Origin of the sequence: Helicobacter cinaedi PAGU611 (assembly GCF_000284635.1) — a bacterium.
GTDB classification, from domain to species: Bacteria; Campylobacterota; Campylobacteria; order Campylobacterales; family Helicobacteraceae; genus Helicobacter_C; species Helicobacter_C cinaedi.
Map to the genome: position 1 here is coordinate 1,787,815 of NC_017761.1, position 57,671 is coordinate 1,845,485.

Sequence of the window (57,671 nt, forward strand, 5' to 3'; positions counted from 1 at the left end):
CAAAATTTCTTGATAGTTTTAAAGCATACAAATGTGGTTGCTTATCTTTTTTGCTATGAAGCAACGGGGGGGGGGGCAGAAGTTAAAATGAAAGTGGAAGTGGATTTGCTAGATTCAGTAGTTTTAGTAAAATCAACACCTTTAACAGATTCCATAAGCTTAGCAAAATCCGCAACATTGCTAGAATCCATAGCATAGCGTTTGTTAAAGCTTTGTGTGAGAATGTGCCAAGTGCCATCGATGCTACCATCATCTACAAACACCATTCCGCTTTTTTCAGTAATTTTGCCCCTTTCTATCATACTTGAAAGCTTCTTGCTTAGCGTTTCTATACTTTTTTCTAGCACCTGCTCTTCATTAAAGGCAGGTATCACAAGTAACAAAGTCGGTTTCTCCCTATTCATTTTTATCCTTTTTTTGTAGCCTTTATCAACCTTTTTTGCACCTAGCACAATCCATTCCCATACGCCCTTAAGTCATTATGCTTAGGTGTGGATAGGTATAAAGATACATTATATTCCCTAGCCAAGCCCTGCATATCCTGCCACAAGGATTCAAAGCCTTCTTTTACCCCACCTTGTTCCAACGCCCTTAAATATGAGCGTGGAATATCAAAGCCAAGATGAGATTTATTAATGCGATACGCACTCTCCGCACTAAAGATTCCAAATACGCCAAGTGAAAGTTGTGCTTGAATCCCAAGTCTTTCTTGCAATACATAAAAATGCTCCACGCACTTTTTAGCCGATTCTATACTAAAAATAGGTTGTGTGATAATTCTATCTACACCCGCTTGTAGCTTTTGTGTTAGTCTTTGCTCTATCTCTTTTTTCCATATCTTAACCCCACTGCCACTCACAAGGCTCACTTCTCCGCCCAAAATCTCCCTTGCCAACGCAATAAGTTTAACTCCATCTAGCTCCCCATTATCCCCGCCAATCAACGCCACAGAGCTAAACCCACCATACTTCACACTCAAAATCTGTGAAAAAATCTGCAGTTTATCTTGCCCTGCCCCGCTGATTGTTGGCACAAATTCCACCACAGAGCTAAACCCAGAATCCACAATCATAGAAAATCTTTCACGCAACGCATACGCCCCAAGCAGTGAGCTTATACTTGCTTTATTAACAGGATTGCTAGGGATAAGCACAAAATCCACTTCCTGTCCTAGATTCTCCCTAGCACCTTGTATCATAGCCTTTAAGCATTCTATGTCTTCATATATCTCTTGTGGTAAAAACTCAATCCCAAACATTTACACCCCATAGATTCTAAAATTATTTAACTCCTAAATGCTATAATCCTAACATTTTTTGAGATAATAAAAGGATATGCCAAATATGAAAAGCACAGATAAACTCATTGTGTTTGATTTTGATTCTACACTAATGAATGGCGAGACCATAGATATTCTAGCCAAAGCCCATAATGTCCATAAGCAAGTGGAGCAAATCACACATAAAGCGATGAATGGGGAGCTTGACTTTTATGAGAGCCTTAAAAATCGTGTTGCCTTGCTTCAAGGACTAAGCCTACAAAAAGCCCTAGATATAGCTCACAATCTCCCCCTTATGCCCGGGGCAAAGCAATGTATCAAAGCCTTTAAAAACGCCAATTACAAAACGGTGTGTTTTAGTGGGGGCTTTCATATCGCCACAGATCATTTTTCTAAGATTCTAGGGCTTGATGCGAGTTTTGCTAATATTTTACACCACAAAGATGGCATTCTTACAGGGCAAGTGGGCGGAGAGATGATGTTTAGCGATTCTAAAGGGCAAATGCTACAACGCTTACAGAATCTGCTCCATATCACGCCTAGTGATACCATTGTGGTGGGCGATGGGGCAAATGATTTAAGTATGTTTAAATACGCTGATACACGCATAGCATTTTGTGCTAAAGAAGTGCTAAAAAAAGAAGCAACACTCATCATTGACGCGCAGGATTTGACACAAATCCCTAAAGCATTGCATATCCCTATATCCCATTAAAAACACACAAAAGGAGAATCTAATGACAATTTCAATTCTATGTGGTGGCAGTGGCACGAGGCTTTTTCCCCTATCTCGTGAGCTTATGCCAAAGCAGTTTGCCGACATTCTCCCATCAAATCAAGGACAATCACATTCACTTTTCCAAGAGACGCTCTTACGCAACGCCTTTCTTATAAAAGAGCATAACGCACAATTCCAAGTCATCACTAATGATAATCACTACTTTATCGCCCAAGAACAAGCCCAAAAATGCGATATTCCCTTGCAGGATTTCATTTTAGAATCTTATGGTAAAAATACCGCCCCAGCCCTTACATTTGCCGCCCTTTGCGTTTTAGAATCTTATGAGCTTGATAAGATTGCTGATGATATTATCCTAGCCCTGCCAAGCGATCATCTCATTAAAAACACGCAAAACTATCAAGATTCTATCAAACAAGCCATTGAACTAGCCAAAAAAGGTTTTCTTGTAACCTTTGGTATCAAGCCAAATTCCCCCCATACAGGCTATGGCTACATTAAATCAAAAGATCATATTGTGGAAAAATTCATTGAAAAGCCAAGTTTAGAAGATGCACAAACTTATCTTAAAGATGGGGGCTACTTGTGGAATAGCGGTATGTTTTGCTTCCGTGCAGAAGTATTTTTAAAAGAGCTAAAAGAGTATAATACAAAGATTTATGAGCTATGCAAACTCACCCTTCAATATTCAAAGCCACAAACACACTCACCATTTTTACGCCTAGATTCTACAATGAGTGAGAAACTGCCAAATATCAGCATTGACTATGCCCTTATGGAGAAAAGTCAAAAGGTAGCCTGTGTGGCGGGGGACTTTGCGTGGAATGATGTGGGGAGCTTTGAATCTTTAAGCCTTGAATATCCTAAAGATAGCACAAATAATGCGAGTAAAAACGCCTTTGTAGGCAAAGATTGCAAAAATAACTTTATCATTGCTGATAAGCAAGTAGTGGGGATTGGGCTAGAAGATTTAATGATTATAGATGAAAATGATTGTCTTTTGGTAGCTAAAAAGGGTTATTCACAACAGATTAAAGACATTGTAGCCTTACTCAAAGAGCAAAATCCCGAACTTACAAAAGTCCATAGGAACGCACATCGCCCGTGGGGAAGCTATACGATTTTACTAGAATCTCAAAATTATAAGATTAAACAAATTATTGTCAATCCCAAAGGTCGCCTAAGTTTGCAAAAGCATCATCATCGCAATGAGCATTGGATAGTGGTGAGTGGCTCGGCGATTGTTACCATTGGCGAAAAGAGTAGCTTTTTAAAAGCTAATGAATCTACCTATATTCCTATGGGTTGTGTCCATAGGCTAGAAAATCCCGGAATATTGCCGCTTGTGCTGATTGAAGTGCAAATGGGCGAGTATCTAGGCGAAGATGACATTGTGCGATTGAGTGATGACTACAAGCGAAATTAATTAAATCCAAAATGAAACACACACTTTTTAGGGCTTTGCTTTATGGCTTACTGCTATGGGGAGTAGCCCTCTACGCAAAGGCTTTTGAGCCTATGCTTTTAAGTGAGTTTGAAAAAAGACAAGCAAATTCTCAATGGCTTGTAAGTGAAAAGCTTGATGGTGTGCGAGGGTTATGGAATGGGCAAAAGATGTATTTCCGCAGTGGCAAGCCAATGAATCTGCCAAGTGAGTTTGTGAAAGATTTTCCGCCTTTTGCCCTTGATGGTGAGCTATATAGCCCAAAACTCCACTTCTCTCAAATTATCTCTATCCTTAAAAATCCGCAAAAGCAAAATGAAATTTTAGAGTTAAAATTTTATGTTTTTGATGTGCCGCATTCCGCTAAAGATTCACTCACGCAAAGGCTTGATGAGCTAAGGACATATCTTAAGTCTAAGCCAAATGTGTATATTGAGATAATCCCCCAAAGGCTTATGCAAGGGCAGGATTCTATTGATAGGGAGCTTCAAGCGGTTGTGGACAATGGTGGAGAGGGACTTGTCTTGCGAACGCCAAATATGCCCTATCAAAAAGGACGAAGCAAATATGATTTTAAGCTCAAAACAAGGCAGGACGCGGAATGTAAGGTCATAGGACACACGCAAGGTAAGGGTAAGTATGATTCTATGCTAGGAGCGATTATTTGTGAATACAATGGCAAAAACTTTAAAATCGGCAGTGGCTTGAGCGATACGCTAAGGCACAATCCTCCGCCCATTGGTTCAATCATTAGCTTTAAGTTTCAAGGGCTTACACACAATGGCACTCCACGCTTCCCAACCTTTTGGCGTATAAAACAAGAAGAATAAGGCGTAAAAGTAGAATCTTAACTTTTTATAAAAGCAACGAAATAAGTTTGCGTTTTGCAAATTTAGCTTTAAGCAAGTTTTTTTTAGGTAAAATCCGCACTTTTTGTATCATCACACTTTTTTAAAGGAAAACAAATGGAACAAACACTTTCAATTATTAAGCCAGATGCCGTGAAAAAGGGGGTTATCGGTAAGATTATAGACAGATTTGAAAGTAATAATCTCCGCATTGCAGCGATTAAAAAACTTCAGCTTACGCAATGTGATGCTCAAAGTTTTTATGCCATTCACAAAGATCGCCCATTTTTTAAAGACTTAGTGGATTTTATGATAAGCGGTCCAGTGGTCGTTATGGTGCTTGAAGGGCAAAATGCAGTGGCTAAAAATCGTGAGCTTATGGGTGCGACAAATCCAAAAGAAGCAGCTGCTGGAACAATTAGAGCGGATTTTGCCGATAGCATTGATGCAAACTCTGTGCACGGCAGCGATAGCCTTGAAAATGCTAAAAATGAAATCGCATTTTTCTTTGGTACTAGAGAAATTTGCTAGATAAAAGATTTGCCAACTAGAGATTCACTCATTGAAAATCGCATTTAGAAAAATCGCCAACACCCCAAAAGATATTGCCCTAGAGATTGATGGCATATCCTTGCAAGGACAACTTGAAAGGATAGATTCTAAGATCGTGTGCCTAAGAGGCAAGATTCTAGGGGATATTGAACTGATATGCGATAATAGCGGGGAGGAATACACTTATCTTCTTAACACACCTTTGGTTTTGTATATTGCAGATGGAATCTGGGATTCACAAAGCCAAAGTAGAAAGCTTGATAGCTTTGAAGTTATAGAGTTTTTTGACGGCTTTATTGATTTACATTATATTTTGGAAAGTGAGATTGAATCTATACGAAGCGATTATCACACCAAAGATTCAAAGGAGTAAAAATGGTAGTCCCAAAAAGACGCGTAAGCAAAACAAGAGCAGCAAAAAGACGCACACATTACAAAGTAGCTCTAGCAAAACCTATTAAAGACAAAGATGGTAGCTGGAAAATGCCTCATCATATCAACACTTTCACAGGCAACTACAAATAATCCATTGACGCAAGGAGCGTAAATGCTAAAGATAGCCATTGATGTTATGGGTGCGGATAATGGGGTAACTCCCATTGTTGAAGGTGTTATACAGGCATTGAAAACGCGGGATTTTCACGCCATTATTGTTGGTGATGAAAAGCAAATTGCCCCACTCATTCCTAGCAGTGTGGCAAATCGCGTTAAAATTGTGCATTGTGCGGATTATATCAAAATGGAAGAATCTGCTTCAAGTGCGAGCAAACGCAGTGAAACTTCAATTTACAAAGCTGTGGAGCTAGTCAAAAATGGTGAAGCAGACGCTGTTGTCTCGCCCGGACATAGTGGGGCTACAATGAGTCTAGCCACACTTAAAATTGGACGCATTAAAGGTGTATCTCGCCCTGCTATTTGCACCACTATGCCAAATACCACAGATAAGCCTAGCATTATCCTCGATGCGGGGGCAAATACAGACTGCAAACCTGAATATCTTGTGGATTTTGCCATTATGGGCTATGAATATGCCAAAAATGTTGTGAATCTTGCAAATCCACGCGTTGGGCTTTTAAGCAATGGTGAAGAGGATAATAAAGGCAATGAACTCACAAAAGCGACTTTCAAACTGCTACAAAAATTCCCTTTTTTCAAGGGTAATGTTGAGGGGCGGGATATTTTCAATGGCAGTGTAGATGTGATTGTGTGTGATGGATTCAGTGGGAATCTCGTCTTAAAAGCAAGTGAAGGCGTGGCAAGTGCTATCTCATCTGTGCTAAAAAAAGAGATAAAATCTTGTATTTGCTCTATGTTTGGAGCATTATTTTTGCGAGGCGTTTTCAAACGATTAAAGAAAAAAATGGATCATAGTGAATATGGTGGTGCGCCACTACTTGGAGTGCAAAAGGTGGTCATCATTAGCCACGGAAGCTCCAATACAAGGGCGATTGAATGTGCGGCATATCAAGCCTTGCACGCCATAGAATCCAATATTTGTGCTAAACTTACAAATGCTTTTGCCAACAAACCAAATACGCAAGATGAAAACTAGCCTATACTAGCCATAAAGGATTGCCTATGAGATACGCTACACTCAAATCTATCGCTTCTTATGTTCCGCCAACTTGTGTTACAAATGCGGATTTTGAAAAGATTCTTGATACGAGCGATGAGTGGATAGTTAAACGCACAGGCATTAAAACACGATATTTTGCCTTGCCCTCACAAAATACAAGCGATTTAGCCTATGAGGCGGGGAAAAAAGCAATGCAAAGGGCAGGTGTAAGGGCGGAAGATATTGATGCGGTTATTGTAGCAACGCTAAGCCCCGATTATCTTACAATGCCTAGCACAGCGTGTATCACTTCTTATAAACTTGGCATTGAGAATAAACCTGCTTTTGATATTAGCTCCGCTTGCAGTGGCTTTATCTACCTGCTTTCCCTTGCAAAGTCTTTTATTGAATCTGGCACACACAGACGCATTCTTATCATTGGTGCGGAAAAGATTAGCTCTGTGCTTGATTTTAGCGACAGAAGCACTTGTGTGCTTTTTGGCGATGGGGCTGGGGCGTGTGTGATAGAAACTACAGAGGATAAAAACGCAGCGATTTTAGATGTCCATACAAGTGCCAATGGCAAACATCAAGACTTTCTTTGCACACCTAGAATACAAAGTGTTTCACAAAGCATTTTTAGCGACAAACTAGAATCTAGTAAGTCTTTCTGCCTACACGATTCTACTTATTTGCAAATGAAAGGCAATGAAACTTTTAAACTCGCGGTTAAAACGCTTGTGAATGATGTCAATGATATTCTTACAAATAACGCCTTGCAACCACAGGACATAGCCTACTTTATCCCTCATCAGGCAAATCTGCGTATTATCAATGCCGTAGGAGAGCAGCTAAGTTTCAATGAAAAGCAGCTTGTCATCAGCGTTCAAAAATATGGCAACACTTCAGCAGCTTCTATACCAATGGCGATGAATGACTTGTATGAAGAAAATAAGCTCAAATATGGCGATCTTATGCTCCTTGATGCCTTTGGTGGTGGGCTAACTTGGGGATCAGCACTCGTGCGTTTTGGCGGAAAATCTTGTAAGGAATCTAAATCATTTTTAGATTCTATTTGAGATTCTATGTCGCTACTCCACACATTATTCTTGTAGGAATCCACAATGAAAGAAGCTTCTTTTTTTATTGACAAAATGAGCTGCCAAGCTTGTTCTAGTGGGATTGAGCGAAGTTTAAAACGCAAGGCATTCTGCCAAGATATTCAAGTCTATCTTTTAAGCAAAAAAGCACATATTATCTATGATGAAAGCCAAACTAGCCTTGAAGAGATTTTTGCTCTTATTCGCAAAATGGGCTATGAGCCACATCTGCAACCTTATGACTGCAACACTGAACCCCCCCAAGATTCTAAAACAAAAGCCTTAAGCCTTACATACCTTAACTCACTTATAGAATCTTTTGATACTCACTTTTTGCCTAAAAAGCTTAAGCTTTATCTAAGCTCTATAATATCCATACTTGTGCTGATACTTTCTTGGGGGGAAATGTTTAATATAGCCAAACTCCCTTCTATGTGGCATTTTGGCATTTTACTTTTTCTTAGTCTTATTGTTATGCACATAGGGCGTGATTTTTATATCCGTGGATTCAAAGCCCTTTTTAGCAAAAATCCAAATATGGAAACACTGATTGCCATAGGCACAACAAGTGCGTTTTTGTATAGTCTGCAAGGGGCTTTTATGCCACACGCCCATTTGTATTTTGATAGCGTATGTGTGATTATCACGCTTGTGCTTGTGGGTAAAAGCATTGAGACAAATTCCAAAAATTCCGCCCTGCAAAGTGCCTCCACACTTTTAAGGCTCAATCAAAAAATCGTGCAAAAAGTCCTTACAGAATCTGCTCCAAGCCTATCCCAAGCACAGATTCAAAGTATCCCCACACAAGAAATCAAACAAAATGATATACTTAAAATCCTACCGGGCGAAATGATTATGGTAGATGGCATTGTGATTGAGGGAAGCTCAAATCTTGATAAAACAGTAATCAATGGTGAATCCTTGCCCATCCTCGTAAAAAAAGATGACAAAGTGCTTTCAGGTAGCATTAATCTTGATAGCGTTTTATATATTGAGACTACAAAAAGTGCCAAGGATTCTACACTTCATAAAATCTTAGAGCTTATACAAAAAGCACAAGAAAGCAAAGCGCCCATTGCTTCACTTGCGGACAAAATTGCTGGAATCTTTGTGCCACTTGTGATTTTTCTAGCGTTGTGTGCGGGGGCATTTTGGTGGGGAATGCGGGATTTTGAATTTGCTTTAAGCATTTTTGTAGCAACGCTTGTTATCTCCTGCCCTTGTGCCTTAGGACTTGCCACGCCAATGGCAATCCTCCACGCCCAAGCTATTTCACACAAAATGGGCGTGTTTTTTAAAGATTCTAAAGCTTTTCAAACTTTAAGTGAAATCACACATATTGTGTTTGATAAAACAGGCACACTCACGCAAGGGCTTGAAATTAAAACAATTCAAAATCTCTCTTCCCACACAGAGCAAGAAGTCTTTAATCTCGCCTATACTTTAGAATCTACAAGCATTCATCTTATTAGCAATGCTTTTAAATCTCATTATTTAGCCTATAATGCGATACTCTATCCTATTACAGATTCACAAAATATCATAGGCAAAGGTGTGAAAGGCACAATACAAGGGCGTGAGTATGTTATCGGTAATATTGATATTTTGCCCCCACATCTATCACTTCCCAACAACACACAAGAAGATAAAATCACACTCTTTCTCGCCACAAATGATGAGATTTTAGCACTATTCTCCCTGCAAGATAGGCTAAAAATGGACGCCAAGCAAACCTTAGAACTTTTTAAACAACACAACATCAGCTCAAGTATCATTAGTGGGGATAATGCGATAAATACGCAAAATGTAGCACATTTGCTCGATATTACAGAATCTTATAGCAAAGCCCTGCCAGAAGATAAAATGCAGCTTTTAAAAGAAAAATCAAAACAGCATAAGATTCTAATGGTGGGCGATGGGGCAAATGACGCCCCTGCCCTTGCCTATGCGAATGCTTCTATGGCATTTGCCTCTTCATTTGATATAGCTTCACAAAGTGCGGATATTATTAACTATAATGAAAACACAATAAGTATTTACAACGCTTATGCCCTTGCTAGAGCAAGTATTGTAAATATAAAACAGAATCTTGTTTTTGCTTTTTGCTATAATATCGCTTTTATTCCTTTGGCAATGGGTGTGCTTGGGGGATTTGATATTTTTTTACACCCTATGTTTTGTGCTTTTGCGATGAGCCTATCAAGCCTTAGCGTAGTAGCAAATGCAGCAAGACTAAAAAACTTTAAATGTATAGAATCTCAAAATAGAATCTAAGGAGCAAAAATGAGATTGGAGCTAAATGTGAGTGGAATGCGTTGTGGTAAATGCGTAGATAAGATTGAAAAATTTGTAGGCGAGATTGAAGGTATTAGCCTTGTTGATGTGAATTTGCAAGATTCTAAGGTTATAGTAGAGTTTGAATCTCCAGCTACACAAGAGCTTATCACGGAGGCTATTCTTGATGCAGGGTTTGAAGTAGAATAGGTAAGGGATTTTAAGCTTTATGCGAACATTTTTTGACTTTTTTAAAAAATATCTTCCCTATATTCAAGGGCATACATTTTCATTTATCATCGCTATTAGTGCTTCACTTGTAGTTGCTGCCTGCACAGCGGGGATTGCCTATCTCATTGAGCCACTTTTAGATACCTTGCAGGGTAAAACGCCACGAGCTACGCCATTTTTTAGCTTTGAAGAATTAGCACAAGATGACAAGATGGCATTAGCTATGATGTTTATGATTATCGGCGTGTATTTTGGTAAATCTGTGGGGACATATATCCAAACATATTTTATGAATCTTATTGGGCAGGACATTGTGCGGCAACTCCGCCGATTATAAAGCCATCAAATCCCACTCCGCTGCATTCTATAGCCACTAAAAGTGCAGATTTTTCGTGCTTCCAAATCCACGCCCCCTTGAATAATGGCAAAGATATTGTTTGAAAGGTGAGATTCGCACCTAGTCGCGTGATATTCTAGCGATTCGCGCGCCCAAGCAATCGTGCGCTTAATCGAATCTGCAATGCGTTTTTGCTCCGCGGGGAGGCGGATTAAATCATCTAAAATCATCATAATGTCGCTATTTAGGTTATATTGAATGTCAAGCACCTTTTTGGGCGTGAAAAAATGAGTGCTTCCATCAATGTGGCTACGAAATTCTATGCCATTCTCGCGTGGTTTCCCGCCCAAGCTAAATGCTTGAAATCCGCCACTATCGGTTAAAAAGCTACCATTAAATCCGCTAAATCCGTGCAGTCCGCCAAGACTTCGCACGACTTCATCATTTGGACGCAAATACAAGTGATAAGTATTTGCCAAAATGATTTTCGCGCCAAGATTTTCTAAATCATTAAAATCTAGTGCTTGACACAGGCTTTAAGTCCCCACAGGCATAAATATAGGCGTTTGCACAATGCTATGAGATAGATTCATTTGCCCTGCACGAGCTTTATTATCGATAGATTTTAGTGTGAAAGTCAAAATTTATACCCAATCTTTATATCGCCTTTTGCACCGTAATTCGTGCCACTATCTAGCATTCCAGCGATTCCATATTGCAAGTATAGCGCGTCTGTTAGCTTGTGTGAGCCTATGAGATTGATTTCTGCGCTAAATCGTGGAGCAGATTCAAGGCTGTAGCCGATAAAATTCTGCGCTCCGCTTAAACTCATAAATACGCGCTCACCGCCACTATATGCCATATCTTTTAGCGTGAGTGCTAGACTATAAAAGCTCTCACTCATCACGGCATTATATTCCACGCCAAGCCCATAGGAAAAATTCACGCTATTATATGTTGCCTGCTTGTATTCATCGATTTCAAACGCACCATTGCGATTGTAGCCTAACGCCAAAACTACCACAGGTTTTAGCGCGTGGCTAATGGTATCATTTTGCGCTAAAATAAAGTTGTATTTATAATAGAGTGCGAAAAGCGTCCCAAATGCGGTATTTTTCGCGCTTTTAGATTCGATAGTTTTGCGATTATCGTTAATGCTAAAACTGATATTGCTTTGAATCTCGTGTCCGCCGTATTTTCCACCCTGCGAATCAAAAATGCTATGCAAATATAGCCCGATATTATAAAACATCGCGCTATCTGTCATATCGCCTGTGTATGCATTTGAGCCACCAAAGCCAAACATTGCACCAAGCAAAATATCGCTACTACCCGCATAAATAAGCCTATCATAGCCGATATTTGTCGCACCAAAGCCCATTTTGCTATCCCCACCGAAATATCCACCGCCCACATTTAGCCACACACTATTTGACAAGTCTAATTCGCGCTCACGCGCATAGCTAGGCATCGCATCGCTTCTAACTGCGCCTTGCATTAGGGATTGAATGCGATACATAGTGTCATTTTGCGCAAATCGCAAGTGCTTATTGCGCCCACTCTGTGCTAGGCGGACTTGCGAAATGCGTGTATTTATCGTTTGGTCATTTGAAAAGAGCAAATTGCGCGTTTGACGCGTTTTGTTGCCCTGTGCTATTTCATTTAAATCGCTATCAATAGTTTGAATCCGTTTATCTAGGACGCTGTAATTATCGGTGCGTGTGGCAGTATCGATGGCATCATCTTTGGGATTTGCCTGTATCAAAGCCTCCAAAATCTCACTGTATCGGCTTTGCTCGTGGGAAATGTTTTTGTTTAGCTCGGCAAAGGAATCTGGCGCAGATGCTAGGAATTTTACATAAAGCGTATTGCCGATAAATTTACTAACGACAAAGAAATCCGTATTCGTAAAATCTATGCGCTTATCCGTGCGATTGTCCGTGATTGTCCCACTATCGCCTGTGCTTATAAGTTTGTAATAAGTGCCATCCGTTTTTATGCTTGTATCGCCTTTTTTTACACTTGAATCTAGCTTAACTTGGACTTTTGCATTTTCGCTAAATGTGAGATTTTTATCAAATGTGAGTGTTTTAAATCTATCATCGCTTTTGGTAGAATCCTTACCGACATTTGAAAGTGTAAGCATTTGACTTATAGTAGAATCTACACTGATATTTTTTGCTGTGCTATTTTGCATATAAGTGGCATTTTCAAAAGTTACACGCGAATCGCCATTGCTTGAAAATGCCGTAGTGTTGCCAAAATCCCACGAATCAATCGTTAGATTCGCGTTATTGCTTAAAGTAATACCCTTCAAACTTTGCGCATTTGTAGTCGAATCTGCAAGATTTAGCGTTAGATTCGCGTTATAGACATTTAGATTTGTAACTTCTAATTTTGAAGTGCTATCAAGCGTAAGTGTGGTATTTCGCTTGTTATTGAAAGTCAAATCGCTTGTTTTTACGATACTTGCATTTTTTAGCTCGATATTTTCACCGATAAGATTACCATTAAGATTTGTAGTCCCGCCATCAAAGATAAATGCGTTTATGTTTGCCACTGCGCCATTTTCTTGCGTTAGAGTTAAACTACTCAAATTTGTCGCCGTGATTGTTTGCGCTGTAAGTGTTGAATTTGCGCCCAAATAAATTTCATTATGTGTCGAATCTAGTGTGATATTTTTTGCGTTTAAGCTAGGCTTCCCGCTTATATTGTCGTTTTTATTGCTATCGCTTTTATTTAAATCCACACTTGCGGTAATGGTATCTAACAAACTCTCCACGATTGAATCGCCACTCGCACTGATTTTGCCACTAAAATTCGCACTTGGCTTTAACTCGTCATTCTGAGCCGTAGGCGAAGAATCCACATTTTTACTACTTGGATTTTTCGCTTCGCTATCTTGCAATGGCAATGACGAAAGGATTATTTTGCTACCACCTTGTGCGTTTATATCAAAACTTTTATTGCCAAGCATTCCAATTTGTAGTGTAGATTTTTCGCCAATAACTTCGACATTTGCTTTGCCATTTGTATTTGTTCCTGTGAGTTTTGAATCTTTGTCAAGTGCCAAAATGCCGTCTTTGACATTGCTAAATACTATGTTTTTCGCGCTAATCTCGCTTTTGCCATCTAGCTGAATCTTTGCGTTTTCTAAACTTTCCGCTCTTAAATCGCCACTCAAAGTTAGCTTTGTATTATCGGTTTGTTTGCTATCACCCTGCAAATACACGCTATTTTTAAGCGTATTTGTTGTGCCATTAGTCGTTACTTCATTTGCGTTTGTATCTTTTAGTGTAAGGTTTTTTAGCGTTAGATTCGCGCCCTCAAAAAGCGAAACATTTGCACTTAAATCTTTGTTTGCGTCTGTAATGGTGGATTTAACGCCCACAATGTCGTAATTTTGCGTTTTATCAATATGTGCTGAATCTAGTTTGCTTAAATCTAAATTAGAGTTATCGAACCATAGCGATTCGGTAACTTTTAGCTTTTCGCTACTACCATTTTTAAAAATATTCGCTAAATTGCTATCGCTTACATTTTGCAATTTTAGCGTTTTGGTAGTTGCACTTGCACCATTCGCTAACACCACCGAATCCTTATCGGTCAAAGTCAAATAATCCGCCGTTAATTTCGCACCACCTTTCAAATCCAAACTTGCATTAAAATCCAAAATATGCGATTCTATCGTGCCACCTGTTGCGGTAATTGTGCCTTTGTAGTGTATAGTCTCATTTGCGATTTTTTGCATATCCGTGCTCAATGTCCCGCTTTCAACTTCTTGCTGATAGCTAAACCCGCTACCCGTTACATTTTTGCCATCTTTGTTGTCGATAAAATGTTTGACATTGCCACCAAACTTGATTGTTGAATTACCCGAAGCGTTGATATTTGATTCAAGTGTGGCATTGCGTCCTAGCGTAAGATTTGAGCTTTTTAAATCAATGCCATTGCCAAATTTAAAAGTGCGATTATCCCAATCGGGTTGATTTAGGGTTGACGGCTTGGATAAATCCATATAATCAGGCATAGGCTTTTTTGTGCCGTTTTCGGCAGTTTTGATTTTATCAATGATACTGCTATCGCTAATCGTAGCGTGAGTGGTTGCGTGTCCTTGTAATGCGATATTGCCGTTTGTAACTTCCATTTTGCCACTCGTATTTATGTTGCCATCAAAAATCAAACTCGCACTTTGAGATTCCCCCTCCCCTGCGGAGGGGGCTAGGGGGTGGGTAATATTTTGCACATTTTGCGTAGTGCGATTGCCACTATATTTTAAGTCGATATTCGCTTGTCCGCTATTTTGGGTGTTTGACCCACCCCCTTTATCCCCCTCCGCAGGGGATGGGGAAAGTGTAGAGTTGCCACTCGCAGGGGAGGGGGAAATTTCGCCGATACTTGCGTGGATTATGGTATCTTTTTTGGTTTGTGTTTTGTTGCCGCTCAAATCATACTCCAAGCCTTGAATCTCAAGCGTTGCCTTTGTCGCGCTAGTGATAGTTGCGCCACTATCATTTGCGGCTATGGTGTTAAGCACTAGCGAGTTGCCTGCCAAATCAAACTTACCTCCGCCCTTGCCAAAATAAAAGCCCATATTATTTGTGTTTTCTTGTTTGAGCGTGTAAGAATTCGCCGAAGTTGTGCCGTTTTTTATCGCGCCTAACGCCTGAGCCTTGTCCTTTACAAGCGCAAGTTCGCCCCGTCCGCTTGTAATGTAAATGTTGTCAAAAGCCTTTTTGTTGGTGTCTAGCGTAACCTTGCCCTCGCCGATTTTCAGCGTGCCTAAATTCTCGTTCGCATTGTTTTGCGTTGTGATGACAAGTTCGCCCTTGCCTATTTTATGGAGAGAATCGCCTTTTTGTGTCCCCAAAGCCCATTCTACCTTAACTTTTTCGCCTATATCAAGCCCAGAGCCTTTGAAGTAATAATTTCCTGCATTTGTGAAAGTGTATTTTGTAGGATTTGTGCTACTCGCACCACTTGAAGCCTCAAAAACAAAGCCCCCAGCGTAACCGCTTGTATTTCGGTAAATGTTGGCTTGCACTTCAATCGTTCCGCCACCACTGAAAATTATGTCTTTGTTGTTTTGTAAAGTATGAGAGTCTTTTGGTGTATCGCCCCTTGCACCATACTCCAAAGTAGTGTTGTTGAGTATCCATTTGATTGCGTTTGGCTCTGTCATTTTTAAGTTGATGTTTTGCTCGAAATTCTTTTGATAATCTTGCAAATCCTTGTTTGAAACGGCAGAAATATAAGCCCTATTTAGCCCATCTTGTGATTGTGAAGTAACGCCCAGCAAAACCCATTTGTTATTTGTCTTGTCATAAGCGTAAATTCCACTCCCACTATCTCCGCTTGTAATGCGGTTGTTAAAATTTGAATTTGGAATATAATTAAAATACATACCATAGACATCTCTATTAGAGCAACCATCCTCACTAGGACAATGCACAAGTTTTTCATAAGCTATGCTATCTTGTTTTAGTGTGCCAAAGCCCCCGCCCTTTGTCTCGCCGTTTTCTATTCGGTCAATCTTTGTATTTGTGTTGCCTCTTAAAGTGATGATACCTGAACCAGCTTGATAAAGATAAACATTGTCCTCATTATCTTTTGCAAGATTATTAATTAAGGTTTTAAAACTCTCTATATTTTTGCTTTCTTGTGTAGGGTTTTTGCTTTCGATAGAGTTTTCAAAATCAAGCATATCCACTTGCCCTTCAACGACATATTTGTCAAAGCGAGTAAATTTTTCGTCTCTACCATAAGGCCTTGAAATACCAGTGCCACCGCTTGTATCAGCGATTTTATAAGTGCTTAAATCAAATGTGCGGTAAGTGCCGAGTGTATCATAACTAGGCGTGAAATTTACCACATGATTAGCCGTAACCGCAAATCCACGCCCTACCGCCGCAAGATTGCCGTTATTGCTTGAAGCGGAGAAGTTTGGGGTTTGTGGGATTGTAAATTCCGTGCCGTCTTTGCCCGTTATCGTGGTACTACCATTGCCACTAAATGCACCTTTATTTTGCCCAAAGTCCAAATAATCCCTATAATAAAAATTGCTTATATTTATACTTTGCGCCTGTGCAATAACTGCGATAAATAGCACACTATAAGCGAATCTACGCAAACACACTAATAGGAGGGGGGCAACACACACACTACAACCTTGCTATCATCGTAAATCTCAAAATAAACGCAACCATTTTGCAAATCCTAAAAACCCTACGCCGCCGTTTTGACTACAAACCATACCATTAGCCCTGCAAACGCCGCAAGTGCCACAATCGGCGCAGATAGTGGGATTTTGTATAAGTCAATAGTCTTTTCTACTCGCACTTTTTTGTTCATAAAATTGCCTTGCCTTAAATTTTTGGGTGCATTGTAGCAAAAAATGATTGAAAAAGCGTTAATTTTTGCAAATCTAAAATGCTTACCATTGCGAGATAAATCGCAGATTTGGCGTGGCAATCCAAAATCTTTTTGTCATTACTTGAGCGAGTGAAACGAAGCAAAGAATCTAAAAAGAATCGTCATTGCGAAAATCTAGACTTTTGTCAAAAAGGCTAGATTCGTGGCAATCCAAATCACGCAAATCTATCTTTTAAATTCTCGTGTTTTGGATACTTCGCGCTGTCGCGCCCAGTATGACGAAATGAACATAAATAATCGTCATTGCGAGATTTTGTGATTCGCAAAATCGTGACAATCCAAAAAAAAATCCAAGATTCATGGCATTAAAATCGCAACGAATCGCTATTGCAATTTTTATAATGACGAAATTTTTTATTTTTAGATTAGCCTATAATGCGACACTCTATCCCATTACAGATTCACAAAATATCAGCGGATATTATTAACTATAATGAAAACACAATAAGTATTTACAACGCTTATGCCCTTGCTAGAGCAAGTATTGTAAATATAAAACAGAATCTTGTTTTTGCTTTTTGCTATAATATCGCTTTTATTCCTTTGGCAATGGGTGTGCTTGGGGGATTTGATATTTTTTTACACCCTATGTTTTGTGCTTTTGCGATGAGCCTATCAAGCCTTAGCGTAGTAGCAAATGCAGCAAGACTAAAAAACTTTAAATGTATAGAATCTCAAAATAGAATCTAAGGAGCAAAAATGAGATTGGAGCTAAATGTGAGTGGAATGCGTTGTGGTAAATGCGTAGATAAGATTGAAAAATTTGTAGGCGAGATTGAAGGTATTAGCCTTGTTGATGTGAATTTGCAAGATTCTAAGGTTATAGTAGAGTTTGAATCTCCAGCTACACAAGAGCTTATCACGGAGGCTATTCTTGATGCAGGGTTTGAAGTAGAATAGGTAAGGGATTTTAAGCTTTATGCGAACATTTTTTGACTTTTTTAAAAAATATCTTCCCTATATTCAAGGGCATACATTTTCATTTATCATCGCTATTAGTGCTTCACTTGTAGTTGCTGCCTGCACAGCGGGGATTGCCTATCTCATTGAGCCACTTTTAGATACCTTGCAGGGTAAAACGCCACGAGCTACGCCATTTTTTAGCTTTGAAGAATTAGCACAAGATGACAAGATGGCATTAGCTATGATGTTTATGATTATCGGCGTGTATTTTGGTAAATCTGTGGGGACATATATCCAAACATATTTTATGAATCTTATTGGGCAGGACATTGTGCGGCAACTCCGCGATAGAATGCTAGATCATATGCTTTCACTTGAAATGGCGTTTTTTAATAAAATGCGTGGAGGGGAATTGATTGCTAGAATCACAAATGATATTGGGCTTATCCGCTCGGCTGTATCAAACTACATCACAGAATTTGTGCGTGAAGGTATAAGTATTATTGGGCTTGTTGTGATTGTGATTTATCAAAGTCCAAAGTATGCGCTCATTGGGCTTGTCATTATGCCACTAGCCATTATACCGCTTAGTCTTATCATCAAAAAGCTCAAAAAATACTCACGCAATATCCAAGAAAAAAATGCGGATATTACTTCAAAACTCAATGAAATTTTTAATAATGTAGAAGTTATTAAGGCAAGTAATGGTGAAAAGCTAGAGTATGAAAATTTTAAATCACAAAATCTGCATTTTCTTAAAATCAGTATGAAAGCTGTGCGTGTGGGGGAGCTAAGCACACCTCTAATGGAGCTTTTAGGTGCGATAATGCTAGGCTGTGTGCTGTATATGGCAATCGTTGATATTTCACAAGGAGAGCTAAGTGCGGCACAATTCTCATCATTTGTGGGGGCGTTATTTCTTATTTTTACACCTTTTAAACGCCTTGTCAATCTCTATACACAAATGCAAATTGCTATTGTCGCAAGTGATAGAATCTTTGAAATCCTTAATCAAAAACAACAGATAAAAGATGGGGATTTGGTGCTACAAGCCCCCATTCATAGTATTGATTTTAACAATGTGCATTTTCACTATAATGAAGAAACTCACGCCCTAAAAGGTGTGAATCTTAACTTTAGAAAAAATAAAATCACTGCACTTGTAGGAAAAAGTGGCAGTGGCAAAAGCTCAATTATCAATCTCATTTTGCGACTTTATGAAGCAAATGAAGGGCTTATCACCCTTAACAATCGCGATATTAAAGACTATACGCAAAAAAGTGTCCGTGATAATATGGCGGTGGTAACGCAAAGAATTTTCATATTCCACGATAGCATTATTCACAATGTCGCCTATGGAAGCAAGATAGATGAAAAAAAGGCTATTGAAGCACTCAAATACGCACACGCTTGGGATTTTGTAAGCCAAATGCCAGAAGGGATACATACAATCCTTGATGAATTTGGCACAAATCTTAGCGGAGGGCAACGCCAGAGAATCGCTATTGCTAGGGCGATTTATAAGAATCCTGAAGTTTTAATTTTTGATGAGGCGACTTCTGCACTTGATTCACAAACTGAAGAGGCAATAAAAGAGAGTATAGAACAACTAAGGCAGGACAAAATTATTATTATCATCGCTCATCGTCCAAGCACCATAGAGCTTGCTGATGAAGTCTTCCATCTCAAAGAAGGTAAGATTATCAAAACAGAAACTCGCTCGTTGCAATCTTTTAGAACATAACAAAATATAGAATCTTGCTTTAATTTGCTACTTTCCAGCATTAGCTTAGAAACTTTAGTCCTCTTAAAATAAAATAAAAAAACTTTAATCTATATTTTTCTATAATACGACCTAGCCTTTTAAAAGCCACAAGAATCTTAGTATTTGGAATCTTTAATGTTAGGATTCTTGCTATGAGCTTGATAGGTCAAACTACACATAGGAGGATTTATGCGAGAGGATAAAGTGATTGAGAGTTACACAGGCGTAACGCCTCAAAGGAAAAAAAGTAAAATCCCAGCTAAGCTTGATTTTTGGCAGAGTGCAACAGGGCTGTTTTTGGGGCTATTTATGTTGGCTCACTTGCTCTTTGTAGCAAGCATTTTAATCAGCAAAGAGGCGATGTATAAGGTTACAAAGTTCTTTGAAGGGAGTTTTATTTTTGGTGAAGCAGGAGAGCCAAGGATTGTTTCAGCGATTGTTGTGATTGTCATCATCGCCCTTGTTGTTCACGCGTTTTTGGCGATGAGAAAATTTCCCATTAACTACAAGCAATTCTTGGCACTTCGCGTCCATAAAGACTTGATGAAGCACGGAGATACGACATATTGGGCAATTCAAGCTGTTACAGGCTTTGCTATTTTCTTCCTTGCTATGCCACATGTTTTCATTATGCTTACCCAGCCAGAAAACATCGGTCCTAGTGCGTCTTCATACAGATTCTATCATCAAGACTTCTATATCCTTTATGCACTTTTACTTTTCGCAGTGGAATTCCACGGATCTATCGGGCTTTATAGGCTTTGCATTAAGTGGGGTTGGTTTGAAGGCTTAGGTATTAAGACTTTAAGAGCCATTAAACTCGCACTCACAGCCTTTTGTCTTGTGCTTGGTATCGCATCTTATATTGCCTATATGCAAATTGGACACGGACTAGATTCTAATAAAAGCATACAAGAATACAGAATGCTAGATGAACACACACAAGGGAAAGGAGCGTAAATGAAAGTAGTATATAGTGATGCGTTAATTATTGGGGGCGGATTAGCAGGGCTTAGGGCTTCTATTGCGGCAAAAGAGGCAGGATTAAATACTATTGTGTTAAGTCTTGTTCCGGTTAAAAGAAGTCACTCGGCAGCAGCTCAAGGTGGTATGCAAGCAAGTCTTGGAAACTCCGTAAAGAGTGATGGCGATAATGAGGACTTACACTTTGCTGACACAGTAAAGGGAAGCGATTGGGGTTGTGATCAAGATGTAGCAAGAATGTTTGTTACCACCGCTCCAAAAGCAATCAGGGAGTTAGCAGGATTTGGTGTGCCTTGGACTAGAATCCAAAAAGGCGATCGCCCAGCAGTTATCAATGGTGAAAAAGTAACAATCACAGAAGATGACTTCCGCCACGGCTATATCCATTCACGCGACTTTGGTGGCACAAAAAAATGGCGAACTTGCTATACTGCCGATGCGACAGGGCATACTATGCTGTATGCGGTGGCAAATGAAGCTTATAAGCTTGGTGTGGATATACAAGATAGAAAAGAGGCTATTTCTATCATTCATCAAGATGGCAAGTGCTATGGTGCGGTTGTGCGTGATTTGGTAACAGGTGAGCTTATAGCCTATGTGTCTAAAGGCACATTACTTGCCACGGGTGGCTACGGCAGGGTGTATAGAAATACGACAAATGCGGTAATTTGTGAGGGTATTGGTGCAGCTATTGCAATGGAGACAGGTATTGCAAAACTTGGCAATATGGAAGCTGTGCAGTTTCACCCAACGCCACTTGTGCCTAGTGGAATCTTGCTTACAGAAGGTTGTAGGGGTGATGGTGGAATCTTGCGTGATGTTGATGGCTATCGCTTTATGCCCGATTATGAACCAGAGAAAAAGGAACTTGCAAGCCGTGATGTTGTATCTCGTAGAATGCTTGAGCATATCCGCAATGGTAAGGGTGTAAAATCACCTTATGGTGATCACTTGTGGCTTGATATTTCAATCCTTGGTCGTGCTCATGTTGAGCGAAACTTGCGTGATGTGCAAGATATTTGTAAAACATTTGCGGGAATTGATCCTGCCACACCGGGTGTTTGGGCACCTGTGCGACCAATGCAACATTATTCTATGGGTGGCGTCCGCACAAACTACAAGGGCGAAACTTACCTTAAAGGACTATTTGCCGCAGGTGAAGTAGCGTGTTGGGATTTACACGGATTAGACAGGCTTGGTGGAAACTCTGTCAGTGAAGCGGTGGTATCAGGTATGATTATCGGTGGGTACTTCACAGAGCATTGTCAAGGGGCAAATCTTGATGTGCAAACTACTACATTAGAAAAATTTGTCAAAAAAGAGGAAGAATATCTTGCAGCATTGCTTAATAGCACGGGCAATGAAGATGTCTATGAGCTTAAAAATGCAATGAAAGACATTATGGATAATGATGTGGGAATCTTCCGCGATGGTGATGGACTAAGAGAAGCAGTTGATAAGCTTGAAGAGCTATATAAACGCAGTAAAAATATCCGTGTGCAGAATAAAAAGCTCCATAGCAACCCAGAGCTTGAAGATGCCTACCGCACACCAAAAATGCTTAAAATTGCATTATGCGTAGCAAAAGGTGCACTTGATAGGACAGAATCTCGTGGAGCACATACACGCGAAGACTACCCAAAACGCGATGATGCAAATTGGCTAAAACGCACACTTACAAGCTGGGAAGATCCAAACCAAACATTACCAACGGTAACTTATGAAGATTTGGATATTATGAAAATGGAGATTGCTCCGGGATTCCGCGGATATGGTGCTAAGGGTATGATTATAGAACATCCAAATAGTGCTATAAGACAAGCTGAGATTGATAAAATCACACAAGAGATTCAGGCTAAAGGTGGCGATAGATATGCCCTACAAGAAGCTCTTATGCCTTTCAATCTCCAGCCACAATACAAAGCAAGAAATCAACGACTAGGAGATAAGTAATGAGTGCAACACAACAAAAAGGAAGGACATTAACTATTAGGGCGTTGAAGTTTGACCCACAAAGTGCGGTTTCTAAACCTCATTTTAGGGAATATCAAGTGGAGGAAGCTCACTCTATGACGGTTTTTATCGCCCTTGGTATGATTAGAGAGCAACAAGACCCGGATTTGAGCTTTGACTTTGTATGTCGTGCTGGAATCTGCGGAAGCTGTGCGATGATGATTAATGGGCGTCCGCGTTTGGCGTGTAAGACGCTCACACAAGACTTCCCTGATGGCGTTATCACACTTATGCCACTCCCTGCATTTAAGCTTATTAAAGATTTGAGTGTAAATACAGGCGATTGGTTTGCAGGAATGACAAAGCGAGTTGAAAGCTGGATTCACACACAACACAAGCCTGATATTTCAAAGCTTGAAATGCCCATAGAGCCTGAAGTGGCTGATGAAGTTTTCGAGCTTGATAGATGTATTGAGTGTGGGTGCTGTATTGCAAGTTGTGCTACAAAGGTTATGCGTGATGACTTTGTAGGTGCTGCGGGAATGAATAGAATCGTGCGATTTATGATTGATCCACACGATGAACGCACTGATGAGGATTATTATGAGCTTGTGGGAAATGATGATGGTGTGTTTGGCTGTATGAGCCTTATAGCTTGCCACGATACTTGCCCCAAAGAGCTACCGCTCCAAAGTAAAATCGCTTATTTACGCCGAAAAATGGTAAGTGTAGGTATGAAATAATCCTTATCTGTCCCCCTAAAATACGGGGGGAGGATAGATTCTAAAGAAAGTCTATGCAGTTTATTCAATCTTTTTTCTTTTCATCGACAAACTTCGCTCTCATCGCACTTGTATGCCTTTTTATTTTTGCTGGTTGCTCCTCTATTGTAGCATCCACCAAAGATATTAAAGACTCCCGAGCCTTGCAGTCAAATCCTACTCCGACCTTTGATCCCTTGCAAACACAACTTGCTAAAGCCTATAAAGAACAGCTCAGTCAAAATCCAAATCTCACAGCAGCTGTGCTTGTAAGCGATGGGATAGATGCATTTTTGAATCGTGCCTATTTGGCTAGAAACGCCCAAAAAACATTAATTTTGCAAACCTATATCTACAAAAATGACATCGCTTCACGCATTCTTATGCACGAGGTGTGGTTGGCTGCCCAGCGGGGTGTGATTGTTAAAATGCTGATTGATGATAATGGGCTAGATTCTGATTTATCGGATATTATCGCTCTAGATTCTCACCCAAATATTGAAGTTAAGATTTTTAATCCCTATAAAAATCGCTCACACATTTTACGCTATCCGGAGATGGTGTTTGACTTTAATCGCATAAATCATCGTATGCACAATAAGCTTTTTATTGCCGATGATATAGCGCTCATTATAGGCGGACGCAATATTGCAGATAACTACTTTGATCAAAACAATAATGTCAATTTTGTGGATACAGATGTGCTGTTTGTTGGCAAAGTTGCTAAAGATGCACGAGATAGCTTCTACACTTATTGGGATTTTCACCGCTCTATCCCTGTGGCACTTCTGCCGCTAAAATCGTCCCTTAAAAAATTCAAAGCCTCCATTGAAAAGCTCAAAGCCAACCCGGAATGGGAGCACTACGAGCGTGAGATAACTACTTTAAGCCAAAAGTATGAGAGAAAAGATTTTAAAGTCCATTGGGGTAATGCCAATTTTATTGCCGATAACCCACGCAAGATTGAAGATTCTTCACTCCCAAGTCCCATTGCCAACGCACTGGGTGAAATTCTTAATCACACATATAAAAATCTCTATATCTCCGCAGCTTACCTTGTGCCAAGCAAAGAGGGAATGAAACGCTTTGCGAAACTTGCTAATGATAATGTGGATATACATATTTTGACAAACTCTCTTGCCTCCACAGATTCTCTTGTCGTGTATGCGGCGTGGGAGCGATACCGCTCTAAGCTCATCAAAATGGGAGCAAAAGTCTATGAGTATCAATACCACGGCAAGGGCAAGTCTAAACTCCGTGATAAAATGTCAAAGTCTAAAGCCTCCCTGCATAGTAAAAGTATCGTTTTTGATGATAAAATTGCGTGGATAGGCAGCTTTAATCTTGACCCACGCTCGGCAAATCTCAATACAGAATCTGTGGTTGTCTTTGACAATCCAGAATTTGCCAAAGTTTTAAAAAATGATTTGGTAGAAGATATGCAAAGTGCGTGGCGCGTGTATTTGGAGGGGAAAAAAACACGCTGGGAAGGGGAACATAATGGCGCAAATGAGATTCTTAAACACCCGCCAGACACAGGTATATGGACAAGATTCTTAAAAACACTCTCTAAAATGCTCCCTGAAGATCAAATTTAACTTTAATTTTTAGAATCTCAATACCGAGATTCTAAAAATTACAACTCTTACTATCACTTTTCTTAACTTTCACTCACTTTTTTCGCCATTTTTCTTGAACTTAAGCTGTTTTTTTTGTTTAGAATGCCTACTTTATTTTTCTATATAAGGAGCTTTTGAATGAAAAAAATTACTTTTCATTGCGGGTATCAGTATGGCTGTTTTGGCTAATTTTGGATTAGCTGATGAGCAGAAAAACACTCAACAATCTAAAAATACATTTAAGGTTGATGAAGAAGAAGCTGTGAATATGAGCAAACAAGATTGGATTAAATTGCGTAGCAGAATAAATGAGAATAAAGAATCTCATTTTCAAGCTGCCTTGCAACTTGATAGCGCAGAAGAGAGAAAGTTTCATCGTGAAGCCGCTAAAAACCTTGATGAGCTAAAAAAGAAAATAGATCATCGCCGTTGGATTGAAAAAGAAGGTGGCTGGGGTATTCCAGCACAAGTGGATTTGCCTTTGGTAACCTTAATGGACTTTGATGGAGTTCAAGGGAACGAAGGGACTTTTATTATGTAAGCTGGCTTTCGTGGAGGTATCAGTAAAAGACAATTCCACCCAAATTTAGAATTTCGTGCCCTTACAGGTGTAGGTTACGCATATAGTGAAGCAGGACACTCAGCTTATTTCCCCTTTGCTCTTGAAGTGGGCTGGGCTGATAAGTATAGAAGACACTCTCGCTTTCTTGCAGGTGTAAGTTATGAGTATTCTACAGACTTTGGAAAGACAGAAGTGTATCTTGGTATTGCACCATTGACGATCATTGGACACTTCGTGTAAGTTATGGATTAAGTGGCGGTATGAAACTTGATGCTCCAGCTATTTCAGGCAACAAAATTACCACTCAAAAAGCAATGATTGATGCAAACAGCTTTTATAGTGTCGGTATGGTGTTTGTATATTAAAACTAAACCCTTTTTTACAGATTCTTGCCCACTTTTACATTGGGCAGGACTTATCTCTCACTCCCTGTGCCTTCTTAAGCCTTAACACCGAAAGCAACTCTATAGATAGATTTCTACCGACTAGACTGCTGTAAGAGTAGATTCTATTAAACATAGAATCTAAAGGGGCTTTAGTGAGATTTGCGATATTCCAAAATCATCGCATACGCCTCATCTTTAAGACGCAATTTTTGCTTTTTTAGTACCTCAAGCTCCATATCACTCATAAGCTCCTCGCCATTTTCAATCTTTTGAATCCTATCATCAAGCTCATTATGCTCATCAAAAATCTTAGCAAAATGTGCGTTGTTGGTCTTAAGTGCAGTTACCTCATCTCTATATTCGTGAAACATACTTAACTCCTTGTATGAAATAAAACCTTATTGTAAGATATTTTCGGTAATAACACCACGCTTTTACAAGAAATTTTAGGCGACTTTTGTAACCCCAAATCTCAATAAATCACTAGCTTCTATAATCAGCATTAATCTCCACATATCTATGTCCCAAGTCGCAACCATACGCTACAAAGCTCCCTTCCCCCATACCTAAATCACAAGTGATTTTAAAACTTTCTTGTTTCATCACTTCCGCCGCTTTTGCTTCCATTGCTTCATCAAAACAAATCTCGCCCCTATCAAAAACAACAACATCATCAAAAGCAATTTTCAATCGCTCCTGTGCTGAATCTACCCCACTAGCCCCAATCGTAGAGGCTATCCTGCCCCAATTTGGATCGCCCCCAAAAATAGCGGTTTTGACTAAAAGTGAGTTTGATAACGCCTTTGCAGCTTTCATCGCTTGAGCTTCATTCATCGCATTACACACTTCAAACGCCACTACATGTGTCGCTCCCTCGCCATCACGGACAATATCAAGGGCAAGTTTATGCATTACTATTTGCAACGCTTCCTTAAACGCATCTTTGTCATACACGCCACTATATCCATTTGCAAACAAAAATACAGAATCATTTGTGCTTGTATCGCCATCTACGCTAATGGCATTAAAACTTGTCTTAAGACATTCCCGCAATGCTTCTTTGGCGTGAGATTCTACAATCTTAGCATCAGTTGTGATAAAGCAGAGCATTGTCGCAAGGGAGGGCTGTATCATACCCGCCCCCTTTGCCATAGCCCCGATGTGAAACTCCCCTGAATCTAGTTTAACTTTTAAGGCTATTTCTTTACTAAAAGCATCAGTTGTGCGTATGGCATTAGCCGCTCTTGTGTGGGCGTCCTTGTCATTTTCAAAAGGCTTAAAAAGCTTAAAACTTGCCTTAATTTTCTCCTTTGGCAGATACTGCCCTATCACGCCTGTGCTTGACATAATGGGATTTTCAATAAAAGGAAATTCCTGCTTTAAAGATTCTAGAATCTCAACCACATCTTGCACCCCCCTTTGCCCCGTCATCGCATTGGCATTTTTGGTATTAATTAACACAAAATTGCTCTTTTTGCCCTGCACATATTGCTTAAAATGCGTAATGGGCGCAGCAGGAAAGCGATTATTAGTAAAGCTCACAATGGGTTGCAGTGGCTCTTTGCTATATAAAAAAGCAATATCTAATAAATCCTTTCCATTCTTATCCTTGCCCTTTAGTCCTGCACTCACGCCATCAGCATAGAATCCTTGTGGTGCATTCACACCACCATCAATAGGAAAAATCTCAAACATAATCCACCTCCCTTGGCTTTTGCTTTCTCATAATAAGTCGCTTCGTGGCACGGATATTTTCACTTGAGCCAATCACAAGCAGTTTGCACTCGCTTGAGACAATCGTATTGCCATTTGGCATACTGATATATGTGCCATCTTTTTGCGTTAGCCCTACAACTGATACATTTGTAACATCTCTAAAATGTGCTTCCTTAAGCTTTTTTAGCACAAGCCAAGAATAACGCGGCACAATAATCTCTTCTAAATCAAGGGGCGTATCACGGCGATATAAAAACTGCTCTAAAAGATTCTCCATATCCGGTCGCACTGCCATAGCCGAGATTCTCTGTGCCATAAGTTTAGAAGCTGAAATCACAGAATCACAGCCTAGTTTCTTAAGCTTCTTGCTCTCTTCTTGAGAATTAGCACTCGCGATAATATAATAGGGCTTTCTGCCTAGCTCCTCTTCAAAAAGTCTCGCACTCACCACCATTGTGATATTGTCCGCAGCATTCTTAGAAAAGCTCACTATCCCCTTGGCACTTGAAAGGTGGGATTTAAGCATAGCAATATGTGTATGTGGGTCATCAATGATGTAGTAAGGGTATTTATGCTTCTGTGCTTGAGCTTCAAAATCTTTAGAATTATCCACCACAACAAATGGAATATGGGCTTCCAAAAATTGCTGTGCGAGTTCTATGGTAAATTCATTGTGATAGCAAATCACATAGTGATTTTGCAAACGAGCGATTTTATACACCATTTTTTGCTCCTTGATTAAGCGGATAAGTGTGCCATTATTCACAACACTCATAATAAATGCCACGCTAAAGGTTACTACTCCCGCTCCACACACCATTAAAATAGCGGTAAAAAGAATAGTAATCGTGCCAAAATCTTTTTCCCCAAGTGAGCCAAAGCCGGTATTTGTAAAAGTATAAGAAGTTTGAAAAAATGCCTGCATTAAATCATAATCTTCTAAAATCAAATACCCTAAAGTGCCAAAAAGGAGAAAAAACTGAACGAGAATAAGCGGAAGTCTAAAAGGTTTGAGCTGCTCATACAGCTCACCTGCTAAAGAAATGTCTGGTTTTGGGTTGTTGCCCCAATGAAGAAATTTTTTAAGCTTTGCAAACAAGATAATTAAAGCTTAGAATCTTAAGAGTGTTTTTTGAGTGTCCGCAAAGTAGAAGCGGCAACCTTAACTCTAATGCTGCTGCCATCTTCAAGCTTCAAGCGAATGCTACGAAGATTAGGAAGGGAGCGTTTTTTTGTTTTGTTATTTGCGTGGCTTACATTGTTGCCAACCATTGGACCTTTGCCTGTGAAGAAACATTTTCTTGCCATAATAAAACCTTTTTGATGAAATAAGCTTGGGATTGTAGTCAAAATTACCCCAAAACTACCTTAAATTATTCAATAAGCACACTCATACCCACGCGTAAGCCTTCAATAGGGCTAACAGGATAGGCTTCAACTTCAAAGGTACGGACATCATAGCCCTTAGTTGCACTTGTCGCCCTCCAAGTCGCAAAATCGCCCATCACAGAGACAAACTCCACCTTAAACTCTGCCTCTTTTTCAAGGGCAGGAATATAAGCCTTAAAAGCTGTGCCTTTTGGAAAGTCTTTGAGCCGATACTCCGGCAGATGAAAAACAATCCACGCATCATTCATATCAATCATAAGCACAACGGGAAATCCGCTCGGTGCTAGCTCCCCCTGATGAAGCAAAACATTGCTTACCTCGCCATCAGCTGGAGCTATGGCTTGAGTGTCCTTAGCATAGCTCTCCACCTCGCTTACTTGCCCTGCTGCAGCATCTTCCTTGGCTTGGGCAGCGATTTTTGTCTCGTGCGTTGCGCCATCAAGGGCGATTTTATATTGCTGATAGGCTACATTCTCATTATGCTTAGCAGTTGTGTAGTTTGCATAGGCTTCATCGCGTCTTTGCTCACTGACAACGCCATCTTTATACAAAGATTCTAAACGCTCATAGGTGCTTTTGGCAAGATTTGCCATCGTTTTTGCCCCTTGCCACACATCTTTAGCTGATTGAATCGTCTCCACTCTCGCACCCTGCTTTGTTTCTGTGCTTAGGGCTTTGGCAGCTTGGTAACCAGCTTTTGCTTGTTCAAGCTTGGCTTCAAGCTCTGGAGAGTTGATCCCATATACCAAATCACCCTTTTTTAACATATCGCCTTTTTTGACAAAGATATTTTCAACTCGCCCTGCCACTTTTGAGCTTATGGCATATTCTCGCGCTTGGACTTGTGCGTAAATCTTATTTTCCTTTGGCTGATAGGCACGCACAAAACTCACAATCAGCCATAGCAAGAATCCTGCCACAATGACACCAAGCACGATAAGCTTTGCATTCATTTTGATAAATCTCATAGCACCCCCTTAGTTAAAAAATCCATAGAATCTATCCACCTCATCACTTAGACTTAAGAGTCTAGCAAGGGCGATAGCATAGTTATACGCCACACTTTGACGCTCAATAATGGCTAGAGCTAAAGCATTTTGAGCATCGCTCACATCAGCACTTGTGCTCATTCCTTGCAAAAACGCCTTTTGACGCAATTTTAGATTCTCATTTGCAAGTTCAATAGATGACTGCAAACTGAAATATTGCGATTTGAAAGACAGCACTTCATTATAGGTTTTCTCACATAAAGTTTTTAAATCTTTTGTGGCTTGAGATTTAGCAAGTTCAGCCTCAATGGAAGCGATCTTACTTGCTTGATACTTTTGGATTCTCCCTCCGGGCGTGATAAGCGACCACTTTGCGCCAACCCCTGCAAACCAATTTGGCATAGCCTTATCAAGCACCGAACTATTATCATTCATCATATAGCTACCAAATAGCCCAACTTCAGGCAAAAATGTAGAAAACTCAATGTGAGAGAGCTCTTTGGCGGATTTAATCTTATTATCCATAAGGCTTAGGGCAGGATAAACTTCAAGCGTTTTGTTAATAAAATACTCAACACTCTCCAGCCTCGTATCTTGCTTAATATCAATCTGTTTTACAAGCTCCAATCTCTCTTTAGATTCACGATTAAGCATAGCATTGAGTGCCATATTTGCGATAATGAGATTATCACTTGCTTTTTTGACATCAATGCTTGATTTATCATAATTCACTTGAGCTTGGAGTGTTTCTAGTCGTGCGACTTGCCCTTTACTTTGTAGCTTTTGTGCGTTTTGATAATGTGTCAAATGCCCGCTATTAGCAGATTCTAGAGTGTTTAGAATCTGATTGTTTAACACCACACCATAATACAATTTCACGCAATCTTCAAACAAACTTAGCTCTTTGAGTTTAAGGGCAAGATAGGAATCTTCAAGGGCGATTTGAGAGAGTTTATTAGCAAAATACCGCTTACCGCCCGTAAAAATGGGATATATGATATTAACAGCCCCAAAGATGACATTTTGATCTTGCAAGGTTACAGGCTGTCCTAAATGCTGTAATAGCGGAGCTAGAGCAGAATTCCCACCGATATTCCCACTAAGATTGCCAAGCTGGGATTGATTGACTAGGTGCATATTCATCGGATCTTGCAAACGCACATAATAAGCCCCAAGCGAGACTTGTGGGAGATAGAGCATTTTACTTGCGAGGTTGAGTTTTTCTTGCTTCTGCACGGCGTGTTGCGTGGATTTTAACCCATCATTGCTTTCTAAAACCTGCTTGTAAGCTGATTGCAATTCCAAATATTCCGCTTTTCCACTACTCGCTACGATACAAACAAGCAAGAATATCCATTGTTTCATTTATAAACCCTTTTTATAAGCCTTTAACACAAACTTGTTTGTGCTAGAATCAGGCGAGTATTCTAACGAAAATTAAATAACCACGAGATTCTAAATATAAAGCAGACACGATGACAAACAAGCAAAGACAAAAGATTCAAAAGCTCCTTGATACACAATACAGCTTAAGAAACACAGATGATGAGTTAAACCAAACTAGCCCCGATCCACTCCTTATAGCTAGAATCTACAAAGAAGATTCCCATTTTGCCGAAATAGCCTTGATATGTGCGTTATTATCTTATGGTAACGCAAAGATGATTGTAAAATTACTCCAAAGCCTTGATTTTGGGCTTTTAACGCGTGGAATTGATAGAATACAAAAGGCTAACTTTCCGCATTATAGATTCCAAACAAGCAAGGACATACAGAGGCTTTTTATGCTCGTTAAGATTTTACTTGAATCTAGCGGATTACTGCAATGCTTTATGCAAGGCTATGAATCCTACCCACACACAAAGAGTGAAAGTCAATGGAGCAAAAGCAATAATCCCAATCACGCTAAGATTCTAAGCGGAATCTATCACTGCATAGACACACTTTATCTTTTAGCCAAAACGCATAAAATCCCCATCACTCAAGGGCTAAGATTCTTGCTTGGCAGTTCCCATAGCACCTATTTAGCACAACATCACACCATTCCGCATAATGCCTCATGTCTCAAGCGGTGGAATATGCTCTTGCGTTGGCTTATACGCAAAGACAGGCTAGATGTCGGCACTTGGGCTTCACATCTGCAGTCTTCAAATCTCATTTTACCCCTTGATACGCATACTTTTAGAATCTGTGGGAAGTTAAGCATCTTGCAACGCAAAAGCTATGATTTATCCGCCGCACTTGAAGCGACTGATACTTTGGCACTTTTTAATCCTAAAGATCCCATAGCTTACGATTTTGCACTCTATCGCTTGGGGCAGAATGGAATCTTATAGGCTATTTATCTAAGATTCTATCGCTAAACTCCTTGCAAAGTGGTTGGGAGAGATTGCACGAAATAATGGGATTAAGGCTTAAATCACTTGGCTGAATGGAAAAGTAGAGAATTTGTGAATCTATGGTGGCTTTTAATGCGTTAGATTCTAAGCTAAAGCGGCAGGTTGGCGTAGAATCTAATGTAGCTGTTTGTAAAATCTGCCTTGCAATCTCAGGCTGAAAGGAATCTGATTGTATAAAGGCTTGAGTGTAATATTTACTCAAAGCATTTTGCGTAAAAGCAAGTTTAGCTTTAAGCCTTAGCACACATTGCTTATGGTGTAAATGCCCCATATATTTTATACCCACACCTGCGAGTATGCCTACAATAACAATCACGCAAAGCACTTCAAAGGCACTAAAAGCACTCCGCTTAGAATATCGCATTTGATGTGCTAAGGGGGATTTCTTTGCGTGTGGGGTGGCGTTTTAGGAGTTTTTCACAAAGTGGAGAATCTAGCTTTGGCTGGATAGAGAGAATAAGTTTGCCATTTTCCTGCATAATGCTTACGCAGTCATTTTCCATATCAACACTGCCATTTTTGGCAAGTTTTATGCTATTGCCTTGGGCTACCCAACGCGATGTGCTAAGCCCGGCTAATTCTAGAATCTTAGCTCCATCAATGCTATTTGGGGTAATATTTTGGCTAAAAACCTCTCTTTGCAGGGCATTAAGTGTGCTGATGATGTCATTTTCAACAGCAATAAGCTGGGCGTCCGATCTTGTAAGAGATAAGCGAGGCAGGGCAATGGCGGCTAAGATTCCAAGAATGATGATAACAAAGACAAGCTCCATCATACTAAAGGCTTTTCGCATTGCAAAGATTCTATGTGAATGGCGAGTTTGCGGCGTTTTCATTTTGTCTTAAAATTTTCAAGCACAAAAGGTGGGATAACAAAATCAATCACCCCACTTCCTTCAAAATCTTTTGCAAGACTTTTTGCACTCTGCTCTAAAACAAGGCGGATAAGCACACCCTTTGGCACAAAGGCATTAAAAGGTGGGGCGATATAAGTAGCAAAACTCTTTAAATCCGGTTGATGCCCGATGATAAGCACATTTTGAGCCTCCATAAAAGTTTTGTTTTGTGTGAGCTTCATATAGCCTTCAAGCCCACAATCAGGTGCAATATATTCACTTATCATAATGCAATTTTTAGGCAGAAACTTTTTCAAAGGCTTTAAAGTCTGCAATGTCCGCATAGCAGGGGAGCAAACAACAAGATCAAAGCTTAAATGCTCTAGGGCAAACTTTGCGATATGCTTACTTTGAATCTTGCCAAGTTTGCTAAGTGGGCGAAACAAATCGCTTTTATCTTTTTTGTTTGTTAGGCGATATTCTTCCCTGCTTATCGTATCTGCGTGTCGTAAAAGCGTGATAGTTTTCATCTATGCCTCCAATAAACTCTCGCACATTTTTAGCACAAACTCCGCACTTCGTTTAGCCGAACTCTCTAAAAACTCATCAAAACTCACATCGGCACTGCCATCGGCACTATCGCTAATGGAGCGTAAGACACAAAATGGCACTTGTAATAAATCACACACCACCGCCACAGAAGCCCCCTCCATTTCCACTGCGTCAGCCTTAAAATTTGAAATAATCCACTGCTTTTTCTCACTATCGGCAATAAACGCATCGCCTGATGCGATAATGCCCTGCTGTAAGTCAATACCTTGTGCTTTGGCTACTTGCTTGGCTAGGGCATTAAGATTCTTATCTGCCTCTATATAGACTTTACTTTCGGGTATAAAGCCTAGCGGATGTCCAAAGGCGGTAATATCCACATCGTGCTGACATAACTTCTCTGCAAGGAGCAAATCGCCCACTTTCAAATCCGCATTTAGCCCTCCAGCAACACCGCTAAAGATAATTTTCTCACATTGAAAATGCAAAATCATTGTGCTAACGGTAAGGGCGGCATGCACCTTGCCTATTTTGCTATACGCGATAAAAATTTTATGCACCCCTTTTGTGATTTCATAATAAGTATTGCCGCCCACCTGTATTTTCTTATGCTCTCCAAATTTTTCAAGTAAAGGCGTGATTTCTTCCACCATTGCTCCTATGATTCCAAGTCTCATTTGCCAATCTCCTTATGCTTTAATTGAATCTAGACATTCTTTTAATGTCGCAAGATTGCTTATATTCCAAGTTGGGCGGGAACTTAGACGCTTATTTAGCCCACGCAACACATTGCCATTACCAAACTCAATAAACACATCAATGTGATCATTTAGCTTTGCAATACTTTGCTTATAATACACAGGCTGTGTAAGTTGCTTCCCTAAAAGCTCTTTTGCTTGGGCTTTTGTGTTATATGTTTCGAGTGTGGCATTTGAAAGGATAGGTGTGCTTAAATTTTCTTTCAAGCTCTTATCCAAAATCTCCATAAATGGCACAACCGCAGATTCTAATAAAGGACAATGACTTGCCACAGACATCGGCAAAAGCAAAGCTCTTTTTGCCCCAAGAGCTTTGATGTCCGCTTCACTTGCAGCTAAGTCATCTTTACTTCCCGCTAGGACAATCTGCCCTTCGCCATTATAGTTCGCACACCAAATGCTTTTACCCTTATTTCGCGCTTCAGCACAAAAAGATTCTAATTTAGAATCTTCCACGCCCACAACGACTATCATACCGACATTTTTACCCTCACACGCCCTTGCCATAAGCTCACCTCTTTTTTGTGTGAGCTTAATACCTTGCGTGAAACTCATACCCTCACTTAGCACCACTGCACTCACTTCGCCCAAAGAATGTCCCAACGCCACGCTTGGCATAATGGGATATTCACTTTGTAAAATATTATGTGCCACTGCACTCACAAGAAAAATGGCAGGTTGCGTGTATTGCGTGAGATTAAGCTTATCATTTTCTTCAAATAAAAGCGATTTCATATCTAAGCTTAACGCATCGGAAGCTTGCTCAAAAAGCTCTTTTGCGATAGCAAAATTATCATAGAGTTCCTTACCCATACCCACACTTTGTGAGCCTTGACCGGGAAAAATAAAAGCATAATTCATCAAAATCCTTTGTGTAAATTGAGGGCTGATTGTAGCATTACTTTGCTTTATTTGTCTTTTGTGGCTCAAAAAGGAGATGAAAATATCAAAAATTTTACATTTTTTATAAGGATTCTAGAATCTGCAATGAAGTTAGGCTGTGTTAAGGGTAGTTTTATGAAATTTTTCTTAGAATGTCGTTCTTTTTTGACAAGGACAGGTGGGTGAGTTGGCTGAAACCACATCCCTGCTAAGGATGCATAGCCGCAAGGTTATCGAGGGTTCGAATCCCTCCCTGTCCGCCACTTGGCAGAATCTGCATTATCTCTTTTTAGCCTAGATTTTCTTACAGCTTTAAAACTCTTCTAAAATGATAAATTTATATCTCAAGCTCTCTAAATCGTGCTTTAATCGCTTATTTTCATCAAGCAACATATCGTGCTGGGTTTGTAAAAGGGCAATGTCCTTACTCAAATAATAAATGCTATTAGAAAGGTAAATCTTTGGCACACATACTACAAGCACCGCACACAAAATAAGCCCTGCTATTTTTAGCTCCCTTTTACCTAGCCCACTGCCCCGCGTCAAATCCGCAGAATCTGTGGATTCAAAAGATTCAAATAGCATATCCTTTTCTTCCTCGCTCACACGCATTTTTACAGAATCTGGCAGGATAGTATCATTAAGATTTATGGGCTTGTCTCTATTATAGTCATTCATATCTTTGCTCCTAGTTGAAAAATTCTTAGTTTCGCACTGCGGGAGCGTTTATTTTGAATAATTTCAGTTTCACTTGGCAAAATGGGCTTTTTAGTGAGAATGCTCCCTAAAGCATTATTATTCCCACACTCACATTTTAAGGCATTTTCTCCGCATTTACAGCTTTTTGCCCATTGCTTAAAAGTTTGTTTGATGATTCTATCTTCAAGTGAGTGAAAAGAGATAATAGCCACTTTGCAATCATACAACACACCATTTATAAAGGCAGATTCTATACTTTGAAGTAAAGTTTGTAGCTGTTCTAGCTCACCATTAACCTCAATGCGCAATGCTTGAAATGCCAAAGTCGCAGGGTGAATCCCACCAATGCGTGGAAAATGCCTTTCAATCAACTCACTTAACTCCAAAGCACTCTCAAATGGCTTTTTCTCACGGGTAGAAACAATAAGCTCTGTGAGTTTCTTGCTTTGCCGTATCTCGCCATAGATTCTAAAAATCTCTTCCAAACGCATTGCGGAATAGGTGTTTATAACCTTAGCAGCATTAAGATTCTGCGTAGAATCCATACGCATATCAAGGTTATTTGAAGTAAAGCTAAAGCCCCTGTGCTTATCATCAAGTTGCATAGAGCTTACCCCAATATCAGCCAAAATCCCTCTCACCCGTGCTAATTGCTCATTGCCAAGTGAATCTAGAGCGTTAGCAAAGGCACAATGCTGAATATGCAAGCGTGAAGCATAAGGGGCTAGACGCTGCTTTGCTAAAGACAGAGCACTTTCATCTCTATCAAAAGCATAGATATGTATGTTTGGGTTTTGCTCTAATAAACTAAGTGTATGTCCCCCATAACCCAAAGTGCAGTCAATAACCGCCCCACTCTCTAGATTCAGTGCTTCTAGCACTTCATTTTTTAAAACAGAAAAATGCTTCATATAGATTCTAGATTCTAAGGCTTAAAGGAATCAAAGCGGAGATTATTATCAAGAATGATTTGATGTTCTTTGTAAGCGGAGTTTTTAAGGCTTATCATCATCACAAAATAGATTTGTTTGCTTTTTTCATCAAATTCCATTTTTAATGGCAACTCAACTTTTGCAAAATAAGGTATCGTATTTGTCCAAACAATAAACTCTTCAATACTTTGAACAGAATACGCATAACCCTTAACCTGATAGCGTGTATCAAAAATATCAAGCTCTTTTGTATTGCTGATAGCCTTAACTTCAAGGGCATTAAAATGTCCTTGCAAAAACTCTTGGAGCTTAAGCTCATCACCCTTATTATGAATGGCTGATAGGATATTGTAATTTTGCACCACAAGGGTTTTGAGCTGGGATTCTATAGCTTGATAGTCTTTGTTAATTTGATTAAAAGCAATTTTTGATTTTTTGGCCTCAAGGGCTTGTTTTTTATATTCTTCAATTTGTGGCAAAAGAAACTTAGCAATACCAAACACGCACACAGACACAAAAATCAAAAACCACACAAAGTTTTTTATTGCATAATCTGTGTTAAAGTCATTATTCATTACTCATATCCTTATCTTCCACATTGAGTGGTTTTAGGGCAGGGTGAGTTTTGCTCACTGATACAAAGTTAAACCACCCGCTTGTAAGAGGATAAAACTCTACCCTTGTTTGTGTGAAAACAGCTCTTAATGGGGCTTCAAGCAGGAATTTATACACTTCTTTTGATGGTGTTAAACCACGCATTGTTAGGGTATTGTAATTTAGCTCAAGGCTTCTTATTGTGATTTGATCAGGGATAAGCTTTAAAAGGTTTGACACACCATCTTTTAACGCCTGATTCTGTGCTTGAATCTCCGCCCCAAGCTTAATCTCATAGTCTAATCGCTCTATATAATCCTTTACAACAATTGCCTTTAACTTTACACTTTGAATATCTTGCTTAATACTTGCTTGCTCATTGATTTTGGCGACACTCTGCTTTTCAAGCACTTTTGCAAAAGCCAAAATACATATAAACGCCAATACACTATAAAAAATCCAAATTTTCGTATAGCGTTTAAGAATGCTCTTTGGTTTTGGCTGGATAAAACTATATGCCATTTTCTACCCTTGAGTGCCGCTAAGCTCGGCTTGTGCTAGGGCGATTAAGGCTTCTGGGATATTTAACGCCCTAACCTCAATATCAAGCATCAACGCATTACGCAAATGCTCAACAGCTTGTTTTGTAATGCCATAGGTATCTAAAATCACAATAGATTCTATAAATTGTGTGCTTGCATAAATGGGATTGCTATAAAACTCATTAATGGAGTTTTTTAGAATCTCAGCCGCATTTGAAGCACGAGCCAAGTCTCTTAAGCCCTCTAAGCGAGAGATTTCCATCTCTTGTTGCTCTTGCGTATCCACTTCTTGTGGAGCAAACTCTTTTCTAATAAGCTCCGCGTCCAAGTCCTCTAGCTCACCAATTTCATTCAGCTCATCAAGAGAGCCAAGGATAGAATCTAGACTGCTTATTTCCTGTAAAGAATGCACCTCAACCGCAGAGAGACTTTCATCTTCGCTTTGTTCTAGCTCCCCACCCATCATAAAAAAGCCACCAAAATATACACCCTTTTTATCCGCAACAAAAAGTGTAATACTCGCTCTCTCTTGTAAGACATAAAGTTTGAGTTTTGAACTTAGCCTTGTCTTAATATGCTCATACACAAGCACAAAAGGAGAAAAAAGATAATCTAGCCCTAACGCACGGATATACTTCACGCGATTTTCATCAACCGCAAGCTGTTGGATATAAAAAAGCCATTGATTTGACATTTCAACAATCCGTGAAGTTTTTGCATTTACGCCAAATTTGATTAAATCACCCTTTTTTGCACAATTTGCCAAGCCTTGATTGTAAGTCTTACTCATCGCACTAAGATAGGTAAAAGGATACCTACGCTTATAGCTTTTAATCAGCTTTGCCACCTCCATAGGTAGCTCTTTATCTACGATTTTATAATCCTTGCTTATGGTGCTTTTTATGCGTTTATTTTTCATCACAACAATCTTGAGTGAGCAGACTTTTGCGTCTAGATTCACGCCAATAAGCACGGTAGAAAAGAATGGTTTCAGTAGAAAATTTAACAACTTAGCAATCTCCGCAACATTTTAAACTCCACATTTTCAGGCTCACATTTTGAGTTATTGTAGCAAAACTTTAATGAAGTTTCCAAAATCAATAAGCATTTAGAGTTCCTTTTCTAAATGTGAAAGAAGCAAAGCCTTTGCATCATCTAGATTCATATCTCTTGGCACGACAAAACCATCTAGGGCATAAAAGTCAATCCTTGAAAATGGCTTTGGAATCTTAAACTTATCCCAAGTCTTTAACTCCCAATACCGACTATACACCACACGCATAGGAATAATGCGTTTTTGCGTCTTTTGGCTCATTGCTATTACGCCATCGCCTATGCTGTGATATGGTCCCTTTGGTCCATCAGGGGCGATACCTATATCGTAGCCATTTCTAAGCAATTTAAGAGAATCTATAAGCACTTTTAGCCCACCTCGCGTTGTTGAGCCACGCAAAGGCTTGAGCTTAAAATACTCGCATAAACTCACCATTAATTGTGCATCAAAATGATGGGAAGCAATAATGTAAAATCCTTTATCACGCCCCTGCTGCATTTGTTTTCTTAGCTTTTTATACAAAAATGGTAGCATACAAAATTCCCCGTGCCAAAATGCACCGATGATATTTTCACCACTTGTTTGTGGGCTAATAAAAAAGCGATGTCGGCTTAAAATATACAAAACCCACACAAGCACAAGCATCAACGGCGGAATAATTTTACCTAGAATCTTACGCTTTGTTTCGCGACTAATCACTGCCATTTATACACTTTTATATACATTTGCTTGCAAGGCTTGTTCCAAACTTAGCTCTCTTACAAACTCCCCATACAGCCCACCGCCATCATTATGGGTAACCTTGACTTGAATAATTGAGCCAATGGGGCATTTTCTGCCTAGGATCTTTATAAGTTTATTTTGACTGCTCCGCCCCTCACTCCAAGTCTGCCCCTCATCATCGCGGTGATTTTCAATCAGCACCTCATAGATTGAGCCAATTTCTTTTTGTGCCTTTTTTTGTAGAATCTGCTTATGGAGATTCTGTAATCGACTTAATCGCTCTTTAGCCACCTCTTGAGGCACAAGCATACTCTTATCATAGCTATACGCACTTGTATGCGGACGCGGAGAATACACAAAACTATAAAGCGTATCAAATTCAACGATTGATAGCACCTCCATTGTGTCTTCAAAGTCTTGTTCAGATTCAGTGGGGAAGCCTACAATAATATCCGTGCCAATGCCAACATTTGGGAGCAGGGACTTAAGCTTTGCAATTCTGTCTAAATACCACTGCTTATCATAGCCGCGTCTCATCATTTTTAGAATCTGGCTTGAACCACTCTGCAAAGGAATATGTATGCCTTTAGCAATTTTTGGATTCCTAGCAAATTCTTCCAAAAACTCATCGTCCATATGCAAGGGATGCGGTGAAGTAAAGCGGATTCTATATAGCCCTTCAATCTCGCTTAAAGTCGCTAAAAGCTCTGTGAAGTTTGTCTTTTTATGCGGGGTAGAAAACCTTACGCCATAATGATTGACATTCTGCCCTAGCAAAAGCAACTCCTTTGCCCCATTTGCCACAAGCTTTTTAGCTTCATTTACAAGCAAATCTATGGGAATTGAAATCTCCTTGCCACGCGTGAAAGGCACGATGCAATAGCTACATTTTTTATCGCAGCCTATTGAGATATTAAGATGAGCTTTAATCCCCATATCTTGTGATGAAGCAAACACATAAGTGCTATCATCATAGTCTATATCTACCTCCACAGCTTTTGGACGATCAAGCACCTGCGTGATTTTAGAGACATTCCTAGCCCCAAGCACAAAATCAACACTAGGAGCTTTCTTAATAATCTCTTCGCCCAAATGACTAGCCGTGCAGCCGCAGATTCCTATCTTTGCGCCAGATTTTTTCTCCTTAGCAAACTGCCCAATTTCCGAAAATAGCTTTTTTTCAGGCTTTTCACGCACAGAGCAGGTGTTAATAAGGATTAAATCCGCCTCTTTAGCATTATCAGTAAGTGTGTATTGCTTCTTTTCTTTCAATTCAGCAATGATATGTGCTGAATCTCGCTCATTCATCGCACAGCCCAAAGTTTGTATAAAAAGCTTCATAAACTTAGTCTTTGATATATAGATTCTAAAAATTACAAAATATGAAGCTCATAAATATAACTGCCCTCATCTAACGCATAACGCACTTCATTGAGATATGTGCTATGCCCCGCTTTTTGAAAAAATGCACACGCCTTTTGCATATCTTTATGGGAATTTTCCTTATCAAAATAAAAGATATTTTCCCCCTGCGTGAGTTTTTTAAGTATATCTTCACAGCTTATTTTCACCGCATTTGTCTTGTTTTTGGTATTGAGTGTGTTTTTAGCAAGTTTTAGCTCCATTTGCTCTCCTTTATGTAGATATTGCAGATAAACAAAGGGTCGCATTATAAGTCAAAATCACTCATTGCTTGCTTAATTTAAGATGATTCTATGAAACTTCACATAGAATCTAAGCATACGCTGCCAAGATTCTATATTTGAGAAGAGGATTTAAGCACCCTTTGGTGGAGTGAATACGCTTATTGGCTCAAGGCTACCTTCATATTTTTTGATATTCACAAGTCCTGTATGTGCGATATTACCATTAGCAAGAGCAGAGGTTGGCATATCTAAAGTCAAAACATTTGGTGAGCCATTTTTACATATACTGCCGACTTTACCCGGCTCTTGTGGGTCATACCACGCCCCTTCACACAAACGCACGACACCGGGCTTAATTGCATCAGTTACAAACGCCCCTGCTAAGACTTCGCCCCTTTGATTACTCACACTCACAATATCACCTGTTTTAATGCCTTTAGCCTGTGCGTCCTTTGGATTAATCCAAATAGGCTCTTTATCGCCAATAGCATACTCTTTACGCAGTGAAGTATTGGCAAGTTGAGAGTGCAATCTTAATGCTGGGTGAGAGGTAATAAGTGCAAATTCTGCTGGCTTATCCTTCATACCTAGCCATTCTATTGGCTCAAGCCAAGTGGGGTGTGCCGGGCAGTCTTTATACTCATATTTCTCAATCGTTTGAGAATAAATCTCAATCAAGCCAGAATCTGTCCCAAGCGGATTTAAAATTGGATCTTCTCTAAAGTCCGCATATCGCACAAATGCTTCAGATTCAGCTGGAATCTCAAACTGAAGTGGCTCATTTGCCTCCCAAAACTTTGCAAAATCAGGTAGTTCTAACAACAAGCCTTTTGATTGAGTGAGAGCTTGATTATAAAATTCCTCAAGCCACTGCATTTCGCTTTTATTCTCGCTAAACTTATCATACACGCCAAACGCCTTTGCTAAATCACAAAAGACCTTATAGTCATCTACGGCTCCAAACTGCTTCTCCACAAGCTGTTTCATCGGCACGATATGTAGGTTTGAGTAGTCCCCACTCATTGAGATATCATTGCGTTCATAGCTTGTGGTAATTGGCATAACAATATCGGCGTGTCGTGCTGTTGGCGTCCAATAAATCTCATTGACTACAATCGTCCTAGGTTTTTGCCACGCTTTAAGGAAAGTGTTTGTATCTTGATGATGCACGAGCGGATTCCCACCAGCCCAATAGATAAAATCAATATCTGTATAAGTGATTGTCTTGCCGTTGTGCTGTATGCTCTTGCCCGGATTCAGCAACGCATCGGCTATTCTCGCTAATGGGAAATTATTCTCACTGCCCTGCATAAGCCACTCTGCACCACCTTGACTGACATTACCAAGATTTATTCCGCCTACAACCGGAGCCGTAGCTGTAGGTGAGCCACCATTGCTGTAATGATAGGACAAGCCAAACCCACCACCGGGCAGCCCAATCTGCCCTATCATACACGCAAGTGTTACTAAAGCCCAGTGTGTTTGTTCGCCGTGATGAGCGCGTTGCATTCCCCAGCCAGACATTAGCATTGTGCGATTTTTGAAAAAGAGTTTGGCTAAAGATTCTATTTTTTGTGCTGAAATACCACAAATCTTAGACGCCCACGCAGAATCTTTGACTACACCATCACTCTTGCCCAAAAGATATTGACTAAACTTATCAAAGCCCTGCGTGTAGTTTTCAATAAACTCTTTATCATATTGATTTGTTTTTAGCATTGTATGCATAATGCCAAGCATTAGTGCCACATCAGTATTTGGCAAGGGAGCAATCCACTCCGCTCCCAAATAATCGCAAGTCATATTCCTTACAGGATCTATGCTAATGAGCGTTTTGTCTGATTTTTTAAGCTTTTCAAAAAAGTCAAGTCCCGTGCCTTCGTTCAAAGCCCAAGCATTTCGCAAAGTCGCCATAGGGTCAGCACCCCAGATAACAACCACTTGAGAATTATCTAGCACCATAGGATAAGAAGTTTGCTGCTCATACACCTCTATACTTCCCACGACATAAGGCATAATTACTTGCGATGCCCCGGTAGAATAATCTCCCGTTACGCCCACATAGCCACCTGCCATACCCATAAATCTTTGCAACAAGATTCTGGAATTGTGCAGATTCCCGCTACTTTTCCAGCCATATGACCCGGCAAACACACCCTCCTTGCCCTTTTGCTTGTAGGTTGCCTTAAGCTCTTTGGCAATGAGTGCAATAGCCTCATCATAGCTTACTCTCACCCACTCATCAGCTCCACGCAATTCCGGCTTTGGAGAGGCGGGATTTTCAAGGTAGGATTTTCGCACCATTGGATATTTGATACGCGTAGGTGTGTAAATTAAATCGGCAATCGTGCTATGTAAAGGGTTTGACACACTATTTTGCAAGGCATTGACACTAGAGATAACTTTGCCATCTTTAATCGTGGCTTTCAAAACACCCCAATGTGCACCCGTAATCACCTCTCCATCTAACACGAGATTTTCGCTAAATGCTTTTAGTCCAGATTCTACACTCGCCTTTTTGCTTGAATCATCACAGCCCACAAAAGGCACAAGAGCAAAGACTGCTAGTCCCTTCCCCATTGCTTGAAGTATTTGTCGTCTGCTAATATTACTCATCACGCCCTCCTTACTTATCTTTTGGCATATCTTTGGCATTTTTTTGCAAATATTGAGACACAAGGTATTCTTGGTTGCTATCATAGCCCACGCGACTTTTCATTGACTTTACAACGCTAGGCCACTGATTAGCATTAAACTCCTTTGGCGGGTGCAATGCGTGGCACACAGAGCAGTTTCCAAAAAGCTCTTGTGCTTCCTTATAGAGTGGCTCTACACTCTCTACCAAATCCGCATTTTCACTCCATAGCTCAACACTCGCTTTCACCCACTCTTGCTTACTTTCACTCTCTTTAAAAGACTTGGTAATCTTAAATTCCACATCTGCATTTTTAGAAAACCCAGCATTTAAGATTCTACGATTAGGGACAAAATATAAAGCCACTTGCTTATCAGCTTGTGCGTAGCCTTCAATCCTTAAAAGCACCTTATCACCCTTTTGCTCTAGCACTTCCACCTGAGCTGTTGGTAGCAGTCTTCCCACAACCTTATCACTCCCATCTTTGTAAAGGGATTTTACCTTAGAAGCATACTTCACATCACCCGCATACGAATACGCAAACGCCATACTTACAAGTATCATCGCTCTTGCAAATACTCTCATTTACCCTCCTTGACTTTTTGGTATTATTCACTTAAGGAATGTTTTGATTTTAGTCAAAGTTTATTAAAATCAACTGAAAAAGCGTTATTTTAAGGAGTGTTTCTTATGGGCTATGTAGCCTTTTGTATCGTGGAATTATCGTTATTTACAAAAAAGTCTATCGCTTATCTTGGGCTTGAGATTCTGTATTTTGTTCTTTATCAGCAGGGTTTTCATTGGTGGAAGAATCTTTAATGGAAGATTCATTGGTAGGATTTTCATTTGTAATAGAATCTTGCGTATCTTGTGTGGGCTCTTGGTCTAATTCTTGGCTTACTTCATTCTCTTGCAAATCTCCTGCCTGTGTAGAATCTTGTGAGCTAGAATCTTGGCTTGGCTTAGAATCACTTTTTTGTTTTAAGCGATTTGGTTCTACTTGGCGGATTTGTGATGTGATTTTAGCTGCTTTTTGAGTATCCATTTTGCCTAGAATTTTTGTCATATCTTTCACTTCCATTTGTGAGAGAATCTCCACCGCTTCAGATTCTGGCATATCAGCTAGAATAGCTGCTGCCTTGGCTTCTTTCAAACCTTTATAAGCTTTGACTATTTTATCATCTTTGACCTGTTTAATTTGGGCTAGAATCTCCTCATTTCGCGTGATTAAATCCTGCAATTCCTGCTCTTTTTGCTCTAATTCTTGGTTATTTTTCTCTTTCAAACTCGCTAATTCCGCCTTTGCCTTCTCTTGCTCTTCAGCAAAGATAACGATTTTCTCATCAATCTCTTTTTGCTTATCTTGGAGCTGTCGCTCTTTTTCATCAAGTAGCACTTGCGTAGCATTTTGCAATACTTGCAGGGCTTGTTGCCGCTCATCTATCTCATCAAGTTGAGTTTTTATCTCGTTTTTACGCGTTTCAAAAATAATACTACAATCAAGCAATTGCGAGTTTTCAGCAAAGCTCTGCACCCCCACACATAAGCACAATACACCATAGAAAAAAGAAGCCCTCATATCACTCTGCCTCCTATTGTCTTATCTCCAGCGTTATTATAAAGCATAAGTGCGATTTCATTGCTTTGAAACTTCTCTTGCATTTTTAGCTTTTGTAGCACAGAATCTTGCTCTTTTTTTTCCAAAAACTTTACCTTTTCATATTCAATATGCGATTTTTTATACTGCTCTTGCAAAAGGGCTTTATTTGCTTGTAAAGATTCTAACTCCGCACAATGCAAGGCGATATGGGCTAAAAGCATATTTTTTGTTTCTTCAAATGCCCTAAAAGCATAAAATGCCCCGCCACTTGGCATTTTAAGCCCTAAAAATTCTTCTTGCAACGCCGCTATTTGACTTTGCTTACTCGCGATTTTATTTTCATTTTGCATAATGCTACGCTCAATCCTTTGCATATCATTTTTGCGAAGATTCACAATCGCACCAAACTTTGTTTTCATTCTTCTCAAAGCCTAATAGTATCTTCTCGCTCAGCACTTGTAGAAATCATAGAGATTTTCACACCTATGAGCTTTTCAAGCTCTTTGATATAGATTTGTGCGTTTTTTGGTAGGGCGTTAAAATCGCGGATTCCACAAGTTTTGTCCCAGCCTTCAAACTCCCTGTAAATAGGCTTCACACATTCATAATCTGTTGGGATATAGCCTATCTCCCTGCCCTCATATTCATAGCCCACACAGACTTTGATACGCCTAAATCCATCAAGCACATCAAGCTTCATAATACTCAAACTCTCACAACCATTCAACGCACACGCATACCGCACCGCCACAGCATCAAACCATCCACATCGCCTAGCCCTGCCTGTTGTCGTGCCAAACTCGCCTCCAGATTCTCTTAGTCTCTCTCCTATCTCGCCTAGCTCTTCGGTTGGGAACACGCCATTGCCCACCCTTGTGCAGTATGCCTTGGCGATGCCAATAACCTTTTGTATATCTCGTGGGGCAAGTCCGCTACCACTACAAGCCCCTGCGGCAATGGTGCTAGAGCTTGTTACATACGGATATGTGCCGTGATCAATATCTAGCATACTGCCCTGCGCCCCCTCGCATAGAATCTTCTCGCCCCTTTTTTGTGCCTCCCATAAAAGCTGTGTCGTATCTGTGATAAAAGGCAGAATCTGCTCTCTTAAAGATTCTAAATGCGAAATCACATCTTCCACACTTGGTAGCTCCACACCATAGAGACTTTCAGCATATTTGGCTTGTTGATAGATAGATTCTATTTTTGCTTTTAAAATTCGAGGATGCTTTAAATCCATTAGTCGCACACCATTGCGTGAAACCTTATCGCCATAGCAAGGTCCTATGCCCTTGCCTGTCGTGCCAATGGCACTTGTATTTTTGCTCTTTTCTTTTGCTTTGTCTAAAATCTCGTGGTATGGCAGAATAATATGTGCCTTATCGCTAATAAACAATCGCCCCTGCAAATTCTCAAACGCACTCATCTCTTTTAACAACGCTTCAAGGTTAATCACAACGCCATTGCCGATGACATTTTTACATTGTGGATATAAGATTCCAGAGGGAAGTAAATGCAAAGCAATTTTTTTAGAATCCACCACGATTGTATGCCCTGCGTTATGTCCCCCTTGGTAACGCACCACATAGTCATACCCACTAGCTAATAAATCAACAATCTTTCCCTTGCCCTCATCGCCCCACTGAATCCCCACAATCAAATCAGCCATCTTTAATCTCCTTAAAAAAATAGAATCTCACAATTTACGCTAAAAGGCTTTCAACCACTTCATCAGTATATATCGCAAAGCCACACGAGCTTACACTCTCTACCCCATCTTCAAAGACACTATATTTGCCCCCCTGAAGCAAAGTCGCATTCCCTAAAAACATTCTAAAAAATAAATCCCCATAATATGAGCTAGGCGCATACGCAAGGGGAGAGAAAATGCTATTTTCATACTCGCAATAACTCGCACACTCTAGTAGTCTTTCAAGCTCCCCTTTTAAAAACACAGGTGAATCTGCTATGGCTTTAATCAAATCCTGCTTAGTCTTTACACGCGTGAGATTAGCAATATATGAAGGCATTTGCAAAAGTTGCTCCACATTATTTGAAGCAAAGACTTCAAGATTCACACCACTATGTTTAGCACATAAAAGCGGAATCTTCATATTTGAGATTTGTAAAAATGGCTTTAACCCAAGCTCGGCTAAGATTCCAATACCTAGGCACATTACCGGCGATAGACTTTCTCCGCCTAAATGCTCCGCTCCAATTTGATGAATTTCAGTCGTAGGATAGCTAAATACCGGCTGGATATAAAACCACTTCTTATGCTCACTGCTACGCGTTATCCGCTTCGTAACAATACGCATAGCATCAAGTGTCGTATCATACCTTAGCCCAATTTGATGATTGCTTTCACTGCTTAGCCGCACAAGCTCACGATTAAAAATATCGCCCTGATGTTCTAAAAAGCTAAAAGTTGGCGTTACAATCTCTTTATAATCATTCTCATAAAACGCCCTAATCGCACAAGATTCTATATCTCGTTTTAGCTTTGCTGCGGTATCAAAATATAACTTGCTCCCTTGCGGTAGCTCGTGCTCTAAAATCACTTTTACACACTCCTACTTTCATCTAAAATCGCTATAGCTTACACAAAAGGCTGGATTATAGCATAAATATCGTTTTATGCGATTTACATAACTTTTACTTGCAAATGCTATACTCGCCATTCTTCTAATAAACACAAAGGGTTTTCAATGAAAAAAGTAGCATTGCTTATGAGCGGGGGTGTAGATAGCTCTTATTGTGCACATTTGCTTTTATCTCAAGGGTATGAAGTCATAGGGCTATATCTCAAACTCCACGATAAAGAAAAAAAACATAAAATTTACATTAAAAATTGCGAACAAGTCGCTAGTCAGCTTGGAATCCGCTTTGAAGTGCTAGATTTGCGTGAGGAATTTAAAAAGAATGTCTATGACGCATTTGTGAAATCCTACAAAGCAGGGCAGACGCCAAATCCCTGTGCAGTGTGTAATCCGCTAATGAAATTTGGCTTAGGGTTACAAAAGGCTGATGAGTTAGGTTGCGACTTTATCGCTACGGGGCATTACGCACAGATTAAAGAGATAAATGGCATTAAACGCATAGCAAAAGCACTTGATGATACAAAAGACCAAAGCTATTTTCTCTACGCCCTGCCACAAAGTGCGATAGATAGAATCATCTTTCCACTTGGGACATTTACAAAAGAAGAGGTAAAAAAAACCGCCCTTAAACTCCTGCCTTTCCTTGGGACATTAGAGACTTATAAAGAATCTCAAGAGATTTGCTTTGTAGAAGATAGCTATATTGATATTTTAAAACTCCACGAAAAGGTGGATATGGAAGGTATTGTGCGGGATAGCAATGGTAAGGCGGTTGGCACACATAAGGGCTATATGCACTACACTATCGGCAAACGCAAGGGCTTTAGCGTCTTTGGCTCACACGAGCCGCATTATGTCAAAGCGATTAACCCACAAAAGAATGAAATCATTGTCGGCACAAAAGAAGAGCTTACCATAGATTCTATACAAGCCCTCAATAAAAGCCTCCCACAAGCCTTTGATGGCGGAGTGTATGATATAAAGGTGCGGTATCGCAGTGAGCCTTTAAAAGCAGAAATCAACATACAAGGCGAATATATCCACGCAAAATTACTAGAATCTGCCTATGGCGTGGCTCAAGGACAAGCCTTGGTGCTTTATCAAGATGACTGCGTTTTGGGTGGAGGCGTCATCACTCAAGCGAACTAAGAGGTTTGATAATCCGTGTCAAAATAAATCTTTAACAATAAAGCCCTATATCTCTCAAGTTTAGATTCTAGATCAAACTCTCATTTTGTCTAGAATCTAAAAATTCTAACCCTTTTCCACATTTGACTTCTTTGACTGACACAACATAAAGTTTATGAAAACTCTTATTATTTTTATATTTTTCACTTGCCTAGATGTTTATTAAGATTCTAAAATGCCTGAAACAAACCTATCTCAATTCTCATTTTGGTTTATCTTTAAAAACTTAATAATTATTCCTATAATTAATTATATTTTAAGCTGAGTTATATTATTCTCCCACTTTCACACATAATTCACACAAAGGAATAAAATGAAAACGATAAGCAGAATTTTAACGAATGGTAAAATCTTAACAACAGGAGGGCTAGTTTGTCTTTTTGGCTCATTTGCCCTAGCCGATACGCTAAGCCAAACTTCCACACAAGCAGAATCTCAAGATTCAGCCTCTCGCAATGTTAAGCTCAATAAATCTATTGTTACCGCCGCTTCAGGCAGTGAAAAGCTTGTCAAAGACACGCCGGCTTCTACCACCGTGATTAGCCAAGAAGAGTTGCAAACAATGCCTTATCGCGATTTAGCCGAAGCAGTAAGGAATGTGCCCGGTGTTGAGATTGATGCGAGTGCGGGGAAACTTGGAGGATTTTCATTCCTTATACGCGGTATGCCAGCAGACTATACACTTTTACTTGTAGATGGCAGACGCACAAAGCCGGGCGGACAAATCGCCACAAGTAATTTTGGTATGGATTCTATGTATAATGCCTTTATGCCCCCCCTTAGTGCGATTGAAAGGATAGAGGTTATACGCGGACCTATGAGCACACTCTATGGCAGTGATGCGATGGGCGGTATGGTGAATATCGTAACGAAAAAAATCCCAGAAAAATGGGGTGCGACATTAAGCCTTGAAGCAAATATTCCTGAATCTAAAACTTACCAATCCACCTATCAAGCCTCATTCTACGCCGCAGGGGCATTAAGCAAAAAAGTAGGTATGAATTTTAGACTACGCGATCTCTATCGCTCTGAAGCGGGAAATACCTTTAAAACAAATGATGGCAGCACAACCACAACCTTCTTTGGCGCTCAAAGCAATGCTTATAATATCGGCACAAGGCTAAACTATACGCCAGATTCTAAAAACACCTTTATTTTTGATGTAGATTATACAAAAATCACTTTTGACAATCGCAAGGCACAAATTGGACGCCACACCGCTTCAAATACAAGCAATAATGGTGATGGGCTGACAGGTGGATATACTGATTATATAAATGTTTCTAAGCTTGTGGGGCTACTTGGACACGATGGGGATTATAGCTTTGGGAAGTGGAAAACTTCATTGCAATATATGGATATGCGCAATCTTGGACGCAAGGTCGTGGGCAAATACACCGCCGATCCTGATGTGGGCAAAAATCGCGATATTATAGGGCAGGATATTTATCTAGATTCACGATTATTGCTCCCATTGGGCGATTATAATAATCTTAATATTGGGGCAGAGTATCGCAGTGAGCAAATGCACGATAGAGCGGCAAATCCAAACCGATTTGGCTTTCACACTATAAGTGCGTTTGTAGAAGATGAGTGGAATATTTTTGAGCCTTTTACAATTACACTTGGATTGCGAGATACTTATAACACAAAGTTTGGCAATCACATATCGCCTAGAATCTATGGTGTGCTTGATATAACAGATAGCCTAACGCTCAAAGGTGGTGTATCCACAGGGTATAAAACCCCTTATACCAACCAGCTTGTAAGCGGTGTGTATGGCTATGGGAGTCAAGGGGCTTTGGGCTTTTTAGGGAATCCGGACTTAAAGCCAGAGACTTCAATCAACTACGAGCTAGGCTTAGTATTTGATAATGACTATGTGGATTTTAGTGTTACAGGCTTTAGGAATAATTTTTCAAACAAAATCACTTCGCAGAAAGTAACTTCTGGCGAAGCATTTAACACCTATTGTGGCAATAGCATCTATGCCAATGGCTGCAATCAACTCTATAACGCCGATACTGCCTATACACAAGGGGTTGAAAGCACCTTTGGGATTAAGCCTATTTATGGCGTGGGCTTTGATATAAGCTATGTTTGGACAGACACAGAAGTAACTTCAGGCAAGACAAAAGGGCAGAAACTCTCCTTTATCCCAGAGCATTCTCTTAATGCAAAGCTTAGCTATGCGTATAAAGACTTCAGTGCTTATTTACGCACAGAATACAAAGCAAAAACGCCAAATAATAGTTTTTACAGCAACACAGATAAAATTGCTTACAAAGAATACTACAAAGACTATGTCGTGCTTACCCTTGGCGCACAATATAGGATTAATGACTTTGTTCGCTTAAACGCTGGAATCTACAATCTTTTAAATCATAGCTTTATTGATTTTGATAAAGTCGGCACAGACAATAAAGGTGGTGTGTATGCCAACAACTACCGCTTTATCCTTGATGGCAGACGATATTGGCTCAATGTAACACTTGATTTTTAATCACACAAAATGTTTTTAGAATCTACAAACTTCAAAATGACAAAAAGCTTGAAACAAAACTTTGGGGTTTTGCCCCAAGGTGTATAAAGCTGATATATTTCTTAAAATTTTTTAAAGGATTTGTAAAAAACATCTCTCTTATCTTAAAAAAATGTAAAAAATTATAGCTTTTAGATTCTTTTCAGTTTCTAAGGCATAGAATCCTAACCGAAGTTATCATAATGTGATAACAATCTCACCCAAAGGAGTTTATTATGGGAAAACGCGTAGAACACGATTTTATAGGCGAACTAGAAATTGCTGATGATGTGTATTATGGAGTGCAAACTTTTAGAGCTTTGCAAAACTTCAACATCACAGGCGATAAGCTTAGTAGCTACCCAAGCTTTATTAAAGCTTTCGCACAGGTAAAAAAGGCGGCGGCTCTAGCAAATAATGAGCTAAAACTACTAGATAGCACAAAAAAAGATGCCATTTGTAAGGCTTGTGATAGGCTTATCGCTGGGGAATTACGAGATCAATTTGTCGTAGATATGATCCAAGGCGGGGCTGGAACTAGCACAAATATGAATACCAATGAAGTGGTAGCAAACCTTGCTTTAGAGATTATGGGGCATAAAAAGGGTGATTATCAACACTGCCACCCAAACGACCATGTGAATCTCTCTCAATCTACAAACGACTCTTACCCAACAGCTATCCATGTAGCCCTTTATGATGAGTTATCCGCCCTTGCTAAAGATATGGAAGTGCTTAAAAAATCCTTTGAAAATAAATCAAAAGAGTTTAAAGATGTGCTAAAAATGGGACGCACACAGCTCCAAGACGCTGTGCCTATGACTTTAGGGCAGGAGTTTCATACATTTGCGGTGATGATGGGCGAAGATATTGCTAGAGTGCTAGAGGCAAGAAGCCTTGTAACAGAAATCAATATGGGCGGCACAGCGATTGGCACGGGGATAAACTCTCACCCAAACTATCCAAAAATCGTGCAAAAATATCTTTGCGAAGTTACAGGACACCCCTTCAAAACCGCTGATGATTTGATTGAAGCGACACAAGATACGGGTGCTTATGTGCAAGTAAGCGGTGTGCTAAAAAGAGTAGCGGTAAAACTCTCTAAAGTATGCAATGACTTGCGACTTTTAAGCTCTGGACCGCGTGCTGGGCTAAATGAGATAAATCTCCCTAAAATGCAGCCCGGAAGCTCCATAATGCCCGGAAAAGTAAATCCCGTGATTCCAGAAGTGGTCAATCAAGTGTGCTATGCGGTTATTGGTAATGATGTAACTGTGAGCTTTGCGAGTGAAGGCGGACAATTACAACTCAATGTATTTGAGCCGGTTATTGCCTATGGACTCTTTAACTCTATCTCTATGATGAGAAACGCAATGCTTACCCTTGCAAGCAAATGTGTCGATGGAATCACAGCAAATGAAAAGGTATGTAGCGACTTTGTGTATAACAGCATAGGTATCGTTACCGCACTGAATCCATATATCGGTTATGAAAACTCTGCATCCATCGCTAAAGAATCTTTGCAAACAGGCAAACCGGTAAAAGAAATCGCATTAGAGCGAAAGCTTTTAAGCAAAGAGCAGTTAGATGAGATTTTCCAACCAAAAAATATGCTAAATCCTCATATGAGTGCGGAAGATAAGGCGAAGTTTCAAAAAAATTCGCCATTTGCGTAAGAAATTTAGGCTTTGAGTGCAAAGGCAAGAGCCTAAAATTTTGATTTTTGGGAAGTTTCTCATAAACCGCAATATTAGCTTAAGTAGCTACATTATTATGCGAGATAGCCCAAAATACACCTTAAAGATACTTCCGCAAGTATTCATATTAGTATCTTGTATGGAATCTAGATTCTTGTCATATTGAGCCGTAGGCGAAATATCTTTTTTAGATTTTAAAGTTTTAGATACTTCGCCTAAAGGCTCAGTATGACAAGCTGTTTTAGATTCTAGATTCTAACAACTTGTTATGTTTGAGCGAAGCGAACCGCCTAAGAGTTTGGATTTCAAAATAAATTTAAATTAAAAGGTATTTCATCAAATGCTTAATATAACAAGAGTTTAGATTCTAGGTTTTCACTAGGCAATACTTATTTTTGTGTTTTTTAAGGCAAGAACTACTCTATGTGCGAATTGCTATCTTAAAAAACACAAATTTAGATTGAACACAAAGTAAAACTTGTGAATCTTTAAAGTAGATTCTAAAACTTTTTAATGCAAAAATCAAAGGATTACAATGGAAATGTTAGTGCTTATACTTCAAGTTGCCGTGCTACTTGGAGCTATTTTTATCGGTATTCGGCTTGGCGGTATGGCGATAGGCTACGCTGGTGGTTTTGGCGTAGTTGTGCTTTGTCTCTTTTTGGGTATGAAGCCCGGAGCTATTCCTTGGGATGTTATCCTTATCATTATGTCAGTTATTGCGGCAATTGCGGCAATGCAACTTGCTGGTGGGCTAGACTATATGGTGCAGGTGGCTGAAAAGATTCTAAGAAAGAATCCAAAATACATTAACTACCTTGCCCCAACGGTTACTTACTTTTTGACATTTTTAGCAGGGACTGGGCATACTGCCTTTTCTATGATACCTGTGATTGTGGAAGTGGCAAAGGAACAAAATATTAAGCCATCCGCCCCTCTTTCAATCGCTGTTGTCTCTAGTCAAATCGCCATTACCGCAAGCCCTGTAAGTGCGGCGGTAGTGTATATGACCGGTGTGCTAGAGCCGCTTGGCTGGAGCTATCCTACTTTGCTTTTAGTATGGCTTGTTACAACTTTCAGTGCGTGTATGCTGACTGCCTTTGTGGTGAGTAAGTTTTTCCCACTTGATTTGAGTAAAGACCCTGTGTATCAAGAGCGACTAAAAGCTGGGCTTGTGAAATCAGCAAATGGTGCAGCACACATTGAGCTAAAAAAGGGAGCAAAGCTAAGTGTTGGGATCTTCCTTGTGGGTGTGCTTTGCGTGGTGATTTATGCCACTTCAATATCTGATGTCGTGCGTAAGCCTATGCTAGAATCTGTAAGCAAAAATATCCCAGTGTATGTGGATAATGAGCTAGATTCTATAAAGAATGAAGCAACTTCGCTTTTAGCAATAAAAGATAGTGAGCAATTAAAACTAGAAAAACAAAACCTTAGCACACCGCTAGAATCTTTGAAGAAAACCTATATAGATTCTATCCCTGCGATTAAGGCAAATCCAAATGATATAGAAAATCTTCAAAATGCCTTTGCCACCGCAAAAAACGAGATAAATTCTATTGCTAAAAATGAGCAGAATGAAAAAGCCCTTGAACTAATAGAATCTAAGCTAGATTCTATGGTAGGGGAGCTAGATTCTATCCTGCTAGACTTCGCACAAAAAGATGGAATGTTAGCAAACTTATCAGCAATGGTAAAAAGCTATATTGATCCTGTGCGATTGCCACGCGATGGGGCGATTATGAGCTTTATGCTGATGATTGCAACTTTGATTGTGATTTTCTGTAAGGTAGAAACCGGCAAACTGCTTGATGCAAGCACATTTAAGGCGGGAATGACAGCTTGTGTGTGCGTTTTAGGTGTGGCTTGGCTTGGCAATACTTTTGTTGATGGCTACAAAGCAGAGATTGGCGATTTAGCCGGCAAACTTGTGGGCGATTATCCCGCACTTTTGGCAGTAGCCCTTTTCTTTGCGAGTATGTTGCTTTACTCACAAGCGGCTACGGCTAAGGCGATTATGCCGGTTGTGATTGCTGCACTCGGTATCACCGCTACAAATGCGGATTCTGCGTATATTTTGGTAGCAAGTTTTGCGGCTGTGTCGGCATTATTTGTGCTTCCTACATATCCTACGCTACTTGGAGCGGTGCAAATGGACGATACCGGCTCTACACGCATTGGCAAGTTTGTTTTCAATCATAGCTTCATACTGCCGGGTATTATAGCTATCGTATTTGCCGTAGCTCTTGGCTTTGCCATCGCTCCGCTATTCTAAAAACTACAACATAGAATCTTTTTAGATTCTATGTTTATTCTCTCTTTTGATAAGCATCATCACTAAGGCTAAGATTCTATCTACCTTTCCTTAAGCTCTAGGCTTTGTAGCTCCTTGATACATTTTTGCAAATCTTCAATAATCTCATCGTATTTAAAACTAAGCAACACACGCTTATAAAGCTCTGGCTTATGCTTTCGCCAATTTCTCAAAGTCTTTGGTGTAACATCAATAATGCGTGCCATATCCTGCTGTGTGTATTTCATTATATCCCTTAGATTCTTTTGGGCTAGAATCTACACAAAAAGTTTTTTAAATCAAATTGGGTAAATATTTTCTAAATAAATATTATTTTAAATATTTTTTACCTAGAATCCTACACTCGCCAAGAGAAAATACAAAAACAAGGAGAAAAAAATGAAAAACCCGACATTATCTATTGCACTCAAAGTGGGAATGGCATTTGGCTTGGGACTTTTAGTTGTTGGTTGTGGAGACCCCGTCCCTGAGTTGCTACACTATAAACCAAAAAGCCTAGAACAACAAGGCAAAGGTATTACTATCGCCAAAAGCACCCCCTATAATTGCAAAATTTTAGGTGAGGTTGAAGGTAAAGACAATACAAATGGCACAAGAGGAGCAACACGAGAGTTACTAAGGGAGGGTGCATTAAACGACCTTAGAAATGAAGCTGGGGATGCAGCAGGAGTGGGCAAAAGAATTATGCTTAACATTACCAATGAAGAAGTGTTATGCAGTGTCGTGCTTGAAGGCAAAAAAGGCAAAACGCAACAAACCATAAAATGCACCGACGGCTTACCAATCGACGCAATAAATGGCAAACTGCTCTCTCATAGAATCCACGCTCAAGTTTTTGATTGTGGTGAAAAATAAACTCGCTCCTTTTAAACTGAAAGATTCACAAACAAAGGGGATTTTATCGCAAAATCCCCTTTTAGAATCTCACACGCACAACAACCAAACCCTTACACCCCACTCCCTAGAATCCTAAGCAATTTTGCTTCATTTTTGCAAATGCGTTATTTGCCTTTTGGACAAGATTAGGCTCAAAACTAAAAAGCAGAGCTTCAAAGTTATTTTCAAAAGCGTTTCTGCTCCAATTTGCCGAGCCAAGCACTAAAATCTCATCATCAATAATCGCCATTTTTTGGTGCATTATCCCATAATACTTGCCGTTTCTGGCTTTCACCCCGCTTAGCAGACACACGGAAATATTATTATACTTTGCTAGATAGCCAATGACTGAACTTTTATTCTCCATATTGCTTTCTTTATCAAAGATAATCTCCACGCTCACGCCCCTTTTTGCCACATCTCTTAGAATCTTAGCAATATCATTATTTGTAAAGCTATAAATGCTGATTTTTATCTCACGCTTTGCATTTCTTAACGCCCCCTGCAATGTATTTAAAGCTTGTTTTTGCTCATAGGGCAGTATATAAAGCGTATCATTTGGAGCAGAAAACGCAAATGAAGTAAGCAAAAAAGTGTGAATTATCCCCACAAACACATAATTCTTACATTTTCTCAATATTTTTGCCATTTTTGCCTGCATTTTATTCCTTTGTGCTGTGGATTTAGTTATAATCATAGGCTATTATTACACAAAAAGCAATAAAAGCGGGGAATGTATATGAAATTTCTACTCATCAATACCAATCAAATCGTTCAAAAACTCGTTGAAATCACAGCCAAAAAAGCT

General features: G+C 39.8%; 58 protein-coding genes, 1 tRNA gene and 3 pseudogenes (2 of these 62 only partly in view). 29 read left to right on the plus strand and 33 right to left on the minus strand.

Features of this window, described 5'->3' with window-relative positions; genetic code table 11:
- The 3 genes in view from HCN_RS09050 to HCN_RS09060 are tightly spaced (at most 41 nt apart) and all read right to left on the minus strand, a layout consistent with a single transcriptional unit that may run on beyond the window.
- Positions 1-31, minus strand: the 5' portion of a protein-coding gene (locus HCN_RS09050; RefSeq protein ID WP_231998074.1) for a glycosyltransferase. The gene continues 728 nt to the left of window position 1, outside the view; the window shows 31 of its 759 coding nt (coding positions 1-31); it begins with the start codon at positions 29-31; the stop codon falls past the left edge of the window.
- Between the two features lie 22 nt (positions 32-53).
- Entirely contained in the window at positions 54-404 is a 351-nt protein-coding gene (locus HCN_RS12185; protein ID WP_014667309.1) for a glycosyltransferase, read from the minus strand.
- 41 nt (positions 405-445) lie between these two features.
- Positions 446-1,258 carry a methylenetetrahydrofolate reductase gene (locus HCN_RS09060; protein ID WP_002955777.1) on the minus strand — a complete coding sequence of 271 codons (813 nt, stop codon included), beginning with the start codon at positions 1,256-1,258 and terminating at the stop codon, positions 446-448.
- A gap of 85 nt (positions 1,259-1,343) precedes the next feature.
- Between HCN_RS09060 and serB the strand changes: the two genes are divergently transcribed.
- The 11 genes from serB (at position 1,344) to HCN_RS09115 (ending at position 10,359) form a co-directional block, all read left to right on the plus strand.
- On the plus strand, positions 1,344-1,994 hold the full coding sequence (gene serB, locus HCN_RS09065; RefSeq protein ID WP_014667310.1) for a phosphoserine phosphatase SerB: 651 nt from the start codon (positions 1,344-1,346) through the stop codon (positions 1,992-1,994).
- Between the two features lie 22 nt (positions 1,995-2,016).
- Entirely contained in the window at positions 2,017-3,444 is a 1,428-nt protein-coding gene (locus tag HCN_RS09070; RefSeq protein ID WP_014667611.1) for a mannose-1-phosphate guanylyltransferase/mannose-6-phosphate isomerase, read from the plus strand.
- Between the two features lie 11 nt (positions 3,445-3,455).
- The gene (locus HCN_RS09075) at positions 3,456-4,292 is read left to right on the plus strand and encodes a DNA ligase (protein ID WP_041309555.1); all 837 of its coding nucleotides are present in this window, start codon (positions 3,456-3,458) and stop codon (positions 4,290-4,292) included.
- 135 nt (positions 4,293-4,427) lie between these two features.
- Positions 4,428-4,841 carry a nucleoside-diphosphate kinase gene (gene ndk, locus HCN_RS09080; protein ID WP_014667312.1) on the plus strand — a complete coding sequence of 138 codons (414 nt, stop codon included), beginning with the start codon at positions 4,428-4,430 and terminating at the stop codon, positions 4,839-4,841.
- A 31-nt stretch (positions 4,842-4,872) separates the two neighbouring features.
- Complete coding sequence (locus HCN_RS09085) at positions 4,873-5,235, plus strand: DUF177 domain-containing protein (protein WP_014667313.1); 363 nt, start codon at positions 4,873-4,875, stop codon at positions 5,233-5,235.
- A 2-nt stretch (positions 5,236-5,237) separates the two neighbouring features.
- On the plus strand, positions 5,238-5,387 hold the full coding sequence (gene rpmF, locus HCN_RS09090; RefSeq protein WP_014667314.1) for a 50S ribosomal protein L32: 150 nt from the start codon (positions 5,238-5,240) through the stop codon (positions 5,385-5,387).
- A 22-nt stretch (positions 5,388-5,409) separates the two neighbouring features.
- The gene (plsX, locus tag HCN_RS09095; protein ID WP_014667612.1) at positions 5,410-6,414 is read left to right on the plus strand and encodes a phosphate acyltransferase PlsX; all 1,005 of its coding nucleotides are present in this window, start codon (positions 5,410-5,412) and stop codon (positions 6,412-6,414) included.
- A 26-nt stretch (positions 6,415-6,440) separates the two neighbouring features.
- Positions 6,441-7,496, plus strand: coding sequence for a beta-ketoacyl-ACP synthase III (locus tag HCN_RS09100; protein ID WP_002955787.1), 1,056 nt, complete (start codon positions 6,441-6,443; stop codon positions 7,494-7,496).
- Between the two features lie 45 nt (positions 7,497-7,541).
- Positions 7,542-9,791, plus strand: coding sequence for a heavy metal translocating P-type ATPase (locus HCN_RS09105; RefSeq protein WP_014667315.1), 2,250 nt, complete (start codon positions 7,542-7,544; stop codon positions 9,789-9,791).
- Between the two features lie 9 nt (positions 9,792-9,800).
- Complete coding sequence (locus HCN_RS09110) at positions 9,801-10,001, plus strand: copper ion binding protein (RefSeq protein WP_014667316.1); 201 nt, start codon at positions 9,801-9,803, stop codon at positions 9,999-10,001.
- A 19-nt stretch (positions 10,002-10,020) separates the two neighbouring features.
- Complete coding sequence (locus HCN_RS09115; protein WP_014667317.1) at positions 10,021-10,359, plus strand: 6TM ABC transporter family protein; 339 nt, start codon at positions 10,021-10,023, stop codon at positions 10,357-10,359.
- Here the strand turns inward: HCN_RS09115 and HCN_RS09120 are convergent.
- The 3 genes and pseudogenes from HCN_RS09120 to HCN_RS12435 all read right to left on the minus strand — a co-directional run.
- A pseudogene (locus HCN_RS09120) lies at positions 10,340-11,000 on the minus strand (tRNA-guanine transglycosylase); the annotation flags it as partial. The gene HCN_RS09115 and the pseudogene HCN_RS09120 sit on opposite strands and share 20 nt — an antisense overlap.
- Entirely contained in the window at positions 10,997-16,399 is a 5,403-nt protein-coding gene (locus HCN_RS09125; RefSeq protein WP_014667319.1) for a S6 family peptidase, read from the minus strand. The gene HCN_RS09125 and the pseudogene HCN_RS09120, both read right to left, overlap by 4 nt.
- A 185-nt stretch (positions 16,400-16,584) precedes the next feature.
- Positions 16,585-16,710, minus strand: a complete 126-nt coding sequence (locus HCN_RS12435) for a hypothetical protein (protein WP_023948015.1) — start codon at positions 16,708-16,710, stop codon at positions 16,585-16,587.
- A gap of 456 nt (positions 16,711-17,166) precedes the next feature.
- Here HCN_RS12435 and HCN_RS09135 point away from each other — a divergent pair, with 456 nt between their 5' ends.
- The 8 genes from HCN_RS09135 to HCN_RS09170 all read left to right on the plus strand — a co-directional run bounded on the left by HCN_RS09135 (position 17,167) and on the right by HCN_RS09170 (position 25,317).
- Positions 17,167-17,481 (plus strand): hypothetical protein, encoded by a 315-nt coding sequence (locus HCN_RS09135; RefSeq protein ID WP_014667320.1) that lies wholly within the window; start codon positions 17,167-17,169, stop codon positions 17,479-17,481.
- Positions 17,482-17,490: 9 nt separating this feature from the next.
- A complete protein-coding gene (locus tag HCN_RS09140; RefSeq protein WP_014667316.1) occupies positions 17,491-17,691 on the plus strand; it encodes a copper ion binding protein in 201 nt (66 codons plus the stop codon).
- A gap of 19 nt (positions 17,692-17,710) precedes the next feature.
- Positions 17,711-19,438 carry an ABC transporter ATP-binding protein gene (locus HCN_RS09145; RefSeq protein WP_014667321.1) on the plus strand — a complete coding sequence of 576 codons (1,728 nt, stop codon included), beginning with the start codon at positions 17,711-17,713 and terminating at the stop codon, positions 19,436-19,438.
- Positions 19,439-19,648: 210 nt separating this feature from the next.
- Entirely contained in the window at positions 19,649-20,419 is a 771-nt protein-coding gene (locus HCN_RS09150; protein ID WP_002955794.1) for a fumarate reductase cytochrome b subunit, read from the plus strand.
- Positions 20,420-22,396, plus strand: a complete 1,977-nt coding sequence (locus HCN_RS09155) for a fumarate reductase flavoprotein subunit (RefSeq protein WP_014667322.1) — start codon at positions 20,420-20,422, stop codon at positions 22,394-22,396.
- Complete coding sequence (locus HCN_RS09160; protein ID WP_002955796.1) at positions 22,396-23,139, plus strand: fumarate reductase iron-sulfur subunit; 744 nt, start codon at positions 22,396-22,398, stop codon at positions 23,137-23,139. The genes HCN_RS09155 and HCN_RS09160 overlap by 1 nt, the downstream gene beginning before the upstream one ends.
- A 53-nt stretch (positions 23,140-23,192) precedes the next feature.
- Positions 23,193-24,755: a phospholipase D family protein gene (locus tag HCN_RS09165; protein ID WP_014667323.1), complete on the plus strand. Its 1,563-nt coding sequence runs from the start codon at positions 23,193-23,195 to the stop codon at positions 24,753-24,755.
- Positions 24,756-24,948: 193 nt separating this feature from the next.
- Entirely contained in the window at positions 24,949-25,317 is a 369-nt protein-coding gene (locus tag HCN_RS09170; RefSeq protein ID WP_014667324.1) for a hypothetical protein, read from the plus strand.
- A gap of 556 nt (positions 25,318-25,873) precedes the next feature.
- Here HCN_RS09170 and HCN_RS09175 read toward each other — a convergent pair.
- The 6 genes from HCN_RS09175 to HCN_RS09200 all read right to left on the minus strand — a co-directional run bounded on the left by HCN_RS09175 (position 25,874) and on the right by HCN_RS09200 (position 31,183).
- Complete coding sequence (locus HCN_RS09175; RefSeq protein WP_002955800.1) at positions 25,874-26,095, minus strand: YdcH family protein; 222 nt, start codon at positions 26,093-26,095, stop codon at positions 25,874-25,876.
- Positions 26,096-26,207: 112 nt separating this feature from the next.
- A complete protein-coding gene (argJ, locus tag HCN_RS09180; RefSeq protein ID WP_014667613.1) occupies positions 26,208-27,419 on the minus strand; it encodes a bifunctional glutamate N-acetyltransferase/amino-acid acetyltransferase ArgJ in 1,212 nt (403 codons plus the stop codon).
- A complete protein-coding gene (locus tag HCN_RS09185) occupies positions 27,412-28,539 on the minus strand; it encodes a potassium channel family protein (RefSeq protein WP_002955802.1) in 1,128 nt (375 codons plus the stop codon). Before HCN_RS09185 ends, argJ begins: the two co-directional genes overlap by 8 nt.
- 20 nt (positions 28,540-28,559) lie before the next feature.
- Positions 28,560-28,748, minus strand: coding sequence for a 50S ribosomal protein L28 (rpmB, locus tag HCN_RS09190; RefSeq protein WP_002955803.1), 189 nt, complete (start codon positions 28,746-28,748; stop codon positions 28,560-28,562).
- A gap of 65 nt (positions 28,749-28,813) precedes the next feature.
- Positions 28,814-29,797, minus strand: a complete 984-nt coding sequence (locus tag HCN_RS09195) for an HlyD family secretion protein (RefSeq protein WP_014667325.1) — start codon at positions 29,795-29,797, stop codon at positions 28,814-28,816.
- Between the two features lie 9 nt (positions 29,798-29,806).
- The gene (locus HCN_RS09200) at positions 29,807-31,183 is read right to left on the minus strand and encodes a TolC family protein (protein ID WP_014667326.1); all 1,377 of its coding nucleotides are present in this window, start codon (positions 31,181-31,183) and stop codon (positions 29,807-29,809) included.
- A 110-nt stretch (positions 31,184-31,293) separates the two neighbouring features.
- Here HCN_RS09200 and HCN_RS09205 point away from each other — a divergent pair, with 110 nt between their 5' ends.
- On the plus strand, positions 31,294-32,154 hold the full coding sequence (locus HCN_RS09205) for a TIGR02757 family protein (RefSeq protein ID WP_014667327.1): 861 nt from the start codon (positions 31,294-31,296) through the stop codon (positions 32,152-32,154).
- 1 nt (position 32,155) lies between these two features.
- Here HCN_RS09205 and HCN_RS09210 read toward each other — a convergent pair whose 3' ends face one another.
- From HCN_RS09210 to fabD, 5 genes are read right to left on the minus strand one after another with little or no spacing between them, the layout of a single operon-like run.
- Positions 32,156-32,581, minus strand: a complete 426-nt coding sequence (locus tag HCN_RS09210; RefSeq protein ID WP_002955808.1) for a type II secretion system protein — start codon at positions 32,579-32,581, stop codon at positions 32,156-32,158.
- Positions 32,568-33,053 carry a prepilin-type N-terminal cleavage/methylation domain-containing protein gene (locus HCN_RS09215; protein WP_002955809.1) on the minus strand — a complete coding sequence of 162 codons (486 nt, stop codon included), beginning with the start codon at positions 33,051-33,053 and terminating at the stop codon, positions 32,568-32,570. The genes HCN_RS09210 and HCN_RS09215 overlap by 14 nt, the downstream gene beginning before the upstream one ends.
- The gene (locus HCN_RS09220; protein ID WP_002955810.1) at positions 33,050-33,583 is read right to left on the minus strand and encodes a SixA phosphatase family protein; all 534 of its coding nucleotides are present in this window, start codon (positions 33,581-33,583) and stop codon (positions 33,050-33,052) included. The genes HCN_RS09215 and HCN_RS09220 overlap by 4 nt, the downstream gene beginning before the upstream one ends.
- Complete coding sequence (locus HCN_RS09225; protein WP_002955812.1) at positions 33,584-34,279, minus strand: 5'-methylthioadenosine/adenosylhomocysteine nucleosidase; 696 nt, start codon at positions 34,277-34,279, stop codon at positions 33,584-33,586.
- 12 nt (positions 34,280-34,291) lie between these two features.
- A complete protein-coding gene (fabD, locus tag HCN_RS09230) occupies positions 34,292-35,221 on the minus strand; it encodes an ACP S-malonyltransferase (protein ID WP_014667329.1) in 930 nt (309 codons plus the stop codon).
- Positions 35,222-35,414: 193 nt separating this feature from the next.
- On the opposite strand from fabD, the gene HCN_RS09235 reads away from it, so the two are divergent.
- A tRNA-Ser gene (locus tag HCN_RS09235) sits at positions 35,415-35,505 on the plus strand.
- A 49-nt stretch (positions 35,506-35,554) separates the two neighbouring features.
- Here HCN_RS09235 and HCN_RS09240 read toward each other — a convergent pair.
- From HCN_RS09240 to HCN_RS09305, 14 genes are all read right to left on the minus strand, one after another.
- On the minus strand, positions 35,555-35,920 hold the full coding sequence (locus HCN_RS09240) for a hypothetical protein (protein WP_014667330.1): 366 nt from the start codon (positions 35,918-35,920) through the stop codon (positions 35,555-35,557).
- Positions 35,917-36,852 carry a 16S rRNA (cytosine(1402)-N(4))-methyltransferase RsmH gene (gene rsmH / locus HCN_RS09245; RefSeq protein WP_002955815.1) on the minus strand — a complete coding sequence of 312 codons (936 nt, stop codon included), beginning with the start codon at positions 36,850-36,852 and terminating at the stop codon, positions 35,917-35,919. The genes HCN_RS09240 and rsmH overlap by 4 nt, the downstream gene beginning before the upstream one ends.
- 14 nt (positions 36,853-36,866) lie before the next feature.
- The gene (locus HCN_RS09250) at positions 36,867-37,448 is read right to left on the minus strand and encodes a hypothetical protein (protein WP_014667331.1); all 582 of its coding nucleotides are present in this window, start codon (positions 37,446-37,448) and stop codon (positions 36,867-36,869) included.
- Positions 37,441-37,989, minus strand: coding sequence for a hypothetical protein (locus tag HCN_RS09255; protein WP_002955817.1), 549 nt, complete (start codon positions 37,987-37,989; stop codon positions 37,441-37,443). The genes HCN_RS09250 and HCN_RS09255 overlap by 8 nt, the downstream gene beginning before the upstream one ends.
- Before the next feature lie 3 nt (positions 37,990-37,992).
- Positions 37,993-39,018: a hypothetical protein gene (locus HCN_RS09260; protein ID WP_041309558.1), complete on the minus strand. Its 1,026-nt coding sequence runs from the start codon at positions 39,016-39,018 to the stop codon at positions 37,993-37,995.
- A 99-nt stretch (positions 39,019-39,117) separates the two neighbouring features.
- Positions 39,118-39,768: a lysophospholipid acyltransferase family protein gene (locus tag HCN_RS09265; RefSeq protein ID WP_014667333.1), complete on the minus strand. Its 651-nt coding sequence runs from the start codon at positions 39,766-39,768 to the stop codon at positions 39,118-39,120.
- Positions 39,769-41,127 (minus strand): tRNA (N6-isopentenyl adenosine(37)-C2)-methylthiotransferase MiaB, encoded by a 1,359-nt coding sequence (gene miaB / locus HCN_RS09270; protein ID WP_015453847.1) that lies wholly within the window; start codon positions 41,125-41,127, stop codon positions 39,769-39,771.
- 32 nt (positions 41,128-41,159) lie between these two features.
- Positions 41,160-41,411 carry an HP0268 family nuclease gene (locus tag HCN_RS09275; protein WP_002955821.1) on the minus strand — a complete coding sequence of 84 codons (252 nt, stop codon included), beginning with the start codon at positions 41,409-41,411 and terminating at the stop codon, positions 41,160-41,162.
- A 150-nt stretch (positions 41,412-41,561) separates the two neighbouring features.
- Complete coding sequence (locus tag HCN_RS09280; protein ID WP_002955822.1) at positions 41,562-44,048, minus strand: molybdopterin guanine dinucleotide-containing S/N-oxide reductase; 2,487 nt, start codon at positions 44,046-44,048, stop codon at positions 41,562-41,564.
- Between the two features lie 10 nt (positions 44,049-44,058).
- Positions 44,059-44,652: a heme-binding protein gene (locus tag HCN_RS09285; RefSeq protein ID WP_014667614.1), complete on the minus strand. Its 594-nt coding sequence runs from the start codon at positions 44,650-44,652 to the stop codon at positions 44,059-44,061.
- A gap of 157 nt (positions 44,653-44,809) precedes the next feature.
- Positions 44,810-45,646, minus strand: a complete 837-nt coding sequence (locus tag HCN_RS09290; protein ID WP_014667334.1) for a MotE family protein — start codon at positions 45,644-45,646, stop codon at positions 44,810-44,812.
- The gene (locus tag HCN_RS09295; RefSeq protein ID WP_002955825.1) at positions 45,643-46,086 is read right to left on the minus strand and encodes a flagellar export protein FliJ; all 444 of its coding nucleotides are present in this window, start codon (positions 46,084-46,086) and stop codon (positions 45,643-45,645) included. The genes HCN_RS09290 and HCN_RS09295 overlap by 4 nt, the downstream gene beginning before the upstream one ends.
- Before the next feature lie 5 nt (positions 46,087-46,091).
- Positions 46,092-47,336, minus strand: a complete 1,245-nt coding sequence (locus HCN_RS09300) for an adenylosuccinate synthase (RefSeq protein WP_014667335.1) — start codon at positions 47,334-47,336, stop codon at positions 46,092-46,094.
- Between the two features lie 34 nt (positions 47,337-47,370).
- Entirely contained in the window at positions 47,371-48,228 is an 858-nt protein-coding gene (locus tag HCN_RS09305) for an ATP phosphoribosyltransferase regulatory subunit (protein WP_014667615.1), read from the minus strand.
- 147 nt (positions 48,229-48,375) lie between these two features.
- Between HCN_RS09305 and mnmA the strand changes: the two genes are divergently transcribed.
- The 5 genes and pseudogenes from mnmA to HCN_RS12665 form a co-directional block, all read left to right on the plus strand.
- Positions 48,376-49,416, plus strand: coding sequence for a tRNA 2-thiouridine(34) synthase MnmA (gene mnmA, locus HCN_RS09310; protein WP_002955828.1), 1,041 nt, complete (start codon positions 48,376-48,378; stop codon positions 49,414-49,416).
- Between the two features lie 352 nt (positions 49,417-49,768).
- Positions 49,769-51,958 carry a TonB-dependent receptor domain-containing protein gene (locus tag HCN_RS09315; RefSeq protein WP_014667336.1) on the plus strand — a complete coding sequence of 730 codons (2,190 nt, stop codon included), beginning with the start codon at positions 49,769-49,771 and terminating at the stop codon, positions 51,956-51,958.
- A gap of 254 nt (positions 51,959-52,212) precedes the next feature.
- Positions 52,213-53,652: an aspartate ammonia-lyase gene (gene aspA / locus HCN_RS09320; RefSeq protein WP_002955830.1), complete on the plus strand. Its 1,440-nt coding sequence runs from the start codon at positions 52,213-52,215 to the stop codon at positions 53,650-53,652.
- A gap of 556 nt (positions 53,653-54,208) precedes the next feature.
- Positions 54,209-54,973: pseudogene (locus HCN_RS12660) on the plus strand (anaerobic C4-dicarboxylate transporter family protein); the annotation flags it as partial.
- 402 nt (positions 54,974-55,375) lie between these two features.
- Positions 55,376-55,948: pseudogene (locus HCN_RS12665) on the plus strand (anaerobic C4-dicarboxylate transporter family protein); the annotation flags it as partial.
- A gap of 80 nt (positions 55,949-56,028) precedes the next feature.
- On the opposite strand, the gene HCN_RS09330 reads toward HCN_RS12665, so the two are convergent.
- A complete protein-coding gene (locus HCN_RS09330; RefSeq protein WP_002955833.1) occupies positions 56,029-56,214 on the minus strand; it encodes a hypothetical protein in 186 nt (61 codons plus the stop codon).
- A 151-nt stretch (positions 56,215-56,365) separates the two neighbouring features.
- On the opposite strand from HCN_RS09330, the gene HCN_RS09335 reads away from it, so the two are divergent.
- Together HCN_RS09335 and HCN_RS12440 are read left to right on the plus strand one after the other, a co-directional pair.
- Positions 56,366-56,842, plus strand: coding sequence for a DUF4156 domain-containing protein (locus HCN_RS09335; protein ID WP_014667337.1), 477 nt, complete (start codon positions 56,366-56,368; stop codon positions 56,840-56,842).
- Positions 56,832-56,960 (plus strand): hypothetical protein, encoded by a 129-nt coding sequence (locus HCN_RS12440; protein WP_267891749.1) that lies wholly within the window; start codon positions 56,832-56,834, stop codon positions 56,958-56,960. Before HCN_RS09335 ends, HCN_RS12440 begins: the two co-directional genes overlap by 11 nt.
- Here the strand turns inward: HCN_RS12440 and HCN_RS09340 are convergent.
- Positions 56,949-57,503, minus strand: a complete 555-nt coding sequence (locus HCN_RS09340) for a phospholipase D-like domain-containing protein (protein WP_408605639.1) — start codon at positions 57,501-57,503, stop codon at positions 56,949-56,951. The two genes, HCN_RS12440 and HCN_RS09340, sit on opposite strands and share 12 nt — an antisense overlap.
- Positions 57,504-57,602: 99 nt before the next feature.
- Here HCN_RS09340 and HCN_RS09345 point away from each other — a divergent pair, with 99 nt between their 5' ends.
- A protein-coding gene (locus tag HCN_RS09345; protein WP_232501863.1) for a hypothetical protein crosses the window boundary here: on the plus strand, positions 57,603-57,671 show its start. The gene runs 1,977 nt beyond the window's last position; 69 of the gene's 2,046 nt are visible here — the first part of the coding sequence; it begins with the start codon at positions 57,603-57,605; its stop codon lies off the right edge, out of view.

Excerpts from the sequence above, each read along its gene's own strand:
- HCN_RS09265 (WP_014667333.1), bottom strand. The coding sequence starts at position 39,768 with ATGGCAGTGATTAGTCGCGAAACAAAGCGTAAGATTCTAGGTAAAATT.
- HCN_RS12185 (WP_014667309.1), bottom strand. The coding sequence starts at position 404 with ATGAATAGGGAGAAACCGACTTTGTTACTTGTGATACCTGCCTTTAAT.
- HCN_RS09290 (WP_014667334.1), bottom strand. The coding sequence starts at position 45,646 with ATGAGGGCTTCTTTTTTCTATGGTGTATTGTGCTTATGTGTGGGGGTG.
- HCN_RS09195 (WP_014667325.1), bottom strand. The coding sequence starts at position 29,797 with ATGAGATTTATCAAAATGAATGCAAAGCTTATCGTGCTTGGTGTCATT.
- HCN_RS09105 (WP_014667315.1), top strand. The coding sequence starts at position 7,542 with ATGAAAGAAGCTTCTTTTTTTATTGACAAAATGAGCTGCCAAGCTTGT.
- HCN_RS09160 (WP_002955796.1), top strand. The coding sequence starts at position 22,396 with ATGAGTGCAACACAACAAAAAGGAAGGACATTAACTATTAGGGCGTTG.
- argJ (WP_014667613.1), bottom strand. The coding sequence starts at position 27,419 with ATGTTTGAGATTTTTCCTATTGATGGTGGTGTGAATGCACCACAAGGA.
- HCN_RS09175 (WP_002955800.1), bottom strand. The coding sequence starts at position 26,095 with ATGTTTCACGAATATAGAGATGAGGTAACTGCACTTAAGACCAACAAC.
- fabD (WP_014667329.1), bottom strand. The coding sequence starts at position 35,221 with ATGAATTATGCTTTTATTTTTCCCGGTCAAGGCTCACAAAGTGTGGGT.
- HCN_RS09155 (WP_014667322.1), top strand. The coding sequence starts at position 20,420 with ATGAAAGTAGTATATAGTGATGCGTTAATTATTGGGGGCGGATTAGCA.
- HCN_RS09335 (WP_014667337.1), top strand. The coding sequence starts at position 56,366 with ATGAAAAACCCGACATTATCTATTGCACTCAAAGTGGGAATGGCATTT.
- ndk (WP_014667312.1), top strand. The coding sequence starts at position 4,428 with ATGGAACAAACACTTTCAATTATTAAGCCAGATGCCGTGAAAAAGGGG.
- HCN_RS09225 (WP_002955812.1), bottom strand. The coding sequence starts at position 34,279 with ATGAGACTTGGAATCATAGGAGCAATGGTGGAAGAAATCACGCCTTTA.
- rsmH (WP_002955815.1), bottom strand. The coding sequence starts at position 36,852 with ATGAAGCATTTTTCTGTTTTAAAAAATGAAGTGCTAGAAGCACTGAAT.
- miaB (WP_015453847.1), bottom strand. The coding sequence starts at position 41,127 with ATGAAGCTTTTTATACAAACTTTGGGCTGTGCGATGAATGAGCGAGAT.
- HCN_RS09255 (WP_002955817.1), bottom strand. The coding sequence starts at position 37,989 with ATGGCATATAGTTTTATCCAGCCAAAACCAAAGAGCATTCTTAAACGC.
- HCN_RS09210 (WP_002955808.1), bottom strand. The coding sequence starts at position 32,581 with ATGCGATATTCTAAGCGGAGTGCTTTTAGTGCCTTTGAAGTGCTTTGC.
- HCN_RS09200 (WP_014667326.1), bottom strand. The coding sequence starts at position 31,183 with ATGAAACAATGGATATTCTTGCTTGTTTGTATCGTAGCGAGTAGTGGA.
- rpmB (WP_002955803.1), bottom strand. The coding sequence starts at position 28,748 with ATGGCAAGAAAATGTTTCTTCACAGGCAAAGGTCCAATGGTTGGCAAC.
- HCN_RS09315 (WP_014667336.1), top strand. The coding sequence starts at position 49,769 with ATGAAAACGATAAGCAGAATTTTAACGAATGGTAAAATCTTAACAACA.
- HCN_RS09140 (WP_014667316.1), top strand. The coding sequence starts at position 17,491 with ATGAGATTGGAGCTAAATGTGAGTGGAATGCGTTGTGGTAAATGCGTA.
- HCN_RS09170 (WP_014667324.1), top strand. The coding sequence starts at position 24,949 with ATGGCTGTTTTGGCTAATTTTGGATTAGCTGATGAGCAGAAAAACACT.
- HCN_RS09205 (WP_014667327.1), top strand. The coding sequence starts at position 31,294 with ATGACAAACAAGCAAAGACAAAAGATTCAAAAGCTCCTTGATACACAA.
- HCN_RS09115 (WP_014667317.1), top strand. The coding sequence starts at position 10,021 with ATGCGAACATTTTTTGACTTTTTTAAAAAATATCTTCCCTATATTCAA.
- HCN_RS09295 (WP_002955825.1), bottom strand. The coding sequence starts at position 46,086 with ATGAAAACAAAGTTTGGTGCGATTGTGAATCTTCGCAAAAATGATATG.
- rpmF (WP_014667314.1), top strand. The coding sequence starts at position 5,238 with ATGGTAGTCCCAAAAAGACGCGTAAGCAAAACAAGAGCAGCAAAAAGA.
- HCN_RS09300 (WP_014667335.1), bottom strand. The coding sequence starts at position 47,336 with ATGGCTGATTTGATTGTGGGGATTCAGTGGGGCGATGAGGGCAAGGGA.
- HCN_RS09280 (WP_002955822.1), bottom strand. The coding sequence starts at position 44,048 with ATGAGTAATATTAGCAGACGACAAATACTTCAAGCAATGGGGAAGGGA.
- HCN_RS09215 (WP_002955809.1), bottom strand. The coding sequence starts at position 33,053 with ATGAAAACGCCGCAAACTCGCCATTCACATAGAATCTTTGCAATGCGA.
- HCN_RS09075 (WP_041309555.1), top strand. The coding sequence starts at position 3,456 with ATGAAACACACACTTTTTAGGGCTTTGCTTTATGGCTTACTGCTATGG.
- HCN_RS09060 (WP_002955777.1), bottom strand. The coding sequence starts at position 1,258 with ATGTTTGGGATTGAGTTTTTACCACAAGAGATATATGAAGACATAGAA.
- HCN_RS12435 (WP_023948015.1), bottom strand. The coding sequence starts at position 16,710 with ATGAACAAAAAAGTGCGAGTAGAAAAGACTATTGACTTATACAAAATC.
- HCN_RS09330 (WP_002955833.1), bottom strand. The coding sequence starts at position 56,214 with ATGAAATACACACAGCAGGATATGGCACGCATTATTGATGTTACACCA.
- HCN_RS09135 (WP_014667320.1), top strand. The coding sequence starts at position 17,167 with ATGCGACACTCTATCCCATTACAGATTCACAAAATATCAGCGGATATT.
- HCN_RS09240 (WP_014667330.1), bottom strand. The coding sequence starts at position 35,920 with ATGAATGACTATAATAGAGACAAGCCCATAAATCTTAATGATACTATC.
- HCN_RS09145 (WP_014667321.1), top strand. The coding sequence starts at position 17,711 with ATGCGAACATTTTTTGACTTTTTTAAAAAATATCTTCCCTATATTCAA.
- mnmA (WP_002955828.1), top strand. The coding sequence starts at position 48,376 with ATGAAAAAAGTAGCATTGCTTATGAGCGGGGGTGTAGATAGCTCTTAT.
- plsX (WP_014667612.1), top strand. The coding sequence starts at position 5,410 with ATGCTAAAGATAGCCATTGATGTTATGGGTGCGGATAATGGGGTAACT.
- HCN_RS09070 (WP_014667611.1), top strand. The coding sequence starts at position 2,017 with ATGACAATTTCAATTCTATGTGGTGGCAGTGGCACGAGGCTTTTTCCC.
- serB (WP_014667310.1), top strand. The coding sequence starts at position 1,344 with ATGAAAAGCACAGATAAACTCATTGTGTTTGATTTTGATTCTACACTA.
- HCN_RS09250 (WP_014667331.1), bottom strand. The coding sequence starts at position 37,448 with ATGAATAATGACTTTAACACAGATTATGCAATAAAAAACTTTGTGTGG.
- HCN_RS09275 (WP_002955821.1), bottom strand. The coding sequence starts at position 41,411 with ATGGAGCTAAAACTTGCTAAAAACACACTCAATACCAAAAACAAGACA.
- HCN_RS09110 (WP_014667316.1), top strand. The coding sequence starts at position 9,801 with ATGAGATTGGAGCTAAATGTGAGTGGAATGCGTTGTGGTAAATGCGTA.
- HCN_RS09100 (WP_002955787.1), top strand. The coding sequence starts at position 6,441 with ATGAGATACGCTACACTCAAATCTATCGCTTCTTATGTTCCGCCAACT.
- aspA (WP_002955830.1), top strand. The coding sequence starts at position 52,213 with ATGGGAAAACGCGTAGAACACGATTTTATAGGCGAACTAGAAATTGCT.
- HCN_RS09285 (WP_014667614.1), bottom strand. The coding sequence starts at position 44,652 with ATGAGAGTATTTGCAAGAGCGATGATACTTGTAAGTATGGCGTTTGCG.
- HCN_RS09150 (WP_002955794.1), top strand. The coding sequence starts at position 19,649 with ATGCGAGAGGATAAAGTGATTGAGAGTTACACAGGCGTAACGCCTCAA.
- HCN_RS09220 (WP_002955810.1), bottom strand. The coding sequence starts at position 33,583 with ATGAAAACTATCACGCTTTTACGACACGCAGATACGATAAGCAGGGAA.
- HCN_RS09165 (WP_014667323.1), top strand. The coding sequence starts at position 23,193 with ATGCAGTTTATTCAATCTTTTTTCTTTTCATCGACAAACTTCGCTCTC.